Source organism: Paraburkholderia sp. J63 (genome assembly GCF_905220245.1).
Lineage (GTDB): Bacteria > Pseudomonadota > Gammaproteobacteria > Burkholderiales > Burkholderiaceae > Paraburkholderia.
Genome location: NZ_CAJMZF010000045.1, coordinates 1 through 56,457, shown reverse-complemented (window position 1 = coordinate 56,457; position 56,457 = coordinate 1). Strand labels below are relative to the sequence as shown.

The 56,457-nt window shown below is 67.8% G+C and carries 51 protein-coding genes, 1 pseudogene and 1 riboswitch (1 of these 53 only partly in view); of the genes and pseudogenes, 24 read left to right on the top strand and 28 right to left on the bottom strand.

Going from position 1 to position 56,457, the window contains the following annotated elements; all coding sequences use genetic code 11:
- A protein-coding gene (locus tag U5775_RS32355) for a hypothetical protein (protein ID WP_322062203.1) crosses the window boundary here: on the top strand, nucleotides 1-327 show its 3' portion. The gene continues 171 nt to the left of window position 1, outside the view; 327 of the gene's 498 nt are visible here — the last part of the coding sequence; its start codon lies beyond the left edge, outside the window; its stop codon occupies nucleotides 325-327.
- A gap of 85 nt (nucleotides 328-412) precedes the next feature.
- Here U5775_RS32355 and U5775_RS32350 read toward each other — a convergent pair whose 3' ends face one another.
- From U5775_RS32350 to U5775_RS32335, 4 genes are all read right to left on the bottom strand, one after another.
- Nucleotides 413-1,669 (bottom strand): multifunctional CCA addition/repair protein, encoded by a 1,257-nt coding sequence (locus U5775_RS32350; RefSeq protein ID WP_322062202.1) that lies wholly within the window; start codon nucleotides 1,667-1,669, stop codon nucleotides 413-415.
- Nucleotides 1,666-2,313, bottom strand: coding sequence for a glutathione S-transferase family protein (locus U5775_RS32345; RefSeq protein ID WP_322062201.1), 648 nt, complete (start codon nucleotides 2,311-2,313; stop codon nucleotides 1,666-1,668). Before U5775_RS32345 ends, U5775_RS32350 begins: the two co-directional genes overlap by 4 nt.
- Nucleotides 2,314-2,447: 134 nt before the next feature.
- Nucleotides 2,448-3,404: a complex I NDUFA9 subunit family protein gene (locus tag U5775_RS32340; RefSeq protein WP_322062200.1), complete on the bottom strand. Its 957-nt coding sequence runs from the start codon at nucleotides 3,402-3,404 to the stop codon at nucleotides 2,448-2,450.
- Nucleotides 3,405-3,514: 110 nt separating this feature from the next.
- Complete coding sequence (locus U5775_RS32335) at nucleotides 3,515-5,494, bottom strand: lytic transglycosylase domain-containing protein (protein ID WP_322062199.1); 1,980 nt, start codon at nucleotides 5,492-5,494, stop codon at nucleotides 3,515-3,517.
- Between the two features lie 8 nt (nucleotides 5,495-5,502).
- Between U5775_RS32335 and U5775_RS32330 the strand changes: the two genes are divergently transcribed.
- The 4 genes from U5775_RS32330 to pxpA all read left to right on the top strand — a co-directional run bounded on the left by U5775_RS32330 (nucleotide 5,503) and on the right by pxpA (nucleotide 9,106).
- Nucleotides 5,503-6,129 (top strand): 5-formyltetrahydrofolate cyclo-ligase, encoded by a 627-nt coding sequence (locus U5775_RS32330; RefSeq protein WP_415913706.1) that lies wholly within the window; start codon nucleotides 5,503-5,505, stop codon nucleotides 6,127-6,129.
- 144 nt (nucleotides 6,130-6,273) lie between these two features.
- Entirely contained in the window at nucleotides 6,274-6,966 is a 693-nt protein-coding gene (gene pxpB, locus U5775_RS32325) for a 5-oxoprolinase subunit PxpB (RefSeq protein ID WP_322062197.1), read from the top strand.
- Nucleotides 6,963-8,042 carry a biotin-dependent carboxyltransferase family protein gene (locus U5775_RS32320; RefSeq protein WP_322062196.1) on the top strand — a complete coding sequence of 360 codons (1,080 nt, stop codon included), beginning with the start codon at nucleotides 6,963-6,965 and terminating at the stop codon, nucleotides 8,040-8,042. Before pxpB ends, U5775_RS32320 begins: the two co-directional genes overlap by 4 nt.
- A 308-nt stretch (nucleotides 8,043-8,350) precedes the next feature.
- On the top strand, nucleotides 8,351-9,106 hold the full coding sequence (gene pxpA, locus U5775_RS32315) for a 5-oxoprolinase subunit PxpA (RefSeq protein ID WP_322062195.1): 756 nt from the start codon (nucleotides 8,351-8,353) through the stop codon (nucleotides 9,104-9,106).
- Between the two features lie 91 nt (nucleotides 9,107-9,197).
- Here pxpA and U5775_RS32310 read toward each other — a convergent pair whose 3' ends face one another.
- Nucleotides 9,198-10,007: a glycosyltransferase family A protein gene (locus U5775_RS32310; protein WP_322062194.1), complete on the bottom strand. Its 810-nt coding sequence runs from the start codon at nucleotides 10,005-10,007 to the stop codon at nucleotides 9,198-9,200.
- A gap of 243 nt (nucleotides 10,008-10,250) precedes the next feature.
- Between U5775_RS32310 and U5775_RS32305 the strand changes: the two genes are divergently transcribed.
- Nucleotides 10,251-12,464: a tetratricopeptide repeat protein gene (locus U5775_RS32305; protein ID WP_322062193.1), complete on the top strand. Its 2,214-nt coding sequence runs from the start codon at nucleotides 10,251-10,253 to the stop codon at nucleotides 12,462-12,464.
- On the opposite strand, the gene U5775_RS32300 is transcribed toward U5775_RS32305, so the two are convergent.
- From U5775_RS32300 to U5775_RS32265, 8 genes and pseudogenes are all read right to left on the bottom strand, one after another.
- Nucleotides 12,445-13,779, bottom strand: coding sequence for a TraB/GumN family protein (locus tag U5775_RS32300; RefSeq protein WP_322062192.1), 1,335 nt, complete (start codon nucleotides 13,777-13,779; stop codon nucleotides 12,445-12,447). The genes U5775_RS32305 and U5775_RS32300 overlap by 20 nt on opposite strands.
- Nucleotides 13,772-14,800 (bottom strand): peptide ABC transporter ATP-binding protein, encoded by a 1,029-nt coding sequence (locus U5775_RS32295; RefSeq protein ID WP_322062191.1) that lies wholly within the window; start codon nucleotides 14,798-14,800, stop codon nucleotides 13,772-13,774. Before U5775_RS32295 ends, U5775_RS32300 begins: the two co-directional genes overlap by 8 nt.
- Nucleotides 14,797-15,792, bottom strand: a complete 996-nt coding sequence (locus U5775_RS32290) for an ABC transporter ATP-binding protein (protein ID WP_322062190.1) — start codon at nucleotides 15,790-15,792, stop codon at nucleotides 14,797-14,799. Before U5775_RS32290 ends, U5775_RS32295 begins: the two co-directional genes overlap by 4 nt.
- Before the next feature lie 2 nt (nucleotides 15,793-15,794).
- Entirely contained in the window at nucleotides 15,795-16,712 is a 918-nt protein-coding gene (locus U5775_RS32285; RefSeq protein WP_322062189.1) for an ABC transporter permease subunit, read from the bottom strand.
- Between the two features lie 54 nt (nucleotides 16,713-16,766).
- A complete protein-coding gene (locus U5775_RS32280) occupies nucleotides 16,767-17,780 on the bottom strand; it encodes an ABC transporter permease subunit (RefSeq protein WP_322062188.1) in 1,014 nt (337 codons plus the stop codon).
- Between the two features lie 146 nt (nucleotides 17,781-17,926).
- Nucleotides 17,927-19,561, bottom strand: coding sequence for an ABC transporter substrate-binding protein (locus U5775_RS32275; RefSeq protein WP_322062187.1), 1,635 nt, complete (start codon nucleotides 19,559-19,561; stop codon nucleotides 17,927-17,929).
- Nucleotides 19,562-19,959: 398 nt separating this feature from the next.
- Nucleotides 19,960-22,239, bottom strand: a complete 2,280-nt coding sequence (locus tag U5775_RS32270) for a tetratricopeptide repeat protein (RefSeq protein WP_322062186.1) — start codon at nucleotides 22,237-22,239, stop codon at nucleotides 19,960-19,962.
- Nucleotides 22,240-22,309: 70 nt separating this feature from the next.
- A pseudogene (locus tag U5775_RS32265) lies at nucleotides 22,310-22,411 on the bottom strand (IS5/IS1182 family transposase); the annotation flags it as partial.
- A 618-nt stretch (nucleotides 22,412-23,029) separates the two neighbouring features.
- On the opposite strand from U5775_RS32265, the gene U5775_RS32260 reads away from it, so the two are divergent.
- Complete coding sequence (locus tag U5775_RS32260) at nucleotides 23,030-23,365, top strand: tlde1 domain-containing protein (protein WP_322062213.1); 336 nt, start codon at nucleotides 23,030-23,032, stop codon at nucleotides 23,363-23,365.
- Entirely contained in the window at nucleotides 23,362-23,715 is a 354-nt protein-coding gene (locus U5775_RS32255; RefSeq protein ID WP_322062185.1) for a hypothetical protein, read from the top strand. The genes U5775_RS32260 and U5775_RS32255 overlap by 4 nt, the downstream gene beginning before the upstream one ends.
- A 227-nt stretch (nucleotides 23,716-23,942) precedes the next feature.
- On the opposite strand, the gene metF is transcribed toward U5775_RS32255, so the two are convergent.
- The 6 genes from metF to U5775_RS32225 all read right to left on the bottom strand — a co-directional run bounded on the left by metF (nucleotide 23,943) and on the right by U5775_RS32225 (nucleotide 29,217).
- Nucleotides 23,943-24,773, bottom strand: coding sequence for a methylenetetrahydrofolate reductase [NAD(P)H] (gene metF, locus U5775_RS32250; RefSeq protein ID WP_322062184.1), 831 nt, complete (start codon nucleotides 24,771-24,773; stop codon nucleotides 23,943-23,945).
- A 51-nt stretch (nucleotides 24,774-24,824) separates the two neighbouring features.
- Nucleotides 24,825-25,178, bottom strand: a complete 354-nt coding sequence (locus U5775_RS32245; RefSeq protein WP_322062183.1) for a phage holin family protein — start codon at nucleotides 25,176-25,178, stop codon at nucleotides 24,825-24,827.
- Between the two features lie 144 nt (nucleotides 25,179-25,322).
- Nucleotides 25,323-26,741 (bottom strand): adenosylhomocysteinase, encoded by a 1,419-nt coding sequence (gene ahcY / locus U5775_RS32240; RefSeq protein WP_322062182.1) that lies wholly within the window; start codon nucleotides 26,739-26,741, stop codon nucleotides 25,323-25,325.
- A gap of 33 nt (nucleotides 26,742-26,774) precedes the next feature.
- Nucleotides 26,775-26,881, bottom strand: a riboswitch (S-adenosyl-L-homocysteine riboswitch).
- Between the two features lie 135 nt (nucleotides 26,882-27,016).
- Nucleotides 27,017-27,796 carry a glycosyltransferase family A protein gene (locus U5775_RS32235; protein WP_322062181.1) on the bottom strand — a complete coding sequence of 260 codons (780 nt, stop codon included), beginning with the start codon at nucleotides 27,794-27,796 and terminating at the stop codon, nucleotides 27,017-27,019.
- A 182-nt stretch (nucleotides 27,797-27,978) separates the two neighbouring features.
- On the bottom strand, nucleotides 27,979-28,701 hold the full coding sequence (locus U5775_RS32230) for an LrgB family protein (RefSeq protein ID WP_322062180.1): 723 nt from the start codon (nucleotides 28,699-28,701) through the stop codon (nucleotides 27,979-27,981).
- A 63-nt stretch (nucleotides 28,702-28,764) separates the two neighbouring features.
- The gene (locus U5775_RS32225; protein ID WP_322062179.1) at nucleotides 28,765-29,217 is read right to left on the bottom strand and encodes a CidA/LrgA family protein; all 453 of its coding nucleotides are present in this window, start codon (nucleotides 29,215-29,217) and stop codon (nucleotides 28,765-28,767) included.
- Nucleotides 29,218-29,362: 145 nt separating this feature from the next.
- On the opposite strand from U5775_RS32225, the gene U5775_RS32220 reads away from it, so the two are divergent.
- Nucleotides 29,363-30,310: a LysR family transcriptional regulator gene (locus U5775_RS32220; protein ID WP_322062178.1), complete on the top strand. Its 948-nt coding sequence runs from the start codon at nucleotides 29,363-29,365 to the stop codon at nucleotides 30,308-30,310.
- Between the two features lie 113 nt (nucleotides 30,311-30,423).
- Here U5775_RS32220 and U5775_RS32215 read toward each other — a convergent pair whose 3' ends face one another.
- Both U5775_RS32215 and U5775_RS32210 read right to left on the bottom strand, forming a co-directional pair.
- Nucleotides 30,424-32,181 (bottom strand): OmpA family protein, encoded by a 1,758-nt coding sequence (locus U5775_RS32215; RefSeq protein WP_322062177.1) that lies wholly within the window; start codon nucleotides 32,179-32,181, stop codon nucleotides 30,424-30,426.
- Nucleotides 32,182-32,458: 277 nt separating this feature from the next.
- Nucleotides 32,459-34,099 carry a GMC family oxidoreductase gene (locus U5775_RS32210; RefSeq protein WP_322062176.1) on the bottom strand — a complete coding sequence of 547 codons (1,641 nt, stop codon included), beginning with the start codon at nucleotides 34,097-34,099 and terminating at the stop codon, nucleotides 32,459-32,461.
- Between the two features lie 354 nt (nucleotides 34,100-34,453).
- Here U5775_RS32210 and U5775_RS32205 point away from each other — a divergent pair, with 354 nt between their 5' ends.
- A complete protein-coding gene (locus tag U5775_RS32205; protein WP_322062212.1) occupies nucleotides 34,454-36,214 on the top strand; it encodes an isovaleryl-CoA dehydrogenase in 1,761 nt (586 codons plus the stop codon).
- 125 nt (nucleotides 36,215-36,339) lie between these two features.
- Entirely contained in the window at nucleotides 36,340-37,827 is a 1,488-nt protein-coding gene (locus U5775_RS32200; RefSeq protein ID WP_322062175.1) for a coniferyl aldehyde dehydrogenase, read from the top strand.
- Between the two features lie 56 nt (nucleotides 37,828-37,883).
- Here the strand turns inward: U5775_RS32200 and U5775_RS32195 are convergent, their stop codons facing one another.
- The 5 genes from U5775_RS32195 to fliE form a co-directional block, all read right to left on the bottom strand.
- Nucleotides 37,884-38,276 (bottom strand): EscU/YscU/HrcU family type III secretion system export apparatus switch protein, encoded by a 393-nt coding sequence (locus U5775_RS32195; protein WP_322062174.1) that lies wholly within the window; start codon nucleotides 38,274-38,276, stop codon nucleotides 37,884-37,886.
- Nucleotides 38,273-39,850, bottom strand: coding sequence for a flagellar hook-length control protein FliK (locus U5775_RS32190; RefSeq protein WP_322062173.1), 1,578 nt, complete (start codon nucleotides 39,848-39,850; stop codon nucleotides 38,273-38,275). Before U5775_RS32190 ends, U5775_RS32195 begins: the two co-directional genes overlap by 4 nt.
- A 111-nt stretch (nucleotides 39,851-39,961) precedes the next feature.
- On the bottom strand, nucleotides 39,962-40,294 hold the full coding sequence (locus U5775_RS32185) for a flagellar protein FliT (protein ID WP_322062172.1): 333 nt from the start codon (nucleotides 40,292-40,294) through the stop codon (nucleotides 39,962-39,964).
- A complete protein-coding gene (gene fliS, locus U5775_RS32180) occupies nucleotides 40,291-40,737 on the bottom strand; it encodes a flagellar export chaperone FliS (protein WP_322062171.1) in 447 nt (148 codons plus the stop codon). Before fliS ends, U5775_RS32185 begins: the two co-directional genes overlap by 4 nt.
- 145 nt (nucleotides 40,738-40,882) lie before the next feature.
- Complete coding sequence (gene fliE, locus U5775_RS32175; protein WP_322062170.1) at nucleotides 40,883-41,218, bottom strand: flagellar hook-basal body complex protein FliE; 336 nt, start codon at nucleotides 41,216-41,218, stop codon at nucleotides 40,883-40,885.
- A gap of 261 nt (nucleotides 41,219-41,479) precedes the next feature.
- Here fliE and fliF point away from each other — a divergent pair, with 261 nt between their 5' ends.
- The 13 genes from fliF (at nucleotide 41,480) to fliR (ending at nucleotide 53,468) form a co-directional block, all read left to right on the top strand.
- Complete coding sequence (fliF, locus tag U5775_RS32170) at nucleotides 41,480-43,261, top strand: flagellar basal-body MS-ring/collar protein FliF (RefSeq protein WP_322062169.1); 1,782 nt, start codon at nucleotides 41,480-41,482, stop codon at nucleotides 43,259-43,261.
- Nucleotides 43,251-44,246 (top strand): flagellar motor switch protein FliG, encoded by a 996-nt coding sequence (gene fliG, locus U5775_RS32165; protein WP_322062168.1) that lies wholly within the window; start codon nucleotides 43,251-43,253, stop codon nucleotides 44,244-44,246. The genes fliF and fliG overlap by 11 nt, the downstream gene beginning before the upstream one ends.
- Nucleotides 44,239-44,931, top strand: a complete 693-nt coding sequence (gene fliH, locus U5775_RS32160) for a flagellar assembly protein FliH (protein ID WP_322062167.1) — start codon at nucleotides 44,239-44,241, stop codon at nucleotides 44,929-44,931. The genes fliG and fliH overlap by 8 nt, the downstream gene beginning before the upstream one ends.
- Nucleotides 44,925-46,679, top strand: a complete 1,755-nt coding sequence (gene fliI, locus U5775_RS32155) for a flagellar protein export ATPase FliI (RefSeq protein ID WP_322062166.1) — start codon at nucleotides 44,925-44,927, stop codon at nucleotides 46,677-46,679. The genes fliH and fliI overlap by 7 nt, the downstream gene beginning before the upstream one ends.
- Nucleotides 46,676-47,125: a flagellar export protein FliJ gene (fliJ, locus tag U5775_RS32150; RefSeq protein WP_322062165.1), complete on the top strand. Its 450-nt coding sequence runs from the start codon at nucleotides 46,676-46,678 to the stop codon at nucleotides 47,123-47,125. Before fliI ends, fliJ begins: the two co-directional genes overlap by 4 nt.
- A 38-nt stretch (nucleotides 47,126-47,163) precedes the next feature.
- Nucleotides 47,164-48,621 carry a flagellar hook-length control protein FliK gene (locus U5775_RS32145; RefSeq protein ID WP_322062164.1) on the top strand — a complete coding sequence of 486 codons (1,458 nt, stop codon included), beginning with the start codon at nucleotides 47,164-47,166 and terminating at the stop codon, nucleotides 48,619-48,621.
- A gap of 259 nt (nucleotides 48,622-48,880) precedes the next feature.
- Nucleotides 48,881-49,387, top strand: coding sequence for a flagellar basal body-associated protein FliL (fliL, locus tag U5775_RS32140; RefSeq protein ID WP_322062163.1), 507 nt, complete (start codon nucleotides 48,881-48,883; stop codon nucleotides 49,385-49,387).
- A 96-nt stretch (nucleotides 49,388-49,483) separates the two neighbouring features.
- Complete coding sequence (gene fliM / locus U5775_RS32135) at nucleotides 49,484-50,482, top strand: flagellar motor switch protein FliM (protein ID WP_322062211.1); 999 nt, start codon at nucleotides 49,484-49,486, stop codon at nucleotides 50,480-50,482.
- Nucleotides 50,475-50,945, top strand: a complete 471-nt coding sequence (gene fliN, locus U5775_RS32130; protein ID WP_322062162.1) for a flagellar motor switch protein FliN — start codon at nucleotides 50,475-50,477, stop codon at nucleotides 50,943-50,945. Before fliM ends, fliN begins: the two co-directional genes overlap by 8 nt.
- Nucleotides 50,942-51,490 (top strand): flagellar biosynthetic protein FliO, encoded by a 549-nt coding sequence (fliO, locus tag U5775_RS32125; protein WP_322062161.1) that lies wholly within the window; start codon nucleotides 50,942-50,944, stop codon nucleotides 51,488-51,490. The genes fliN and fliO overlap by 4 nt, the downstream gene beginning before the upstream one ends.
- Entirely contained in the window at nucleotides 51,491-52,345 is an 855-nt protein-coding gene (gene fliP, locus U5775_RS32120) for a flagellar type III secretion system pore protein FliP (protein ID WP_415913704.1), read from the top strand.
- Between the two features lie 11 nt (nucleotides 52,346-52,356).
- Nucleotides 52,357-52,626, top strand: coding sequence for a flagellar biosynthesis protein FliQ (gene fliQ / locus U5775_RS32115; RefSeq protein ID WP_322062160.1), 270 nt, complete (start codon nucleotides 52,357-52,359; stop codon nucleotides 52,624-52,626).
- Nucleotides 52,627-52,676: 50 nt separating this feature from the next.
- On the top strand, nucleotides 52,677-53,468 hold the full coding sequence (gene fliR / locus U5775_RS32110) for a flagellar biosynthetic protein FliR (RefSeq protein WP_322062159.1): 792 nt from the start codon (nucleotides 52,677-52,679) through the stop codon (nucleotides 53,466-53,468).
- Nucleotides 53,469-53,490: 22 nt separating this feature from the next.
- On the opposite strand, the gene U5775_RS32105 is transcribed toward fliR, so the two are convergent.
- Nucleotides 53,491-55,221: a ShlB/FhaC/HecB family hemolysin secretion/activation protein gene (locus U5775_RS32105; protein ID WP_322062158.1), complete on the bottom strand. Its 1,731-nt coding sequence runs from the start codon at nucleotides 55,219-55,221 to the stop codon at nucleotides 53,491-53,493.
- A gap of 240 nt (nucleotides 55,222-55,461) precedes the next feature.
- The coding region (locus tag U5775_RS32100; RefSeq protein WP_322062157.1) for a hypothetical protein at nucleotides 55,462-56,457 on the bottom strand (996 nt) is incomplete at its 5' end.

Sequence of the window (56,457 nt, the reverse complement as noted above, 5' to 3'; positions counted from 1 at the left end):
CGCATCACCGACATTCTCGCGGCGTGCGAGATTTCGTCGGCGATCGCGGAGCTCAACGTGTGGGTATCGAATCCCAACGGCGATAACGCAGCAGCGGCCGCCGCATTCGACAAGCTATTCGGCGGCGTTGCCCATTACGCGGCCAAGCTGCCGCCGCCGGTCAGCGCGTATGCGAAGGTTCTCGAGCAAATCGGCATCAGCCGGTTCTTCACCAACATGCAGGACAAGATGAACCCTGAAGGAAGCGGGCCGCATGGACGTCAATTGCGGGAGGTGCTCGACACCATCGACAACCAGTTTCGCCCCGCCCCGCGCAATGCGCCCTAGTGCGGCGGGTTACAGGCGGTGCGTGTAAGCGGCTTGCGGCCGCTCAACGTAGCGGGTCCGGGGCCATTCACGCGATTGGCCGCCATCACGCAGCCACCAGCGCCTTTTCCACCGCGTCGACCCGCGCGCCGTGCACCGCTTCCTTGATCTTCTCCGCGGCGTTCTTGCCCGCGCCCGCTTCGCTGATCGTCTGCGCGATCGCGCCCGCGTCAACGCCGCGCGCCGCGGTCAGCGCCACGCGCAGCCGCTCCGCCTGCGGATAAGGCGCGTTCTCCCAGTTCAGCCGCCCGCGCAGATCCGACTCGCAGGCCTGCAGCGCTTCGGCAAAGCGCGCGGGCTTGCGCAGCGCGTCGCTGCGCTCGAACAGGCGCACGAGCGCGGCCGCGCCCATGTCCATCACGCGATGCACGTTGCCGTGCTCGCGCGCGACGAGCAGCGCGAGGTCGCGGCATTCGTTGGGCACGCGCAGCCGGTTGCACAGCGGCTTGAGCAGGTCGACGCTGCGTCCTTCGTGGCCGATGTGGCGCGGCAGCACGTCCTCGGGCGTGGTCGCCTTGCCCAGATCGTGCGTGAGCGCGGCAAAGCGCACCGGCAGCGTATAGCCCTGCGCGGCGGCGTGATCGATCACCATCATCACGTGAACGCCGGTATCGACCTCGGGGTGATAGTCGGCGCGCTGCGGCACGCCGAACAGGTTGTCGACTTCGGGCAGCACGCGCGCGAGCGCGCCGCATTCGCGCAGCACCGCGAACATGCGCGAGGGCCGGTCTTCCATGAGCCCGCGCGCGACTTCCTGCCAGACGCGCTCGGGCACGAGCGCGTCGACTTCGCCGGAACTCACCATCGACTGCATGAGCGCCATGGTCTCGGGCGCGACCGTGAAATCGGCGAAGCGCGCCGCGAAGCGCGCCACGCGCAGGATGCGCACCGGGTCTTCGAGAAACGCATCGCTCACGTGGCGGAACACGCGCTCGCGCAAATCGTTCGCACCGCCAAACGGATCGACCACGGGCCCGGTCAGCACGCCGCCGGGCTGGACCTCGCGCGCCATCGCGTTGATGGTGAGATCGCGCCGCGCAAGATCCTCTTCGAGCGTGACGTCGGGCGCATAGAAGAACTGGAAGCCGTGATAGCCGGCCGCCGTCTTGCGCTCGGTACGCGCGAGCGCGTACTCCTCCTGCGTCTGCGGATGCAGGAACACCGGAAAGTCCTTGCCCACTGGACGATAGCCTTGCGCGGCCATCTGCTCGGGCGTCGCGCCCACGACCACGTAGTCCCGGTCGCGCACGGGCAGCCCCAGCATGTCGTCGCGGATCGCGCCGCCTACCACGTAAATCTTCATGCGTCGGGTTCGTCGTGCTCGATGCGGTGGGTTTCCTTGCGCGCGGCTTCGATCCATGCCGCGACGGCGGGCTCGGCGCTCACGCGCGCCGCGTAGGCGGCCGCCTCGCGCGAAAGCTGCGGCGCGTAGGTGTTGAAGCGCATCACGACGGGCGCGTACATCGCATCGGCGATGCTGAATTCGCCGAACAGGAACGGACCGCCGCTGGCTGCGAGGCACTCGCTCCAGAGCGCGTCGATGCGCGCGATGTCGGCGAGCGTGCCCGGCGTGGCGCCGGTGCCCGGCTTCGAGGTGCGGATCGCCATCGGCATGTTCGTGCGCAGATTGGTGAAGCTCGAATGCATCTCGGCGCTCACGCTGCGCGCCCGCGCGCGAGCGTTCGCGTCGCGCGGCCACAGCGCGTGCTGCGGGAAGCGCTCCGCGAGCGTTTCGGCGATCGCGAGCGAGTCCCACACGGCGAGGCCGTCGTCGGTGATGAGGCACGGCACCTTGCCCGATGCCGAGAACGCGAGAATCGCGCCCTTCGTTTCGGGCCGGTCGAGCTCGATCAGCACCTCTTCGAACGGAATGCCGAAATGCGTCATCAGCACCCAGGGGCGCATCGACCACGATGAGTAGTTCTTGTCTCCAATGACGAGCTTCATATTGACCGTTTTATCGTTGAACAGGAGTCGAGGTTGGGGCGCGCCACGCGCCCGGGCTCGTGCCCGGCTGCGTGGCCCGCTTCGTTGCTTCGTTGGTCCAGCGATTGTGCTACCGGCCGCGCGAGGCGCCGCGTCTACCGGTGCGCGCTCGCGCGGAAGACATTCAGGCGCGAGCGCAGCGAGGCGTCGGCGAGATAGAGCGGCGCGATCGTCTCGATGCTCGCGGGCTCCACGCCGAGCTCGGGTGCGAGCGGACCCGTGAGCACGCTGTCGACTTTCATCGAATCGAGATTGTCGCGCGTGAGCACCGGCACGCCGGGCGCCATTTCGAACGAGAGCGCCTGGAGCCGCGCGAACGCATCGGGCAGCCGCACGATGCGCGCCTGACGGCCCACCACCTCGCCGCAATACTGCACCAGCTGCTCGAGCGTGTAGACCGTCGGACCACCGATTTCATAAGTGTGCCCGCTCGCGGCGTCGAGATCGAGCACATTGACGATGGCCTTCGACACGTCGCCCACATAGACGGGCTGGAACTTCGCATCGGGCATGCCGAGCGGGATCACAGGGAAGAGCTTTTGCAGCACCGCGAAGCGGTTGAGGAAGGTGTCGTCCGGGCCGAACACGACGGACGGGCGCAGGATCGTCGTGGCAAGCGCCGTGGCCGCGTGCACGGCTTTTTCGCCATCGCCTTTCGAGCGCAGATACATGCTCGGCCCGCGCGAGTCGGCGCCCAGCGCGCTCACGTGGATCAGGCGGTGCACGCCCTTGCTCTCGCAGGCGGCGACGATCTTCGTGGGCAGCTCGACGTGCAGTTTCGCGAAGCCCGGGCCATAGGGCGTGCCGTGCCCGCCGTTGAGCGTGCCGATGAGATTGATGACGGCGTCGGCGTTTTCGACGAAGCTCGCGAGCGCGACCGGATCGGTCACGTCGGTTTCGATCACGTCGATGGGAAGCAGCGTGAGATGGCGGGCGTTGGTGCGCCGCCGCGCGGCGACGCGCACGTCCTTGCCCGCCTCGACGAGCGCGTTGACGAGATGGCTGCCGATGAATCCCGAACCGCCGATGACCGCGATGGCTTGATGTCTCATCTTCGACCTCCTCGTGCATCCTCGTGCGGACGGCGGCGCGCTGCGCCCGCATCCGCAAGGGGTGGGTTCGTGCAGCGGCGCGGCTCCGTGGGAGCCACGCCGCGCGACGCTCACTGCAGCGGCGAGATATAGCCCAGACGCGTCTTCAGCGATTGCGGACGACCCTCGAACAGCGCCGCATAGTAGACCGTGTTCGACAACACGTTTTTCACGTAATCGCGGGTTTCCTGGAACGGAATGGTTTCCGCGAAGATGGCGCCCTCGACCCCGCGCGGCAGCGAAGCACGCCACTGGCGCGGGCGTCCCGGTCCGGCGTTGTAGCCCGCCGTGGCGAGTACGGCGGAGCCGTCGAACTGATTGTAGATCATCGACAAATAGTTCGTTCCGAGCAGGATATTGGTGTCGAGGTCGTTGAGCTGGTCGCGCGAGAGCGGGCCCAAGCCAATCTTCTTCGCCACCATCTGCGCCGTGGCCGGCATGAGCTGCATGAGGCCGCTCGCGCCCACGCCCGAGCGCGCATTGAGGATGAAGCGCGATTCCTGGCGAATCAGGCCGTAGGCCCATTCGACGTCGAGGCCGTTGGTTTGCGCGTCGCGCTCCACCACGTCGCGGAACGGCGCGAGATAGCGCAGCGAGAAGTCGTGCTGGGTCTGCGTGCGGTCGGCCGTGTTGACGGTGCGGTCGAGCAGCTGGATGCGTTTCGCGTATTCGGCGGCCGCCAGCAACTGGCGATCGCTCATGCCGCGCAGCGGCCAGTTCCATTCGCGGTTGCCTTCGAGCCGCAGATTCAGCGCGTAGAAACGCTGCGCGAGCGCGAAGCCCGGCGTTTGCGCGACTTGTGCGATTTCGGCGTCGGAGACCGTGGTCTTCGGCGGAATGGTGATCTGCTGGCCGAGTTCTTCAGTCGCGAGCTGGCCGTAGAAGTTATAGCCCTGCGAGATCGACGCGAATTCCTGGTTGGCCTGATCGGCCTGGCCCGCCTGCTTGAGCGCGCGCGCGTGCCAGTAGACCCAGGTGGGCTGCGCCCGCAGCGCCGTGGGCATCTGCTCGATCGACCAGCGCACCATGGTCCAGTCGCCGCCGAGCAGCGCCGCGCGCGTGCGCCATTCGTAGGCGGCGTTCGAAAGCGGCGCGTTGGCCGAGAGGCGATACCAGTCGAGCGCGCCCGGCATGCGCTTGAGCGCGGCCTGATAGCCGATCGTGCCCCAGCCGATCGCGCGCTCGGGCGAGGTGAGCGAAGGCGCGACCGCCGCGAAGGTGGCGGCCGTCATGGCGGGGTCGTTGCGCGCCATCACCGTGACCGCGAGCAGCGCGAGCTGATGCGATTGCGGATCGGCGCCGACGCCGCCCGCAAGCGTGAGCGGCGGCGTGCTGACCGCCTGGCTGAACGCCGTGGGGTCGGGACGCTGCGCGAGTCCGTCGAGCAGCTTCGCGCCCGTCGAGGTCTGGTTCTGCTCGTAGGCGAGGCGGATCTGCTGCCAGACGTCGTCGCTCGAGAACTGGCCTTTGATGGCGAGCGCGGTGATGAGGTCGACGCAGCCGTCGCCGTAATAGCGCGGCTCGGTGAGCAGCGCGCGCGCATCGTTCGCGACGTTTTCGCCGCGCGCCGCGCGCGACTCCAGCGCGTAGCACTTCACCTGGGTGTCGTCGTTGAGCACGAAGCGCGGGTACTGCTGGTCGAAGTTCACCCAGTCGTGGCGCGCGCCGAGCACGAGCAGATAATCGTTGCGCAGGCGGTCGGCGATGGCCTCGCCGTCGTGGCGCTGCAGGAACGAGAGCACCGGCGCGTCGGGGGCGTCCACGCGCGCGTGGCCCTGCGAATCGAACAGTTGCGGTTTCAACTGGAAGTATTCGAGGTACGACGGCGCGGGATAATCCGGAATCATCGCAGCGAGTTGCGCGGCGCGCGCGGCATCGTTATTGCGTGCGGCCTCGCGAAGCTGGATGAAGGTTTGATCGTCGGGCGAAAGAGCGGCCCCCACGGGCAGGGCGACGGGCCGCACGGCATCGGCCGTACTGCACGCGACGAGTGCCGCGGCGGCCAGTGCAAGACCGACCGCGCGATATACTCGGACAAGGCGTTTGGACATCGTTATTTCTGGAGCGCGAGGTGAACCCAAGCATAGCATGCAACCCCACGGCCGAATCCAAAAAGGCGTGGCGTACGCGACTTCGCGCAGTGCGTCTCGCAGCGTCCGCCGAAGCCCCGGCCAACGCGGCGCTGACGGCTCATCTCGACGCGCTCATCAGCCGTCTCGCACCGCGTTCGATCGGCTTTTACTGGCCGTTGGCGGGCGAGTTCGATGCGCGCGAATGGATCGCCGCGTGGCTCGCGGCCGACGCATCGCGCCGCGCCGCGCTGCCCGCGATTCCCGAGCGCCATACGCCGCTGCATTTCTATTTCTGGACGCCGGGCGCGCCGATGCGCGAAGGTCATCACGGCATTCCCGAGCCGGCCTCGCCCGAAGCGGCCGTGCCCGAGTTGCTGCTCGTGCCCTGCGTGGGATTCGATCGTGACGGCTACCGGCTCGGCTATGGCGGCGGCTATTACGACCGCACGCTCGCGGCGTGGCCCGGCGAGGCGTTGCCGCTCACGGTGGGCATCGCCTATGAAGCATGCCGCATCGATGACGGCGTGCCCGAGCGCGGCGCGCACGATCTGCCGCTCGATGCCGTGGTCACCGAAGCCGGCGCGCATCTCGCGGGGCGTCTCGCTGCGCGCTGAATTGCGCTTGTCTTGCACCAGCGGGCGCGCTGCGCCTGCTCCATTTTCGCCGTCGTTTTTAGCGGTCGTTTTTTCGCCGTCGTTCGACTCGTAATCTGCTCTGCTGCGTGCCTTGCTGCGTACCCGGCACCGGCCCCCGACATCATGCGCAATCCTGTTCCCCGTATTTATTTTCTCGGCGACGAAGCCCTCGTCTGCGAAAGCCCGCCGCCCGCCACGCTCGAGGTCCAGCGCCGCATCTGGGCCGTGGCCGCGAGTGTGCGCGGCTGGGACGCCGTGCGCGAAGTCGTGCCCGGCATGAACAACCTGACGATCACCTTCGATGCGCTCGCCGCCAACGCCCACGCGCTCGCCGCCGCGCTCGAAGCGGCATGGCACGAGGCTGCGGACGCGGCGCAGGCCGCATCGGAGAGCCGCGAAGTCGAGATCCCGGTGAGCTACGGCGGCGCGGCGGGCCCCGATCTCGCCGCCGTCGCGCAGCACACCGGGCTTGCGAGCGCCGATGTCGCCGCGCGGCACGCCGCTGGCGTCTACACCGTGTTCTTTCTCGGCTTTCAGCCGGGCTTCGCCTATCTCGGCGGGCTCGACGCCGCGCTGCACGCGCCGCGCCGGCGCGAGCCGCGCCTCGCGGTCCCCGCGGGGTCGGTCGGCATCGGCGGCGAGCAGACCGGCATCTATCCCGCACAGGCGCCCGGCGGCTGGCAGCTGATTGGCCGCACCGCGCTCGCCCTCTTCGATCCCGCGCGCAATCCGCCCACGCTGCTCATGCCCGGCGACCGCGTGCGCTTCGTCATCGAGAGCATCAGCGAAGACCTCGTCGAGGAGACCCACGCATGATCGAAGTTCTGCGCGCCGGCCTGCTGACCACGGTCCAGGATCTCGGCCGGCCCGGCTACCGGCATCTCGGCGTCGCCACCGGCGGGGCGCTCGACACGCTCGCGCTCGAAGTGGGCAACCGGCTCGTCGGCAACCGGCACGACGCGGCGGGGCTCGAAATCACCTTCGGCCCCGTGGCGCTGCGCTTCGCGCGCGCGACGCGCGTGGCCATCACCGGCACCGAATTCGGCGCGACGCTCGGCGGCAAGCCGGTGTGGTCGTGGTGGAGCCTGCCGGTCGAGGCCGGCGAAACGCTCGTGCTCAACGGCGCCAAACGCGGCATGCGCGCCTATGTGTGCGTCGCGGGCGGCATCGACGTCCTGCCGATGCTCGGTTCGCGCAGCACCGACCTCGCCGCCGGCTTCGGCGGTCTCGCGGGCCGCGCGCTCAAGGACGGCGACCGCCTCGCCACGGGCGCTTCGTTCGCGGCCGGTGGCGAGCGTGCGTCGCTCGCCGCCGGCGCGCCGCCCTTCGGCGTGAAGGCGCCCTCGCAGTGCAGCTTCGTCTATCCCGACGAAGCGCCGCACCGGCGCGGCCGCCATCCGGACGGCGCGCTGTGGGCCATGCCCGTGCGCGTGCTGCGCGGCCCCGAGTACGAGAGCTTCACGCCCGAGGCGCAGCGCGCCTTCTGGTCCGACGAATGGCAGGTCACGCCCAACAGCAACCGCATGGGCTATCGGCTCGAAGGCACGCCGCTCGCGCGCGAGGCGCGCACCGACCTGCTCTCGCACGCGGTGCTGCCGGGCACGATCCAGGTGCCGCCGAACGGCCAGCCCATCGTGCTGATGAGCGATGCGCAGACCACGGGCGGCTATCCGAAGATCGGCGCCGTGATCCGCGCCGATCTCTGGAAGCTCGGGCAGGTGCGGCTCACGGCGGCCGTGCGCTTCGTCGAGACGACGCCAGCCGTCGCGCGCCACGCGCTGCTGGAGGAACGGGCCTACCTGCGGCAGATCGACACCGCGATCGCCATGCAGGACGAGCGCCACGCGAGCCGCCGCGCACGCGGCGCGGCCACGCAGGGCCCGGGGGCATGACGCGGGCGGAGCGAGCGATGCAAACGTCGCAAATGGTAAACGCGACAAAAACGGCGCAAGCGACGCAAGCGTCGAACGCCATATCGGACCCAACATCGAGCGCGACGGCGGGCAACGTCACCCACCGTCGCGAATCCAACCACCATCAGGGAACCAGCAAGGCATCGAGCCAGACATCGGGCGCCCTGGCCGCATGGAAACGCGCGGAGCCGACCGGCACGAACCGGCATGGCACGCGCGGCGGTCATAGCGGTTACAGCGGTCGTAGCGGTAACCAGCGGGCGCCCGGCAATACGGAGAGAAACATCATGACGACCATCGATCTGAACGCCGATCTCGGCGAAGGCTACGGCTCCGACGAGGCGCTGCTCGACCTCGTGAGCTCGGCCAACATCGCGTGCGGCTGGCACGCGGGCGGCGCCAACGCCATGCGCGAGTGCGTGCGCTGGGCCGTGGAGAAAGGCGTGTCGATCGGCGCGCACCCGAGCTTCAACGACCCCGAGAACTTCGGCCGCAAGGAGATGAACCTGCCCGCCGAGGAAATCTACGCGGGCGTGCTCTACCAGCTTGGCGCGCTCTCGGCGATCGCGCAGGCCGAAGGCGGCCGCATCGCGCACGTGAAGCCGCACGGCGCGCTCTACAACCAGGCCGCGCGCGACGCGCGGATCGCCGACGCGATCGTCTCCGCGGTGCACGACTTCGACCCTTCGGTGACGGTGTTCGCGCTCGCGGGCAGCGGGCTCGTGCACGCGGCGCGCGAAACGGGGCTCGTAGCCGTGGAGGAAGTGTTCGCCGACCGCGGCTATCGCTCCGACGGCTCGCTCGTGCCGCGCAGCGAGCCGGGCGCCCTGCTCGACGACGAAGACGCCGTGCTCGCGCGCACGCTCGCGATGATCCGCGAGCAGCGCGTGCAGGCCGTGGACGGCGCGTGGGTGCCGCTGAACGCGCAGACCATCTGCCTGCACGGCGACGGGCCGCATGCGCTCGAATTCGCGCGGCGCATCCGCGCGGCGCTCGACGAAGCTGGCATCGGCGTGCGCGCGGCGGGCGTGGCAGAGGCCTGAGCCTGAGCCTGAGCCTGCGCCTGAGCGCATCGGCGCTTGCTGCCGAACGGGCTCGGGTTTGGGGCGGCCGCGGGCGCTTAGGCGGCTTCGCTCACGCTGGCCGGTCGGGCGGCAGCGCGCGCAGCGCCTCAACAGACTGCGCGAACTGCGGAAAATGCCGCGTCACGAGCGCGTCGGGCAGGAGGTACTGCGGAAAGCTCGCCGGCGTGCTGTGCGCGTGCAGAACGTGCAGGCACAGCCCCACGTCGTCGGGGAAATGCGCGACGTTCGCGCCGCGTTCGAGCGCGGCCCGCAGGAACTGGCCGTCCTCGTTGAGCGAGCACGGCTCGAACGGGCCCGCGGCCCATAGACGCTTCGTGTAGACATAGCTGAAGCCGTAGCCCGAATGGTTGTCGGCAAACGCCGTGTGGTCGGGCGGAAAGTTGAGCGCCACCATCGGCAGCGGGCTCCAGTGAAAATGCAGCCCGCTCTTGCGCAGCAAGTCCCACCACCCGAACTGGCCGTACACGCGGCTATACAGAAAGAACGCGCTGAGCTTGACGAAATCGGCTCCGCGCCGGCTGAGCTGCGCGCACATGGTGCGCAGATAGTCGGGCGCATAGTATTCGCCGTCGTCGAAATGGGCGATGACTTCGGCGCGCGCGAGCGCCACCGCGAGATTGCGCTTGGCGCCGGTGCTCATGCGCTGCGGCACGTGGCGGTACAGCACGCGCGGGTCGTCGAGGCCCTGCATGAACGCGCTGGGCCGCGCGCTGTCGTCGATCACGATCCACTCGCACGCGCGCAGGTCCTGGTGCGCGAACGACCGGTACGCATTCGGCAGCATGGCCTCGCGCTGCCAGGTGGGCGTGATGACGCTGACAACGGGCGCGTCGCGCCTGGCGGTGGGTGAATTCGTCATGTTGCGGTCCTGGGCAGGCAAAAAAGGGCATCGTAGAGCCGCCTCACGCGCGCCGAAATCGAAAACCCACTAAAGCGCGAGTCCGCCACGGGCTAGTCCGGTGGTTTGATCATTGGCCACGCTGCTTTGGGATTTTTCTTATCGATGGGACGGGGCGCGACCCTTACTTTGTACGGTTATCTCCAATCCGGTCAGATGCGCTTTCATCGCCTGGCGCGTCCGATCCCGCCTCATACGCCCACCATGACTCCCAACGCCGCCGATCCCGTTGCGCCCGACGAACTCGCAGCCCACGCCGATGCCGGCATGCCTGACGCCTCGCCTGCCGCGCGCCTTGCCGGCGCACTCGAAGCCCACGGCGCGGGACGCCTCGAAGAAGCACAAGCCACTTATCGCGTGCTGGTCGAGCGCGACCCCGCTCATGCCGACGCGTTGCACTACTGGGGCGTCGCGCGTCATCAGCTGGGCGACCATCGCGGCGCGCTCGCGCTGATGGACCGCGCGCTCGCACACGCGCCCGCCGACGCGGTCTGCTGGAGCAACCGCGGCGTCGCCGCGCTCGCGCTCGGCCAGCACGCCGAAGCGGCGCAGAACCTGCGCGAAGCGCTGCGCCTCGCGCCCGGGTTCGCCGACGCGCACAACAATCTCTCGCTCGCGCTGCGCGAAGCGGGCGACCTCGCGGGCGCGGAGCGCCACTGCCGCGCGGCGCTCGCGCTTGCGCCGGCCTCCGTGAACGCGCGCGTGAATCTGGGCAGCGTGCTCGGCAAGCTCGGACGCCACGAGGAGGCGCTCGCCTGCTATCGCGAAGCGCTCGCGCTCACGCCCGCCGACGCCGCCATCCACTTCAATCTCGGCAATGTGCAGCGCGCACTCGGCGACCGGGCCGCCGCCATCGCTCATTACCGCCGGGCCGTCGAGCTCGCGCCCGGCTATGCGGCCGCCTGGGTGAATCTGGGCACGGCGCTGGGCCAGAGCGGCGACTATCGGGCCGCGGAAACCTGCTATCGCCACGCGGTGGAGCTCGAGCCGAATGCGGCGAATCTCGTCTGCCTCGGCGCCTCGCTGGGCGCGCAGGGACGCAACGACGAGGAAGAGCCCTGGTACCGGCGCGCGCTCGAACTCGACCCGAACCACGCCGATGCGCGCCAGAACCTCGTCTGGCTCAAGCTCAAGCGCGGCGAGTATCGCGAGGGCTGGGCCGAATACGCGCGGCGCTGGCGCGCCATCGACTACGCGCCGTTCGATATCGAGGGCATTGCCGAATGGCAGGGCGAGCCGCTCGACGGCAAGCGCCTGCTGCTCGTGCACGAGCAGGGTTTCGGCGACCAGATCCAGTTCGTGCGCTACGCGAGCATGCTCGCCGCGCGCGGCGCGAGCGTGGACGTGTGCGTGCCGCCGGCGCTGCAATTGCTCGCGCAGTCGGTGCCGGGCGTGCATCGCGCGTGGACCGGCAAGCCCGCGGGCGATTACGATTACTGGCTGTACGTGATAAGCGCGCCATCCGTGTGCGGCACCGAACTCGACACGATCCCGGCCACGGTGCCCTATCTGTTTGCGCGCGACGCCGACATTCAGGCGTGGCAGCCGCGCGTGCAGGCCGCCATGGCCGCGGATCTCGGGCGCGAGGATGGCGAGCCCGGTGCGCCCGGTACACCCGATGACGCGGCGGCCGACGTCCCGCTGGGGGCGCTCGAAGCCACCGCAAAAAGCCCCGCAAAAAACCCCGCAAAAACGGCCGTGCGCAAGCCCGCCGGCTATCGCAACATCGGCATCGTCTGGGGCGGCAGCCCGACCTTCTATAACGATCGCAACCGCTCGGTGCCGCTTGCCGCGCTAACCCCGCTTTTCGAGGTCGAGAAGATCAGCTGGTTCTCGCTGCAAAAGGGCGATGCCGCGCGCGCACAACTCGCGGCGCTGGCGGGCGAAACAACGATCCACGATTTCACCGACGATCTGCGCGATTACGGCGACACGGCCGCGCTCATCATGAACCTCGATCTCGTGATTGCCGTGGATACCTCGGTCGCGCATCTGGCGGGCGCGCTCGGCAAGCCGGTCTGGATCCTCGTACCCGCGAACGGCGAGTGGCGCTGGCTCGAAAAGCGCGCGGATTCGCCGTGGTATCCCACGGCGCGGCTGTTCCGTCAGCGCGAAGTGGGCGACTGGCAGGCGGCGATCGATGAATTGCGCGGCGCGCTCGGCGAAAAGCCTGCAAAACCCAAGCGCACGAGTGGCGCGGATCCGCGAAAACCGGCGCCGAAAGCGCATGAGGCAGCTCGGGCACCGCAAGCGGCCAAAGAACCGCAAGTAGCCCAAATGGCCAAAGCGACCAACGCGGCCAAAACGACCAAACCAGCCAAAGCGACCAAGGTGTCCAGATCGGCCAGAACGACGGCCAAAGCCGCAGCCGATCAGCCGCCCCCCGACGCACCGGACCTCAGCCCGGATCGACCGTAAACCCGCGCTGGCGCAGCAACTGGAGCACGCCCTTGCGCCCGCCCAGGTGCAGCGCGCCGATCGCGACGAACAGCGGCTTGTTGGGCGCGGCATATTGCTGCATGCGCGCCACGAAGCGCCGGTTGCGCTCATAGACGATGCGGTTATCCACCGAAGCCGCCACGCGCGGGTCGTGCGCGAGCTTTTCGGTGCGCGCCGACTCCCAGGCCGCGATCGCGTCGGCGTCGCCCACGCGCCATAGACGCAGCAGCGTCTCCACGTCGGCGACGTTCTGCGCCGGCGTCTGCGCGAGATCCTGCGCGAGCATTTCGCGTTGCTGCGCGAGGTTGAGGTAGGTGAACGCGCGCATCTGCTCGGCCAGCGTTTCGAGCCCGACGATGCGCCGCCCCTTCAGGCGCAGGAACACGTTCTGCAACTGCGCCTCGGTGCCGTACTCGGTCTGCAAGCCGGCGCTCAGCGAATCGTAGGTTTCCACCAGCAGCGAGGCGAGCCAGGGCTTCATCTTGCGGATCTCGGCGAGCGCCTCGGGATTGCCGCGCAGGCGCGCCGCCAGCTTTGCCCAGAGCGGCTCGGGCAGGAGCGCTTGCAGACACGGATTACGGCATACGCCATATTTCGAGACGTCATCCTGCGAGACGAGCAGGTCGTCGGGCGAGAGTTCGAGCGCGAGCGTCGGCGAGGCGTTGAGCGCGGCGAGGATCGGCGCCCGGAACGGCTGGTTCGGCGGATAGTCGGCGGGGTCGCCCACGTGCAGCGTGCCGAGCAGATAGATCGTGGTGGTGCCGCGCGTGGCGACGTAGAACGGCATGCGCGCCGGTTGCGTGCGCACCGGACCGCCGGCCGTCGTGCCCGAGGCGTAGCTCGGCATGGGGGGCGGCGAGTGGAAGCCCGGCAGGCCGCCGCCCGAAGGCAGGCCGGGCGCGGGAATGGTGGGATGCATGCCGGGCGTGTTGGCGGCAGCGGCAGCGGCGAGCGCGCTGGGCATGAACGCGCGCGCTTGCCAGAGCGCGCCGCCATGCAGAAACGCGGCATTCAGCCGCGCGTACCATGCCGGGCCCGTACTGCCCTGAACCTCGCCTTGCAACCATACGAGCCGCAGCGGCCGGTCGAGCGACGGCCCGAGGGCGACGGCCAGCGCGAGCGCCGCAGTCAGCGCCGCGCGCAGCCACACATGCAACCGCAGCCGCATGTGCGCCCGTGCCATCGCCGCTACCCGCGCGATGGCACGTCCCCGGTTTTGCGTTTTCCATGCGGCGCGACGGCCGCCCCTGAGCTGGCGGCGCGTAAAACGACGCGCCGCCGTCGCTTCAGGCATCCTCTTCCCCTACCTCCTCTGCACGATGGCAGGATACCTGACGCCCATCCACTTCGCGAAGCATCGGCACTTCCTTGCGACACCGTTCGATCGCATATGGACAACGCTGATGGAACGTGCAGCCCGACGGCGGGTTCAGCGGCGAAGGCAGCTCGCCTTCGAGCTTGATCTTCACGTGCCGGTCCGCTTCGAAGATCGCGGGCGTCGCGGAAAGCAGCGAGCGGGTGTACGGATGGCGCGGCCGTCCGATCACCGTCTCCTTGTCGCCGAGCTCGGCCACGCCGCCGAGATACATGACCATCACGTCGTCGGCGATGTGCTCGACCACGGCCAGGTTGTGCGAGATGAACACGTAGCTCGTGCGGAACTGCTCCTGCAGGTCCATGAACAGATTGAGGATCTGCGCCTGGATCGAGACGTCGAGCGCCGAGACCGGCTCGTCGGCCACGACGATCTGCGGATCGAGGATCATCGCGCGCGCGATCGCCACGCGCTGGCGCTGGCCGCCCGAGAACATGTGCGGATAGCGCTTCGCATGCTCGGGCCGCAGGCCCACGATGCGCATCATGTGCGCGATGCGGTCGGCGCGCTCGCTCGCCGTGAGCTTGGTGTTGATGGCGAGCGGCTCGCCGAGCGTCTGCTCGACGGTCTTGCGCGGATTGAGCGAGGCGAACGGGTTCTGGAACACCATCTGCACGCGGCGGCGCAGCGCGGCGATCTTCTCGCGGTTCGCGTGCGCGACGTCCTCGCCGTCGATGGTGAGCTTGCCCGCCGTGGGCGGCTCGATCATCGTGAGCTGGCGCGCGAGCGTGGACTTGCCGCAGCCCGACTCGCCCACCACCGCGAGCGTGCGCCCGCGCGTGAGCGAGAACGACACGCCGTTGAGCGCCTTCACGGTGCCGGTGCCGAACATGCCGCGCTTCACGCTGTAATGCTTCTTGAGGTCTTCCGCGACGAGCACCTTATCGTCGTGATGGTCGTGATGGTCATGATGAGCCGCGGATTGCTGGACTGCGTTCATCGCGCGCCTCCATGGGATTGGGTGACCGCCACGTTCAGCGGCTTGATGCAGCGGACCTGTGCGTAGCCGCTTTCGTCGGCGACAGGATCGAGCTTCGGCCGCGCCTTCATGCAGTCGTCCACCACGTACTTGCAGCGCGGCGCGAACAGGCACCCGCTCGGCCGGTCGTCGCGGCCGGGCACCATGCCGGGCAGCGCGGCAAGCCGCATCGCCCCCTTGTTGTGCTCGGGAATCGCGGCGAGCAGCGCTTCCGTGTATGGATGATGCGGACGCGAAAAGATGTCGGGCACGCGGTTCGTTTCGATGATCTCGCCCGCGTACATCACGGCCACGCGCTGCGCGACCTCCGAGACCACGGCCAGATCGTGCGAGATCAGCACGAGCGCCATGCCGCGCTCCTTCTGCAGCTTGACGAGCAGCTCCATGATCTGCGCCTGGATCGTCACGTCGAGCGCCGTGGTGGGCTCGTCGGCGATCAGGAGCTTCGGATTGCAGGCCACGGCCATCGCGATCATCACGCGCTGGTTCATGCCGCCCGACATCTGATGCGGGAAGTTGTCGATGCGGTTCTTCGCGTCGGGAATGCCCACCTGGTCGAGCAGTTCCAGCGCGCGCGCATGGAGCGCGGAGCCGCGCAGGCCCTCGTGCAGCTTGAGCACTTCCTTGATCTGATAGCCGACGGTATAGCTCGGGTTCAGGCTCGTGAGCGCGTCCTGGAACACCATGGCGATGTCCTTGCCGACGATGCGGCGGCGCTCCTTGCCGGTGGCGTTGAGCAGGTCGCGGCCGTCGAACGTGATGGAGTCGGCGGTGACCTTGCCGGGCGCGTCGATCAGGCCCATCAGCGCCATCATCGTCACGCTCTTGCCCGAGCCCGATTCGCCGACGATGCCGAGCACCTCGCCCGGCGCCACGGACAGATTCACGCGGTCCACGGCGGGCAGGCCGTTGAAGTTCACGGCCAGGTTGCGGATAGTAAGCAGGTCATTCATGTTCAGGCCATCCGCTTGAGCTTGGGATCGAGTGCGTCGCGCAGCCCGTCGCCGAGCAGGTTGATGGCGAGCACCGAGATCAGGATGGAAAGGCCGGGCATCGTGACGATCCACCAGGCGCTGTCGATATAGTCGCGCGCCGAAGCCAGCATCGCGCCCCACTCGGCGCGCGGCGGCTGCACGCCGAGGCCGAGGAAGCCGAGCGCGGCGGCGTCGAGAATCGCCGACGAAAAGCCGAGCGTGGCCTGCACGATCAACGGCGCCGTGCAGTTGGGCAGCACCTGCGAGAACATCAGCCGCGCCGTGCCGGCGCCGGCCACGCGCGAGGCGGTCACGTACTCCTTGTGCAGTTCGCCGAGCGCCGATCCGCGCGTGAGACGCACGTAGCCGGGCAGCGCGACGATCGCGATCGCGAACATCGTGTTGGTGAGGCCCGGGCCGATGATCGCCACCACGGCCACCGCGAGCAAGAGCGAGGGCAGCGCGAGCAGCACGTCCATGAGACGCATGATCGGCGTGTCGGCCCACTTCTCGAAGAACGCGGCCACGAGCCCGAGCACGACGCCCGGAATCAGCGCGAGCAGCACCGAGACGCAGCCGATCCACAGCGAGAGCCGCGCGCCGTACATCAGCCGCGAGAGGATGTCGCGGCCCGCTTCGTCGGTGCCGAGAATGAACTTCCAGTTGCCGCCGTCGAGCCAGGCGGGCGGGATCTTCACGTAGTCGCGGTATTGCTCGATGGGACTATGCGGCGCGATCAAGGGCGCGAAGATCGCCATGAAGACGAGCAGCAGCACGATCACGCCGGCGGCCACGGCGCCCTTGTTGCGCGAGAAGTTGGCCCAGAATTCGCGCAGCACGAGCGCGCGGCCCGAAGGCGGCGTGACGGCGCGGGGCACGGTGTTCTGAATGTCAGCCATCATGCCTCCTGATGTCGAATGCCGTGTTGTGGGGTTTGCATGGTCATGGCTCGCTTACCTCGTATATCGAATGCGCGGGTTGAGCACGCCGTACAGCAGATCGACGAACAGGTTCACGAGGATCACGAGCGTCGCGATCATGAGAATGCCGCCCTGCACCACCGGATAGTCGCGCCGGCTGATCGCGTCGATCAGCCATTTGCCGATGCCGGGCCACGAGAACAGCGTCTCGGTGAGCACGGCGCCCGCAAGCAGCGTGCCGACCTGCAGGCCGATCACCGTCACCACGGGAATGAGCGCATTGCGCAGCGCATGCACGACGATCACGCGCACGGGCGAGAGGCCCTTCGCGCGCGCGGTGCGGATGTAATCCTCGCGCAGCACTTCGAGCATCGACGAGCGCGTCATGCGCGCAACCACGGCGAGCGGAATCGTGCCGAGCACGATCGCGGGCAGGATCAGATGCGAGAGCACCGAGCGGAACGAGCCTTCGTCGGTGCCGGGCAACAGCGAGTCGATCAGCATGAAGCCCGTGACGTGCGGAATGTCGTACTCGACGGCAATGCGCCCCGACACCGGCGTCCAGCCGAGCTTCGACGAGAACACCATGATGAGGATGAGCCCCCACCAGAAGATCGGCATCGAATAGCCGGTGAGCGCGGTGCCCATCACGCCGTGATCGACGACAGTGCCGCGCTTGAGCGCCGCGAACACGCCGGCGGGCAGGCCCACGACGAGCGCGAAGATGAGCGCGCAGAGCGAGAGCTCGACGGTGGCGGGAAAGCGCGCGAGGAACTCGCCCATCACGCTCGTGTTGGTGATGATCGAGGTGCCGAGATTGCCGTGCATCGCGTGCCAGACGTAATGCAGATACTGCATCGGCAGCGGCTCGTCGAGCCCGAGCCGGTGCATGGCGTCGGCGTGCATTTGCGGATCGACGCCGCGCTCGCCCATCATCACTTCGATGGGGTCGCCCGGAATCAGGTGGATGAGCGCGAACGCAAGCAGCGTGATGCCGATGAACGTAGGTATCACCATGCCGATGCGGCGCAATACGAAGCGGAACATGTTGTGTTCCCCCAAAGCCTGGAATGAAACGCAACCGGCGACGGGGGCTCGTGACCCCGGTCGCCGGACCTTATTTCGCGCAGTTTTCCGTGTAGAGGTTAGCTGGGCGAAAGTGAGTGGAACACTACGACACTACGCGACGGCCCTTACTGCATGCCGACGCCGTCGAAGCGCGCATAGCCGAGCGGCTCGATGCGCATGTCGATCACCTTCTTGCTGACCGGCTGATAGACGGTCGAGTGGGCGATCGGCGAGAACGGCAGTTGCTGCGCGAAAATCTGCTGCGCCTCGGTGTAGAACTTCGTGCGCTGCGCCTGATCGGAGGTCTGGCGGCCCTTCTGGACCAGATCGTCGAACGGCTTGTAGCACCACTTGCCGAAGTTGTTGCCGTTCACGGCCTCGCAGCCGAGCAGCGTGCCGAGCCAGTTGTCGGGGTCGCCGTTGTCGCCCGTCCAGCCGATCAGCATGGAGTCGTCCTCGCCCGCATGCGCGCGCTTGATGTACTCGCCCCACTCGTAGGTGACGATCTTCGCCTTCACGCCGATCTTGGCCCAGTCGGCCTGGATCATCTCGGCCATCAGGCGCGCGTTCGGGTTATAGGCGCGCTGCACCGGCATCGCCCAGAGCGTGATGTCGAAGCCATTGGGCAAGCCCGCCTTCGCGAGCAGCGCCTTGGCCTTCACGGGGTCGTACGGGTTCGCCTTCAGGCTCTTGTCGTAGGACCATTGCGTGGGCGGCATCGGGTTGGTCGCCGCCTGGCCCGCGCCCTGGTACACCGAGTCGATGATCGCCTTCTTGTTGATCGCCATGTCGAGCGCTTCGCGCACTTCGACCTTGTCGAGCGGCTTGTGCTCGACGTTGTACGACAGATAGCCGAGGTTGAAGCCCGGCTGCGAAGGCATCGCGATGTTCGGGTCGGCCTTCAGCGGCGCGATGTCGGCGGGACGCGGATAGGTCATCACCTGGCATTCGTCGCGCTTGATCTTCTGCACGCGCACGCTCGCGTCGGGCGTGATCGAGAAGATCAGCTTCGAGAGCTTCACGGCGCCCGGCTTCCAGTAGTCAGGATTGCCATCGAAACGGATGGTCGCGTCCTTCGTGTAGCTCTTGAAGATGAACGGGCCCGTGCCGACCGGATACTGATTGATGTCGGCGGCCTTGCCGGCCTTCATCAGCTGATCCGCGTATTCGGCCGAGAGAATCGAGGCGAACTCCATCGCCATGTTCTGGATGAACGGCGCGTTCGGCTCGTTCAGCGTGAACTTCACCGTGTACGGGTCGACCTTCTCGACCTTGGCGATGAGCTTGTCCAGACCCATGTCGGTGAAGTACGGGAACGACACCGGGTACGCCTTGCGGAACGCATTGTTCGGGTTGAGCATGCGGTCGAACGTGAACACGACGTCGTCGGCGTTGAACTCGCGCGTGGGCTTGAAGAACGCCGTGGTCTGGAACTTCACGCCATGGCGCAGATGAAACGTGTAGGTCTTGCCGTCGGGGGACACGTCCCACGATTGCGCGAGACCCGGCTCGACCTTGGTGCCGCCGCGCTCGAACTCGACGAGGCGGTTGTAGACGGTGAACGTATTCGCGGTGAAGTCGGTCCCGGTCGTGTACTGGGCCGGGTCGAAGCCGGCGGGGCTGCCTTCCGAGCAGTAGACGAGCGTCTTGTTCGGAATGCTGCCTGCGGCGTGCGCGAAGGAGGCTCCTCCAATCGATGCCGCTGCGAGCGCCACGAGAGAGGCCATTCGGGCTGCACGCAACAGTTTGTTTTCTTTCATGTTTCCTCCAGTTCAATGCCGGCCTGAGCCAGCGTAGCGCGATCTTACAAGAGCCTGGCCCGCGCTCACAAGCGAGCCAAAATGACCATGCGCGAGGGAAATGCCGATTGACAGGCTTGCTGCGAGCGGCATCCCGGGCCATTTTGCGTGCCGGTTTTCAGGCGGCGTCGCATTGGCTGCCAGAACAGCGGACGGCCGCGCTTTTGCTGCTTTTTCGCCGTTCCCCTGCTGCTTTTTACGGCTTTTCGCCGATTTCCTTGCTTATTGCATTGCTTGCCCTGCCGCGGCCCGGTTGCCCGGCCGGCGCGCCAGTGCTGCCCGGCAACGCCCCGCCAATGGACCATACTGCGCCGTTATTGCGCTTGCCGCTTCGTGGTGCGCCCGCCGCCGCGCTCGGCTCAGCCCCGCACCGGTTGCGCGCGTTCGCACCAGTCCCGCCACATGAGCCGGTAAGCGGCTTCGATGTTGCCCGCAAAGCGTGCGCCGTCCATCAGCGGAGAGGCCGCCATGCGCGTGCGCAGGCTCGCGCGCAGCGCGGCGAGGCGCGCCGGATCGCGCGCTAGCGCCACCACGGTCTCGACATACGCGGCGTCGGTGGATGCGGCCAGCTCCGGCAGCCCCAGATTGGCGAGCAGCGAAAGACCCGCGCGGCTCGCCGCCGAACGGCCCACGCGCGTGGGCACCGGCACACCCATCCAGAACGCATCGAGGCTCGTGGTGTGGCCGTTGTAGGGGAACGTGTCGAGCGCGATGTCGATTTGCGCCCAGGTGCGCAGATAGTCCTCGCGCAGTTGAAAGCCCACGAAGCGCACGCGCGCCGCATCGACGCCCCGCGCCGCCAGCCGTGCCGCGAGCCGCTCGCGCGCGGCGCCCGGCGGCGCCATCAGCACGAGCCGTGCCGTGGGCAGCGCGGCCAGCACGCCCGACCAGAGCGCGAGCGTGGCGTCGGTGAGCTTGCAGGGGTTGTTCAGGCAGCCGAACGTGATGCGGCCGTCGTGCCCCGCGGCCCGTGCCGGCAGCCCGTTGATCTCGATGCCGGGCGCGAGCGCGTCGTAGCACCAGAAAGCGTCGGGCAGGCGCAGCGACCGCTCGGTGTACTGATCGTCCACGCTCGGAGCGCCGATCGGGGCGATCGGGTCGAGCCACGGATCGGTGAGCCGCCAGCCGATCGCCGGGCTGCCCGTGGTGCCCGGGTAAGCGAGCCACGCCACCTGCACCGGCGCGGGCCGCCGCGCGAACACGAGACGGCGCGCGCCGTCCATGTGCATGGTCAGGTCCACGAGAATGTCGATGCGGTCGTCGCGGATCTGCTGGGCGAGCCGCGCGTCGTCGAATTCGCGCACCTCGCGCCAGAGATCGGCCTGGGCCGCGAGGCGCGCCGTCACCGCATCCGGCTTCGCGACGCTCGAATAGCAGACGATCTCGAACGCCGCGTGATCGTGATGCCGGAACAGCGGCGTCGTGAACAGCATCTGGCAGTGGTTGCGGAAGTCCGGCGAGACATAGCCGATGCGCAGCCGCCGCCGCGCATCGGGCACGCTCGCGTGCGCCACGGGTTGAGCGAGCAACGCCGCTTCATGTTGCGCGGAGAGCTGCTCGGCGGCGGCGCGGATCGCCTGGCCGTCGTCGGTGGCGAACATCAGCGCGTAGACGTAATTGCTATGCGCGCCGATGCCGCCGGGCTCGCACGCGAGCGCTTCGCGATAGCACGAGAGCGCCGCCTCGATGTCGCCCGCGTGCTTGTGCGCGTTGCCCAGATTGCTCCAGGCGTTGGCGAAACGCGGCTTCAGTTCGAGCGCGCGCGTAAAGCAGGCTTGCGCCTCGTCGATGCGGGAGAGGTCCAGCAGCACGTTGCCCAGGTTGTTCCACGCCGACGCACTGTGCGGCGCGAGCACGAGCGCGCGCTCCAGCGCCGCTTGCGCCTCGGCATGGCGGCCGCGCGCGCGCAGCAGGCAGCCGAGATTCGTGAGCACGTTGTCGGACTCGGGCGCGAGCGTGCGCGCATGCTCGAGCGCGGCCATCGCCTCGTCCGTGCGCTGCAAGGTGATCAGCGCGTTCGCGAGGTTGTTCCAGGCGTTCACGTACCCCGCGTCGAGCGCCACGGCGCGGCGCAGCGACGCTTCCGCGCGCGCCGCGTCGCCGCCTGCGAGCAGCGCGCTGCCGTAGTTGTAATGGGCGCCCGCGTAGTCGGGCGTGAGCACGAGCGCGCGCTCGAAGGCGGCCAGCGCGCGCGTGAAGTCGCCGCGGTCCGCGTACAGATTCGCGAGATTGTTCAGCGCGATCGGGAAATCGGGCTTGATGGCGAGCGCGCGTTCGAGCGCCGCGAAGGCGCCCTGCGCCTCGGTGGCCACGTCATAGGTGAGGCCGAGGCTCACGAGGAAGTTCGGGTTCTCGCGCAGCGCGAGCGCGCGCTCGATCAGCGCGCGCGCCGCCAGCCGGTCGCGCGCCGTTTCGAGGATGCCGGCGAGATGCAATGCATCGGCGTCCTGTGCATTGGCGGCGATGAGCCGGGCGCAGCGTGCGCGTGCCTCGTCGAACGCGCCGGCGCGCCAGGCGGCGACGGCATCGGCGAAGGTGCCTGTGAAGTTGCCGGTGAATGTGCCGGTTTGTGGCGTGATCGCGGAATCGGTAGCGGAAGTCGTCATGCGCAAGGCGTTGCCGCGCACGAGCCATGCCATTGCGCGATCAGGCGGATAAAAAATGAAAATTCTGGATTACCAGGTCCGCTGAAATATCAGAGACTTGCCCCTCGATAAACCGGCGATTGTCGATTGCCGTTCGCCCCGGATCGCCTTCCTTGCCCGGCAAGACAGACTCGATTCGTGCCCATACTTCGTCGCTCGGTAATATCGGACCATCTTGACCTGGTAGTGCGAAAAACAAGATGTAGACACATTCAGGATAAAACGCGCGCCGCATAAACACTCAACATCTCAAATAATGCCCCCCTATTTTTTGATTTAAATTAAGTTGCCATGCCAGGCGTCGAGATGTGCTGCGGAGGCATCGGGTCTTGGACATGAAAAATGTCCGGATGTCAATGGCATCCAGCAGACTTACAAAACCTGCCCGTTGACCCACTGAGCGGCAAAGTCACCGGTCTCCGCCTGTATTCTTTCAGATGTATCGGAAAGAAATTCGATGCGGCGTCCCCTATCCCTAGCCCGCTCCAAAGGGCAAACCTTGAGGTCGGCAGAATTGCGCTGGCACCGTATCGACGACTCCTGGCGCGAGAAGGTACATTTCACGACCCATCTTGAAGGCGTGTGATAGACATCAATCCCGGCATGCCGAATACAAGGCTAGACTGCATGTCCCAAATCAATCACGTTGAGTCGGTTGCACTCGTGTATAAGCCCATCACTTGACACTACGCCGATGGCAATATCAAGTTGTCCGGCGTCGGGAACGAACATAATTTAATAGAAGAGAGCGAATATGCCGTGGATATACCATTAGACAAGCGGCCTGCTTGAGCGCAACGGAACAACGATTGAAGGTGGATACTCAGGTTTCGGCTTTGGCAAGAACAATTCATCCATGCAAAGCGCGCCAAATATTGGCCCCATCCCAAGAGGGGAATATCGAATAGGCGCACCGTTCATGCATCCGCACGCCGGCGCTTATACCATGCGTTTGCTCCCAATCAATGGCACCCATACCTTTGGCCGCGACGGCTTCATGATTCATGGAGACAGCATTGCGCACCCTGGCCAAGCGTCCAATGGTTGCGTTATTGAACGAATGTCGATTCGCAGCCAAATCTGGGGCAGCGGCGATCATATTCTCAGGGTTGTTCAATGATGCGAAAGCTCTTCACACTCTTTCTGGCGATGCCGGGCATATGCTTTGCCACCCTGCCCGCCGGTCTGCCCTGCGCAAGCTGGCCGACCAATATTAGCGAGGTCAAGTTGCAGAATGCCGGTATCGTGAAAATTGCTCAGTTAGACGAATCGAAAACCAAAGCTGTTCCGGTTGCAATTCAGAAAATCGGGAAAGACCTCTATCGGCAAGTTTTCGATATCACGCTCCAGGCAAAATCGGGCGAAGAATTCCATGTCATGACAGTCAACGAGGCTTCATCGCAGGAATGTTCGATGAGTGACGTTGACGTGTACCTGATTTCCCGAAAATTCAGCGCTCAAGTTCCTTGACCCATGCTGCAAGCCTTCCGCTTTCCCAAGGTGTTATCCAGCTAGCGCCACTTGAGCCCTGGTGGCGGCATGTTCACATTCTCAGATCCGCGTCGCCTGACGTATATCAAGCACTTTTACCGGAAAGCCTGCTCAAAAAAACGCGCGGCCCCTTGTGCAGGAGACCGCGCGGTTTGCGGTGCGCCGCGCGGGCGCGGCTGGCCAGAGCGCTGGCCGAGTTCAGACGCTCAGAGACCGAGCCGCTCGCAGATCGCCTTGGACGCGCCCGCCGCGTTGAGCGTGTAGAAGTGCAGGCCCGGCGCGCCGTTCTCGATGAGGCGGCGGCACAGGTCCGTCACCACGTCGAGGCCGAATGCGCGGATCGACTCGCGGTCGTCGCCGAAGCTTTCGAGCCGCCTCGCGACCCAGCGCGGCACTTCGGCGCCGCACATCTCCGAGAAGCGCATGAGCTGCGAGTAGTTCGTGATCGGCATGATGCCGGGCACGATGGGCACGTCCACGCCGAGCTTCCTCGCGTCCTCGACGAAGCGGAAGTACGCGTCGCCGTTGAAGAAGTACTGCGTGATGGCCGAGTTCGCGCCGGCCTTCACCTTCTTCGCGAACGCTTCGAGGTCGTGGCGCGGCGAGCGCGACTGCGGGTGGTACTCGGGATAGGCGGCCACTTCGATATGGAACGCGTCGCCGGTTTCCTCGCGGATGAACGCGACGAGTTCCGACGCATAGCGCAGTTCGCCCACTTCGCCCATGCCCGAAGGCAGGTCGCCGCGCAGCGCCACGATATGGCGGATGCCGTGCGAGCGGTACTGGCGCAGGATCTCGCGCAGGCTCTCCTTCGAGGAGCCGATGCACGAGAGGTGCGGCGCCGCGTCGACGCCTTCCTTGGCCATTTCGACGATGGTGTCGAGCGTGCCTTGCTGCGTGGAGCCGCCCGCGCCGAACGTCACCGAGACGAAACGCGGCTTGAGCGCGAGCAGTTGCGCACGCGTGGCGCGCAGCTTCTCGACGCCGTCCGGGGTCTTCGGCGGGAAGAATTCAAATGAAAGTTCGATCGGTTTCATGATCGGTCTGGAAATAAGCGGACCCAAGCCTTGCTTCGGTCCGTGCATGCGTCAGCCGAGGCTGCGGTTGCCGAAGATCAGCGCCGAGAGCAGCCAGGAGACGATGCTGTAGAGGATCGAGCCGAAGAACGCCGACCAGAAACCCGACACCTCGAAGCCCTTGAGCAACGATGCCGCGAGCCAGAAGCACAGCGCGTTCACCACGAGGATGAACAGGCCGAGCGTGACGATGGTCACGGGCAGCGTGAGCAGGATGAGCACCGGACGCAGGACAGCATTGATGAGGCCCAGCACGAGCGCGACGATCAGCGCGGTGCCGAAGCTGCGCACGTGGATCGACGGAACGAGCCAGGTGATGATCAGGAGCGCAAGCGCATTGATCAGCCAGGTCAGCAGCACGGTCATGGAAACTCCTTTTGCGTCGTTGTGATGTGTGCGGCCTGTGCGCGGTCAACAGCGCACAGGCGTTTGCACAGCATCGGACTGGTCGCTTAACGGGGGCTTAAAACCTCAGCCCGCGCTGTTTCGCGTTATGCAGCGTTGTATCGGTTAGTAACGATAGTGGTTCGGCTTGAACGGACCGTTCTTCTCGACGCCGATATACGAAGCCTGCTCGTCGGACAGCACGGTCAGGTTCGCGCCGATGCGCGCGAGGTGCAGGCGCGCGACCTTCTCGTCGAGATGCTTGGGCAGCACGTACACCTTGTTCTCGTACTTCGCGCCTTGCGTGAACAGTTCGATCTGCGCGAGCGTCTGGTTCGTGAACGAGTTCGACATCACGAACGACGGGTGGCCCGTCGCGCAGCCGAGGTTCACGAGGCGGCCTTCGGCCAGCAGGATGATGCGCTTGCCGTCCGGGAAGATGATGTGGTCGACCTGCGGCTTGATGTTGTCCCACTGGTACTGGCGCGTGGAAGCAACGTCGATTTCCGAGTCGAAGTGGCCGATGTTGCAGACGATCGCGTTGTGGCGCATCGCCTTCAGGTGATCGTGGTTCAGCACGTGGTAGTTGCCCGTGGCCGTCACGAAGATGTCGGCCTTGTCGGCGGCGTATTCCATCGTCACGACGCGGTAGCCTTCCATCGCCGCCTGCAGTGCGCAGATCGGATCGATTTCCGTGACCCACACCGTGGCGCCCAGACCGCGCAGCGATTGCGCGCAGCCCTTGCCCACATCGCCGTAGCCCGCGACCACGGCGATCTTGCCCGCGATCATGACGTCGGTGGCGCGCTTGATGCCGTCGACGAGCGACTCGCGGCAGCCGTACAGGTTGTCGAACTTCGACTTCGTGACCGAGTCGTTGACGTTGATCGCCGGGAACGGCAAACGGCCTTCCTTCTCCATCTGGTACAGGCGGTGCACGCCCGTGGTGGTTTCTTCGGTCACGCCCTTGATGTGCGCGAGACGCGTCGAGTACCACGTCGGGTCGATGGCGAGGTGCTTCTCGATCGACTTGTAGAGCGCGACTTCTTCCTCGTTCGTGGGCTTGGCGATGACCGAGCGGTCCTTTTCAGCCTTCGAGCCGAGGATCAGCAGCAGCGTGGCGTCACCGCCGTCGTCGAGGATCATGTTGGCGAACTCGCCGTTCGGCCATTCGAAGATGCGGTGCGAGAACTCCCAGTATTCGTCGAGCGATTCGCCCTTGAACGCGAACACGGGCACGCCGCCTTGCGCGATCGCGGCGGCGGCGTGGTCCTGAGTCGAGAAGATGTTGCACGAGGCCCAGCGCACGTCGGCGCCGAGCGCCGTCAGCGTCTCGATCAGCACGCCCGTCTGGATCGTCATGTGCAGCGAACCGGCGATGCGCGCGCCCTTGAGCGGCTGCTGCGCCTTGTACTCTTCGCGGGTTTGCACGAGGCCCGGCATTTCGGTCTCGGCGATATCGAGCTCCTTGCGGCCCCAGGCGGCAAGCGACATATCGGCGACGACGAAATCTTTGGCTTGATCTTGCGGAACTGCGGCGTTCATCACGCCCTCCTTTCTAAAAGTGACTAGAAATTAAAGACGTGAGCGCCGTTTTCGATGCGGCTGCGTCTTGCGGCGCAGCCGTATTGAGCGCCTCCGAGCCTGGCGGATCATGAAAATCCGTCGCAACGCTCCTCGAAGACGAGGCGTGATTGTAGCAAAACGAGATGGCGCCCGCGCGGCGCCGATGGGGTCGGGCGCCGCGCCGATGCCGTCATACGCCAGGCGGGTGCCGTCACGCGCCGTGCGCGGGCTGCCGTGCACGGGTTCAGCTGGATTCAGCCTGGGTTAGCCGTCGTAGGCATCGTGTTGAGCGCGCGCACCTGCCGCACGCTCTCGATCGCGGCGTCGAGAAACGCCTGCGAGCAGCGCACCGTTTCGGCCCTCGTGGCCGGGTCCGCTTCGACGAAACCCATCTGGATGTTCAGAAAACGCTCCGCATGAATGCCCGCGTGGTAATGCATGCGCACCTGCTTCGCGCCGGTGAAGCGGCGCTGGCCGAATATCTCGCGCAGCGCCCACGAGAACGCGCCGTCCTCGCCGCCGTGGCGGCGGAAGAACTCGTCCATCGGAAAGCCGCCCAGCGTGAGAAACGCGCTGCGGCGGATCACGAGGCTGCTCGGCACCGTGTTGCTGAGCACGGCGGCGTATTGCCCGAAATCGGGATGCGTCGTCAGCCGCTCTGGAAAGCCCACGTACTCGACGTCGAGCCGTATCGCCGCTTCGTGCGGATGCTGCTCCATGTGTGCGTGGGCGGCGGCGAGCGCGCCGGGCAGGTATTCGTCGTCGGCGTCGAGGAAGGCGATCAGCGGCGTGGTCGCGTGCAGCGCCGCCCAGTTGCGGGCGCGCGCCGCGCCGCTGTTGCTCGCCATTTGCAGGAGCCGCACGCGCGCGTCGCGCATGGCATGGACGCGGACGATGGAGGCGGAGGCGTCGGTCGAGCCGTCATCGACGACGAGGATCTGGGTGGCCTCGGGCTGCGCGAGACAGCTCTCGAGCGCGCGCGCAAGCGTGGCGGCGCCGTTGAAGCACGGGACGATGATCGAAATGGGGGACATGAGGCGCAGCGACAATGAGCCGCTTGATTCGCGGCAACAGGCAGGATCATAGGCGTGTCGCGGCATCGCGAAATGTTAGGTGGCCGTTCCCACGGATGGCCGCCCCACGGATGGCCGCCCGACGGATGGCCGCCCCACGGATCGCCGCCCGACGGATGGCCGCCCCACGGATCGCCGCCCGCTCAAATCGGCAGAAAGCCCAGGGCCGGCGCGAGCAGCACCATCACCACGCCCGCGATCATCATCGTGAGGCTCGCGACCACGCCTTCCTCGCTGCCGAGTTCGCGCGCCTTCGCGGTGCCCACGCCATGCGCCGCCGCGCCGAACAGCGCGCCGCGCGCAAGCCGCGTACGCAGCGGCACCACGCCGAGCACCAGTTCGCCGAACAGCATGCCGCACACCCCCGTCGCGATCACGAAGAGCGCGGTGAGATCGCGCGGCGCGTGAATCTTGTCGCAGACCGCGAGCGCGAACGGCGTGGAGATCGAGCGCGTCATCAGGCTGCGCTGCAATTCGGGCGACAGATGCAGCAGCTTGGCGAGCGCGAGCGAGCCGCCCACGGCCACCACGATGCCCACCGTCACGCCCACCGCAAGCGAGATCCAGTGACGCTTGAGCAGTTCGCGGTATTCGTAGATCGGCACGGCGAACGCGACCGTGGCCGGGCCGAGCAGCCACATGAGCCAGCGCGTGTCCTCGAAGTAGACGGGATACGGAATGTGCAGCAGCAGCACGACCGCGCCGAGCACCACGGGCACCGCGACGAGCGGCGTGAGCCACGGCGAGCGAAAGCGCGCATAGAGCGCCTTCGCGGCGAAATAGAGCGCGACCGTGAGAATGAAGCAGCCGGCGGCGATCAGGCGCGAGGCGTCGTCGGCGAACAGCGACGCGTAGAACGTGTTCATGACGGAATCATCCTTGCCAGTCGGCCTTGAATTCGTGCATCCAGTGCGTTGAAACGGGGACGCTCAGGCCCGCGCCACGTGGCGCGAGTGGCGCACGCGGCGCAGCGCGAGGCGGCGTTCGAGCCGCGCGGCTTGCTCCACGGCGAAGGCCACGGCCACCATCACCATCAGCGTGCCGCCCACCACCACGAGCGCGAGGCGCCAGCCATCGGCGCGAAAAAGGCCGCCGTACTGCACCGCCGCCACGGCGGCGGGGATGAAGAACAGCAGCATGTCGGAGAGCAGCCAGTCCGCGCCCGCCTTCACCCAGCGCGGCGTCACCCCGCCGCAGAAAAGCAGCGCGAGCAGCAGCACGAGCCCCACCACGCCGCCCGGCACGGGCAGATGCGCCGCGCGTGCGAGCGCGTCGGCGGCGAACCAGACCCCGGCGAGCAGCGTCGACTGCGCCGCAATCCGGCCGACGCGCGCCAGCTCGCCCGTTTGCGGGGTCCGTGCGGAAGTGTTCGGAGCAGTCATGGCAAACCCTAAGTGACAGTGGAATGGAAGCGAGTATAGGTTGCAGCGCAACATAAATAAAATGACTTAGATTTATCGATTTCATTCCATAATGGAATGTGCTGGCCTGGCAAGCCTGAACTTCCCCGTACCTGGAGACCCGACCGTGGAATTGCGCGCCCTTCGCTACTTCATCGAGGTGGTGCGGCAGCAGAGCTTCACCGCCGCCGCCGAACAACTGCACGTGACTCAGCCCACCATCAGCAAGATGGTGAAGGCGCTCGAGGACGAGACCGGCACCCCGCTGCTGTTGCGCGACGCGCGCCAGATGGTGCTCACCGACGCCGGGCGCATCGTCTATCAGCGCGGCCAGGACGTGCTCGCCGCACACGCGCAGCTCGAAGCCGAGCTCGCCGATCTGGGCACGCTCGGGCGCGGCGAGCTCACCATCGGCATCCCGCCGATGGGCGGCTCGCTTTTCACGCCCGCCATCGCCGCGTTTCGCCAGCGCTATCCGAAGATCGAGCTCAAGCTGTTCGAGCAGGGTTCGCGCGCGATCGAGGCCGCGCTCATCTCCGGCGAGCTCGAACTGGGCGGCGTGCTGCTGCCCGTCGACCCGGAGCAGATCGACGTGCTGCCGATCTCGCACGAGCTGCTCTGGCTGGTCGCGCCGCGCGGCTCGCGCTGGGACGGCGCGCAAAGCGTGCCGCTCGCCGGGCTCGCCAGCGAGCCGTTCGTGTTCTATGGGGAAAGCCTCGCGCTCAACGACGTCGTGCTGGCCGCGTGCCGCGCGGCGGGTTTCACGCCGCAGATCGTGGGCCGCAGCGGCCACTGGGATCTGATGGCGGCGCTCGTGCTCGCGGGCATGGGCATCGCGCTGCTGCCCGCGCCGTACGTGCGCCGGCTCGACGCGGCGCGTTTCACCTGCCTGCCCGTCGCCGATCCGCAGGTTCCGTGGGACATGGCCATCGGCTGGAAGCGCAACAGCTATCTTTCGCACGCGGCGCGCGCGTGGCTCGCGGTGGCGCGCGAGGAATACGGCAAGCCGTCTACCTTGCTCGACGATTTCGTGAAGCCGCCAGGGTTGGAGAAGCCGGCGGTGGGGGCGCGTTGACGTCACCTGGGCGGCGTCTGCATGTAAAAAAGCCGCCCGGCTCTCACCGGACGGCTTTCCACGTGTTTTATTTTAGGTGGTCTCTCTCGCGCGCCGCGTAACGCGTCTTTTGCTTACTGCTGTGCTACGAACTCGATACGCCGGTTGTGAAAGCGGCCGCCTTCGGTGTCGTTGCTGTCGACGGGTTTGGCGTCGCCGTAACCTTCGGCCGTGAGCGTGGATGCGTTCACGCCCCGCGCGACCAGGTAGGTGCGCACGGCTTGCGCGCGGCGCTTCGAGAGCGACAGATTGCCCGCCTTGTCGCCGACGTTATCCGAATAGCCCGCGATCTGGATCTTCACCGGCTTGCCTTCCTTCGCGCAGGCGTTGAGCACCTTGGCCGACTGGCGCAGGTCCTCGCCCGCCGAGGCCGGGATCGTCACGCTGCCCGTCGCGAAGTTCACGACCTGCAGGTTGAGCACCTTCACGATATCGGCGGAAGCGCACGAAGCGTCCGCGCCGAACAGGCCCTTCACGGCGTCGCGGAACGACTGCGTGGCGTCGGCCACGGCCTGGCCCACGTTGAACACGCCGACGTCGAAGCCCGAGCCGAACAGCGCCTTGAGCTTGTCGAGCCAGCCGAGCTGCGCGTTGGCCGCGGTGCCGCTCAACTCGACGTGCGAGCCGTCGATCTTCACTTCGGCGCCGGGCAGCGCGAGCAGCGGCAGCAAGCCGTCGAGATGCGCGAGCCACTCGGCGGCCTTCGTCGCGGCGTCGACCGTCACGTCGGCGTTGAACTTGCCTGCGCCGAACTTCTTCGTGAGCGCGTCGATGAGCTGGGCCTTCTCGGCGTCGGTGCCCACCGTCGCGGTGACCGTCGGCACGCCGGCCTTGTCGACCGTGAACGAGAAGTGCGAATCCTGCGTGGGCGCCGGTGCCGAAGCGGCATCAGCGGTGGATGCTGCGGATGCCGGCGCAGCCGACGTGGCGTCCGAAGCCTGCGAAGCCGGCAGCGCGATAGGAGCGTTCGCGTCCGATGCGGCGTCCGACGCCGCTTCCGCGGCAGGCGCAACGGCCGAGGCGGCCTGCGTGGCCCCCGTCTGCGTATCTTCGCCGGCCTCGTCGCGATGGCACGAGCGCAGCGCGAAGAACGCGATGATCAGCGCGATCGCGGCCAGCAGCCACCACAGCCACGAATGCCCGCGCCTGGCCGGTTCGATCGGCGGCGTGCGGTTCGCGACGACCTGCGGCGGCACCGCGGCCGGCGTCGGACGCTCGACCGGTTGCGGATGCTCGAGATGCGACGAGACGTCCTTCAGGCGCGTGAGAATCGCGCCCGCAAAGGTGGCTGCGCTGCCGAGGCCGACGGCCTGCGCGAGGCGGTCGGTGAGGCTCGCATTGACCGACGAGAGTTGATGGCCGAGCAGCGTAGGCAGTTGGCCGACAGCGCCCTGCGACGCCGTGAAGTGCTGCTTCAGGATGCCCATGACCGCCGCGCCAACCACGCCGGTCAGCGAGAACGCCGTCGATTGCGCCGCGCCCGTTTGCGTGGCCACGGCGTCGGCGAGCGTGCCGACGTTGACGCCCGCGCCCTTCTGGATCAGTTCGCGGCCCGCGGTCTCGAGCAGGCTCAGGCCCGAGGTGCTCGCGAGCATGTCGGGCAGTTGCTTGCCGATCAGCGCGTTGACCTCGGGCGACATGATGGTGGAAAAGAGACCGCGCGCGCCTTCGGGCGTGCTGCCGCGCTGCATGAACGCGGCGACGATGGCCGGCGCGGCTGCGCTCGTGACCTTGCGGGTGAGATCGGGCGTGAGGCCGAAGCGGCCGGCGAGCGTGCGCACGACATCGTCGCTCAGGACCGTTTCCAGTAAGTGAAAGACGTTGATGCTCATCGAGGCGGTTCCTCCTGTTCGCGGACGCGCCAACTGACACGCCCAACTGCCGCGCGATTATAGGGAGTCCGAAATCTCGAAAATACGATGGGCGCATGTACCGCACACTGTTTGACGAAAACCTGGCGATTGGGCCTCGATTGGGCTCTGGCTTCGTCAATGCAATGTCAAAACGACGCGTATTGCGCCTCGCTTCGATGTCTCGCTGCGAGGCCTCGTTTCAGTGCCTCGCAGGACAGCGCGCCGATGGGTATGGAAAGAGGAAAAAGCGCGCGCGTCAGGCGATGACCGTCGCGCCGTTCGTCGCGGTGCCGGTGCGCCGGCTCGCGGCGATGAAGTCGGCCGCGCGCTCGCCGATCATCACCGTCGGCGCATTGGTGTTGCCGCCGATCAGCGTAGGCATGATCGAGGCGTCGGCGATGCGCAGGTGCGTGACGCCACGCACGCGCAACTGCGCGTCGACGACCGAACGCGCGTCGCCGCCCATGCGGCAGGTGGCGACGGGGTGATAGATCGTGTCGGCGTGCGCCGCGATGGCCGCGCGCAGCTCGGCATCGCTCTGGTCCCGATCGGTGTAGAGCTCGCGGCCGGCCATCTGCGCGAGCGCGGGTGCGTCGAGAATGCGCCGCGCGATGCGTGCGCCTTGCACGAGCAGGTCGAGATCGCGCGCATCGGAGAAGAATTGCGGATCGATCACGGGCGCGACGCGCGCATCGGCGCTCGCGAGCGTGACCGTGCCGCGGCTCGCCGGGCGCAGCACGCAGACGTGCAGCGAATAGCCGTGGCCCCAGTGCAGGCGGCGACTATGGTCGTCGACGAGCGCCGTGCAAAAGTGCAGTTGCAGATCGGGCCGTTCGAGCTCGAGGCGACTCTTCAGAAAGCCGCCCGCCTCCGCCACGTTGGTCGTGAACAGGCCGCGCCGGCTGCGCAGGTAACGCACGAACGCGGGCGCCATGCGCGCGGCGCCGCGCAGCGAGTAGCCCACGGTCTCGCTCGAATGCACGCGCTTGTTGAACGTGAAGTCGATATGATCGATCAGGTTGCGGCCCACTTCGGGCGTGTCGTGGCGCACCGCGATTCCGTGCGCGCGCAGTTGCGCGGCGGGACCGATGCCCGAGCACATCAGCAGTTGCGGAGAGTTGAATGCGCCGGCCGCGAGGATCACCTCGGCGCGCGCTTCGAGCGTTTCGGTGCGGCCGCCGCGCGCCACTTCGATGCCGCTCGCGCGCGCGCCGTCGAACGTGATGCGCAGCACGGTCGCATCGGCGATCAAATGGAGATTCGCGCGCTCGCCCGGCGCTGCATCGTAGAGATACGCGCGCGCCACGGTGCAGCGCTCGCCGCCGCGCTGCGTCACCTGGTAGAAGCCCACGCCCTCCTGCACCGCGCCGTTGAAGTCGTCGTTCAGCGGCAAGCCGGCCTCGCGCGCGGCCTGCACGAAGCGCTCGGCCACGGGATTGCGCTCGCACAGATCCGAGACGCCGAGCGGGCCGCCCGCGCCGTGCCATGCGCTGGCGCCGCGCGAGTTGTCCTCGGCGCGCAGGAAGTACGGCAGCACGTCGTCCCACGCCCAGCCCGCGCAGCCCAGTTGCGCCCATTCGTCGTAATCGAGCGGATGGCCGCGCGTGTAGATCATCGCGTTGATGGCGCTCGAGCCGCCGAAGCCGCGTCCGCGCGGCTGATACCCGCGGCGGCCCGCGAGGCCCGGCTGGGGCACGGTCTCGTACGCGTAGTTGTTCTTCGTGCGAAACGGCACGAGCGCCGCGACGCCCATCGGCATATTGACGAACGGATTGCGCGCCGTGTGCGGCCCGGCCTCGACGAGCGCGATGCTCGCCTTGGGACAGCGCGCGGCCAGCCGCCCGGCGAGCGATGCGCCGCCCGAGCCGCCGCCTACGATGACGTAGTCGTATTGCATGCCTCCTCCCTGTGCTGAGTCGGGCGTTGCATGCAAAACGCGCTTGAGGCACGCTAGCTGCACGCTCGTTCGATTTCGCTTTTTCGCGCATTGTAGGAAGCGTCCGCAGTCGCGGTCAGCTTTTATCTCAGAACCTTTCCTCTAATCCTTCGACCACGTAGGCGGCAGTCAGGCGGCTACCATGAAAGGCAGTTTCAGCCACGAGAGCTGAAAGGTTCCAGCAAGCAGCACAGGGAGCGCTGGAGCGCACATGGACCGCGCATCGGAATCGGCCTCGTCCGATCACGCGCCGCCGATGGAGACACGCAGATGGACCCGACGGACCGCAGCAGCACGCTGCATGCAACGCAGACGATGGGCGCCGATGCGCTTACGCATCGCCCCGACACGCCCGCGCATCGCCCCGGCACTACGCACGAAGTCACGAATCAGGCGCCGCCGCTCGCCGATTACAACCTTTTCACGACCGATGCCGCGCTGGGCGAGGCGCTCGCGCGGGCGGGCGCGGGCTGGCATCGCGACGCGCTCGTGCGGCACGGTGCGACGCTGGGCGCGACCGCGACGCTAGCGCTCGCCGATCTCGCCAACCGCCACGCGCCCGAGCTGCATACGCACAGCCCGCGCGGCGAGCGGATCGACGCGCTCGAATTCCATCCCGCCTGGCACGAACTGCTCGCGCTGCTGCGCGCCGAAGGGCTGCACGCGCTGCCGTTCTCCGAGCCGCGTCCCGGTGCGATGGCCGCGCGCTGCGCCGGCTATTTCCTGCACGCGCAGCTCGAATCGGGGTCGCTCTGCCCGCTCACGATGACGTTCGCGAGCATCCCCGTGCTGCAGCGCGAGCCCGAGTTGTTCGAAGGGCTGCGCGAGCAGCTCTATACGCGCGAACACGATGCGCGCGACGTGCCGCTCGCGGCCAAGCGCTCGATGATGATCGGCATGGGCATGACCGAAAAGCAGGGCGGCTCGGACGTGCGCAGCAACCGCACCGAGGCGCGCCCGGCCGGCATCGCCAGCGGACGCGGCGCCGAGTATCTGCTCACCGGCCACAAGTGGTTCTTCTCCGCGCCGCAGTGCGACGCGCATCTGGTGCTCGCGCGCACCACCGAGCACGACGGGCTCTCCTGCTTCTTCGTGCCGCGCTTCAGGCCCGACGGCACGAAGAACGCGGTCCACGTGCAGCGCCTGAAAGACAAGCTCGGCAACCGCTCGAACGCGAGCAGCGAGGTGGAGTTCTTCGACGCCTGGGGCGTGATGGTCGGCGACGAAGGGCGCGGCGTGCCGACCATCATCGAAATGGCGAACTACACGCGGCTCGACTGCGTGATCGGCAGCGCAGCGCTCATGCGCGCGGCGCTGGTGCAGGCGATCCACCACGCGCGGCACCGCAGCGCGTTCGGCCGCGCGCTCGCCGATCAGCCGCTCATGCAGAACGTGCTCGCCGATCTCGCGCTCGAATCCGAGGCCGCCACGGCGCTGTTCATGGGGCTCGCGCGGGCGTTCGAGGACAGCGACAACGCAAAAGCCACCGAACCCGGCGCCGAGGAGAGCGAGCGCGCGCTCCTCGCGCGCGCCTGGCGGCGCATCGTCACGCCGGCCGCGAAGTTCTGGGTCTGCAAGCGCGCGCTCGCCTTCACGGGTGAGGCGATGGAGGTCTGGGGCGGCAACGGCTACGTCGAGGAAGGGCCGATGGCGCGCTTTTACCGCGAGGCGCCCGTCAATTCGATCTGGGAGGGCTCGGGCAACGTGATGTGTCTCGACGTGCTGCGCGCGCTCGAACGCGATGCCGACGCCGCGCAGGTCCTCTTTCTCGCCTGGCGGCGCGAGGCTGCGGGGCATCCCGCGCTTGCGGCGGCGCTCGACCGGCTCTCAGTGCTGCTCAACGGCGCGCCCGGCACGCGCGAGGCCAGCGCGCGCCACATCGCCCAGCAGATCGTGCTGATCGCGCAAGCCATGCTGCTGCGCGCGGGGCCGCCCGAGGTGGCCGAGGCGTTCATCGCCACGCGTCTGGACGAGCACGACGCCGACTGCGCACGCGTGTTCGGCACGCTGCCTGCGCGCTTCGATCATGCGGCGCTGATCGCGCGGGCGCTGCCGGCGGACTATCTCGCGGCTTGAAGGGCCGCGCCTGGCGGCGCGAGTCATGGCGTAAGCGCGGCGCAATCGTGGCATAAGCGGCGGCGGCCCGACGAATTCACAGCAACCCCGGCATGGCCGTTGCGCCATCCTCATGAGGACCGACCATGAAGCAGGATCTGCCCGAAGCCTTCGCCCGTCAGCACAGGAACGACAGCAGCCACAGCGCGCCGCATAAGCCCTCAGGCCTGCCAGGCGACCCGAACGAAGCGCTACACGCGTTGTTCGCCGCGCAGCGCGAAGCGCATCTGCGCGCGCCGTTTCCCGCGTGGAGCGAGCGCGCGCGTCATCTGCGCGCGCTGCGCGACGTGCTCTTTGCCCATCAGGATGCGCTGGCCGAAGCGATGAACACCGATTTCGGCCAGCGCTCGAAGGCCGAGGTGGCGCTTTCGGAGTTCGTGGTGCTCAAGCAGGAGATCGACGCCGCGCTCAAGCACGGCGAGCGCTGGATGCGCCCGCAGCGCCGCCGCGCCGGCAAATGGCTCGCGCCGGGCCGCGCGCGCGTTATTCCGCAGCCGCTCGGCGTGGTGGGCATCGTCGCGCCGTGGAACTATCCGCTGCTGCTCGGCGCGAGCCCGCTCGTGTGCGCGCTCGCGGCGGGCAACCGCGCGATGATCAAGATGTCGGAACTCACGCCGCGCACTTCGGCGCTCTTCGAGGAGCTGATTGCGCAGACCTTCGCCCCCGAGCACGTGGCGGTCGTGAACGGCGACGCCGCCGTGGGCGCCGCGTTCACGGCGCTGCCGTTCGACCATCTGCTCTTCACGGGCTCGACGCGCGTCGGCCACGAGGTGATGCGCGCCGCCGCCGCCAATCTCACGCCGGTCACGCTGGAGCTGGGCGGCAAGTCGCCCGTGCTGATCGGTGAGCACGCGCGCTTCGACTATGCCGTCGACAGCCTGCTGCTCGGCAAGACGCTCAACGCAGGGCAGACCTGCATCGCGCCCGATTACGTGCTGCTGCCGCGCGGCGGAGAGGACGCGTTCATCGCCCGCGCGCGCACGCGCTTCGCCGAGCTCTACCCCGACTTCGCGAACAACGGCGACTACACGTCGATCATTTCGGCGCGCCACTACGAGCGGCTCGAACGCCTCGCCGACGAAGCGCAGGCCGCGGGTGCGCAGTTGCATCCGCTCGGGCCCCGCGATGCCGCCACGCGGCGCTTTGCGCCCGTGATCGTGACGGGAGCGGGTGCTCAGACGCCATTGATGCAGGAGGAGATTTTCGGGCCGCTGCTGCCGCTCGTGCCCTACGATTCGCTCGACGAAGCGCTGCGCTACGTCAATGCGCGCGCCCGGCCGCTCGCGCTCTACCTCTACGCCGACGACGCGCAAACCGTCGAGCGCGTGACGCGCGAGACCGTGGCGGGCGGCATGTCGGTGAACGAGACGCTCATGCATATCGCGGCCGAGGGGCTGCCGTTCGGCGGCGTCGGCGCGAGCGGGATGGGCGCGTATCACGGCTACGAGGGCTTCGTCACGTTCTCGCAAATGAAGCCCGTGTTCACGCAGGCGCGCGTGAACGCGCGTGGGCTGATCGCGCCGCCTTACGGCAAGTTGTTCAACCTGCTGATACGCGTGATGCTGAAGTTCTAGCGGGGCAAACGCGGCTCGCTTCCTTGGCGGTCAACTCACACGCCAACTCGCGTCAACTAGCGCGGCAACGCAGGCCAGCGCAACGGGCTGCCCGCGAGCGCCTTGGCGTCGGGCAGACGCGACTGCGTTGCCGCTCCCTGCGCACCGCTCGCGGCCGCCCTGGCTTCGCGCGCGTCGCTTTCCTCCGCCTCGACGCCGTGCAGCCACGCGAGCATCTCCGCCACGGCCTGATAAAGCTGCGGCGGGATCTGCGTATCCAGATCCACCTGCATCAGCAGCGAGACCATTTCGGGCGCCTCGTGCACGTAGAGGCCCGCTTCCTTCGCGCGCTGCACGATCATCTCCGCGACGAGCCCATAGCCCTTCGCGACCACGCGCGGCGCGCCGTCGCGCGCGATGGGATCGTCATAGGCGAGCGCGGCGGCGCTCCTGCGGTTCGTGCGGCTCATCCGAGCTCCCAGTCTGTCGAGTCCGTGGCGGGCGGCGCATCGGCCGCGTATGCCGCCTGTGAGGTGGGCACCGCGCCGTGCATTTCGCCGGGGCTAGCTGCGTGGGCGTCGTTCGCCTGAGCCGCGGCGGCGCGCGCATAGGCGCCGGCGGCCCGCGCGCCGTCCATGCCCATCGCACCACCGCCACCACCCGCGCCGCCAATCTCGCGGATCGACAGCCCCGCGAGCGCGAGCCCGAGCGCTTCGAGCCGTCCGCGCAGCGCTTCGCCATGCGCGGTGAGGCGCTGCGCGCCGCCGGGGCTCGCCTGCACGCGCACCGCGAGCGTCGAGCCCGCGAGCGTGAGCTCCGCGTCGACGGTGCCTAGCGCGGGCAGCGCCAGCGTGAGGCGCGTGCGCCACGACATTTCATCGCTGTCGTCGGCGGCGCTGCGGCCCGCGCGCGGGTCGCGGCGCTCGTCGTCGTCCTGCTCGATGCTCCAGTCGAGCCGCACGCCCGGCCAGGCCTCGCCGGTCCAGCGGAATTCGCCCGTGGCGAGCAAGTCGAGCTGCTGACGCACGAGCGGCAGCAGCGCCTCATGCACGCCGACGCCCGCGCCCGCCCCGGCGGGCGTGCGGGCGGCAGGCAAGAGCGTCTCGGCGAGCACGGCCGCGCCGGCGCCTGCGCGGGCGGCTTCCTGCGCGAGCGCGGCGGCGTCACCGCGCGCGCCCGGGGCCGCCGCATTTGCCAGGTTCGCCAGGTTCGCCAGGTTCGCCAGGTTCGCCGCGTTGGCAGCATTGGCCGCGCGCGCGCCCTGCTGCGCGGCGCCGGACAGATCGGTCCACAGCACGTCGTCGATATCGTCCTGGCCCCAGTCGAGCGGCAATTGCGCGCCGCCGCTGGTCAGGCGGTTGTGCGGCTCGTCGGCGAGCTCGGCGGGCGTGCGCTGGCCGCGCAGCCATTGGGTGAGATGCGATTCGTAGAAGAGGCCGCTCGACGCCACCGTCTGCGCGAGCGTGGCGGCCAGCGCGGCGACGGGGCTCGATTGCGCGGCGAGCGCCGTTCCCTGGGCCGCTTGCGCGCCTTGCGGCGTGGAGGCGGCGGCGTCATCGGTAGCGGCCGCGCCATCGGCGTCTTGCACGCCGCCGGGCAGTCCCGCCCCGGCGTCCGCTGCCGCGAGATCGGCGAGCAGCGCGGCTTCCAGCGCCTGGATCTGGGCCTGAGCCTGGGCCACTCCGCCCGCCTGAGCGGCGGAATTCGGCACGCCCGGCAACGGCAGCGAGCCGGCATCACCCGCAGACGCATCGCCAGCCGCCCCCGGATCGGCCCAGAGCGGCGCGCGTCCGACCACGGCGGGCGTGGCTTCGCCGCCCGAACGGATGATCGCGTCGAGCGCGAGCGCAACGGCGGAGAGCACCGCCTGCGCCGAAGCCTGCGGCGAGCCGGGGCTCTGCGGATCGGCCAGCGCGGCGACGCCGCCCGCGAGCGCCGAAACGCCCGTCTGCGCGGCGCCCGCGCTGCCCTGCGAGGCGCTCGGGCCCAGTGCGCCTATGCGGCTGGCGAGCAGCGACGCGGCGCTCGTATCGATTCCGTTCATGCGGAGCATGGCCCGCGCGGGCCCGGTTAAGCACCGCGCGGCCTCTGCGGCTGCGCGGCGCGGTCAGTTTTCTCGCTGATGCGTATGGCCGGGCCGACGATGCCCCCGCCCCTAGCGCGCGCCGTACAGCTCCTGCAGCACCCGCGCGGGCTGCCCGGTGCCGTGAAAGAGCGCCGCGAGGCGCGCCATGCACGGACTCGCGAGGTCGCGGATCGCCGCGTCGTCGGCGAGGATCTGCCGGATCAGCTCGTACTTGCGCGTGCGCTCGGGTGCGGTGAGCCGCACGCCGAAATCGGCATTCTTGAGCGCGTCGACGAGGCGCCGGTACTCCTCCTGGAGACCGATCAGCTCGTTCCAGTGGGCGCCGCGCGCGGCGTGGAGCATCTGCCCCGAGACGGCTGCAATCGCCTCGTAGCGGGCGAAGTAGTCTGCTTTCGAACTCATCTCGTCAATGGACCGGACGCAGGACCGGAAGCCGCTTTGGCCATCCGCTCCACTTCCGGCGCAATCCCCAACCAGGCTTCCTCGAGCGTCGCCAGCAGGCCGTCGACTTCGACCAGCATGGACTCGCTCTGTTGAATGTTCGCTTCGAGCAGGCGTTTCGTCATGTAACCGTAGAGTGCGTTCAGGCGCTGCGCGATTTCCCCGCCCGCCTCCACGTTCAACGCCAGCTGAAGCCCGCTTTCGACGATCCGGATTGCCTTGCCGATCGCCTCGCCGCGCGGGCCCACATTGCCCATCTGCAGATGCATGCGGGCCTGGGCGATCGCCTTGCGCGCGCCTTCGTACAGGAGCGCGATCAGCTTGTGCGGACTCGCGCCCATGACCCCTGTTTCGACACCCACGCGTGCATAGGCGTTAGCTCCAGACTGTGCAGGGGAAAACATCGGCGCTTCTCCTTCTAACGTGCGGCTGTGGATACGGTGTATCCGGCCCCTTGCGCCTCGTGGCGCGAGCCGGTTCTAGCCGTGTTATCGGAACGGCACGGGAGAAGCTTTAATCGGACGAATGTGGCAAAGCCGGACGGGGGCGCTAGACCTGGATCTGCATGATGTCGGTGTAGGCCGAAACGAGCTTGTTGCGCACCTGCAGGCCGAACTGGAAGCCGATGTTGGCCTTCTGCATGTCGACCATGACGTCGTTGAGCGACACGTTGCCGGCTCCGAGCTCGAACGCCTGCGACTCGCCGACGGCCTTTTGCTGGTCGTCGCTGATCTTGTCGAGCGATGCCTTGAGCGCCGCGGCGAAGCCGCCCGCGGTGGCCGCGCCCGAGCCGCCGTCGGCCGCGGCGGCGCTGCTCGCCGCCTGGGTGGCCATCGACTGCATCTGCGCCAAGGCCGACGTGAGTGGGTTGACTGGCACGGTCATGTTTGCTCCGTTTCAAGACGTTTCAGAGGGTCGCGCAAGGGCGGCTGGCGCCGCCCGGCAAACCCGGCGCGCATACAGAACGCCGAATCTGGAGAGGAGCATAGCAATTCGCCCATTCGCGCAGCCCCGAAACTAGGGGGAAAACCCGGCTCTATTCGCGCAATCGGCTTGCCACGGCTCTCGGATAATCCCTGTCGTGAAAGTCTCAGCCGCGCGCGTGGCGCGCCGCGGGACAGCAAGTCTCCCGGAGAAACCCGTCGCATGGATTCGTCTGCCAACTCTTTGATCAACCCCGACGCCCGCGTGGGCCTCGCCACCGGCGGCGCCTCGGGCGCGGCGGCCGCCGGCGTGGCAGGCGGCGCCGCGGAGGACCTGGGCGGCGGCTTTGCGCAGCGCCTCGGGTCGCTTTCGTCGCTGGGCAAGGTGCGCGGCAACCCGCGCGCGCCGCTCATCGTCGCCGTGGCGGTGCTGGTCGCCGTGGTCGCGGGGCTCATCCTCTGGTCGCGCGCGCCCGACTACAAGGTGCTCTACAGCAACCTCTCGGACCGCGACGGCGGCGCCATCATCACGGCGCTGCAGGCCGCCAACGTGCCCTACAAGCTGTCGGAAGGCGGCGGCGCGATCCTCGTGCCGTCCGACCAGGTGGGCGAAATGCGTCTGCGCCTCGCCCAGCAGGGCCTGCCCAAGAGCGGCTCGGTGGGCTTCGAGCTGATGGACAACCAGAAGTTCGGCATCAGCCAGTTCGCCGAGCAGGTCAACTACCAGCGCGCGCTCGAAGGCGAGCTCGAGCAAACGATTCAATCGATCCAGAGCGTGAAGTCGGCGCGCGTGCATCTGGCCATTCCGAAGCCCTCGGTGTTCGTGCGCGAGCGCGAAGCGCCCACGGCCTCGGTGCTCGTCAACCTGTATCCGGGCCGCGTGCTCGACGACGGCCAGGTGGCCGCCATCACGCACATGGTCGCCTCGGCCGTGCCCGACCTGCCGGTGCGCAACGTCACCGTGGTCGACCAGGACGGCAACCTGCTCACGCAAAGCGCCACGGGCGCCGGGCTCGACGCCTCGCAGCTCAAGTACGTGCGCCAGGTCGAGCACGACACCCAGGCGCGCATCGACGCGATCCTGGCTCCCCTCTTCGGCGCCGGCAACGCGCGCTCGCAGGTGAGCGCCGACCTCGACTTCTCGAAGCTCGAGCAGACTTCGGAGAACTACGGCCCGAACGGCAACCCGCAGCAGGCCGCCATCCGCAGCCAGCAGCAGAGCATCGCCACCGATTCGCAGCAGTCGAGCGCGGGCGGCGTGCCCGGCGCGCTCTCGAACACGCCGCCGCAGCCGGCCTCGGCGCCCATCAGCGCGCCCGCGGGCGCGAGCGGCGCGGCGAGCGTCACGCCGCTCTCGGACCACCGCGACACCACCACGAACTACGAGCTCGACCGCACCGTGCGCCACTTCCAGCAGGCGCCGGGCGACATCAAGCGGCTCTCGGTGGCCGTGGTCGTCAACTATCAGCAGCACGTGGACGCCAAGGGCCACGCGACGATGCAGCCGCTCGACGCGCAAAAGCTCGCGCAGGTCGAGCAGCTCGTGAAGGACGCGATGGGCTACGACGCGAAGCGCGGCGACTCGGTCAACGTCGTGAACGCCGCGTTCCAGCAGGAGATCGATCCGGGCGCGAACCTGCCGTGGTGGCGCCAGCCCGACATGATCGCGCTCGCGAGGCAGATCGCGACGTGGCTCGGCATCGGCGTGGTGGCGCTGTTCCTCTATTTCGTGATGGTGAAGCCGGCGCTGCGCCGCGCCTTCCCGCCGCCCGCACCGGCCGCGCCCGCGCTCGCCGGCGAAGGCGAGCCGATGCTGCTCGACGGCCTGCCGGGCCTCGACAAGCTCGAAGGCGCCGGGGATGCCGACAGCGACGGCGGCCTCCTCGCGCTCGAGAACGAGAAGCACAAATTCGAACGCAACCTGGAATTCGCGCGCAGCATCGCGCGCCAGGATCCCAAGATCGTCGCAACCGTGGTCAAGAGCTGGGTGAACGATGAACGCTGAAGGAGCCACCAAGAGCGCACTGCTGCTCATGTCGATCGGCGAGGAGGAGGCCGCACAGGTCTTCAAGTTCCTCGGCCCGCGCGAGGTGCAGAAGATCGGCGCCGCCATGGCCGCGCTCAAGAACGTCAAGCGCGAAGAGATCGACAGCGTGCTGCAGGAGTTCGTGAAGGAAGCCGAGCAGCACAGCGCGCTCTCGCTCGACTCGAACGACTACATCCGCAGCGTGCTCACCAAGGCGCTCGGCGAGGACAAGGCCGGCGCCGTGATCGACCGCATCCTGCAAGGCGGCGACACGAGCGGCATCGAAGGCCTCAAGTGGATGGATTCGGGGTCGGTGGCCGAGCTCATCAAGAACGAGCATCCGCAGATCATCGCCACGATCCTCGTGCATCTGGACCGCGACCAGGCCTCCGAGATCGCCTCGTGCTTCACCGAGCGTCTGCGCAACGACGTGCTGCTGCGGATCGCGACGCTCGACGGCATCCAGCCGCAGGCGCTGCGCGAACTCGACGACGTGCTCACAGGCCTGCTCTCGGGCAGCGACAACCTGAAGCGCAGCCCGATGGGCGGCATTCGCACGGCCGCCGAGATCCTCAACTTCATGACGAGCCAGCATGAGGAAGGCGTGATCGAGAACGTGCGCCAGTACGACGCCGAGCTCGCGCAGAAGATCATCGACCAGATGTTCGTGTTCGAGAACCTGCTCGATCTCGAAGACCGCGCGATCCAGCTCCTGCTCAAGGAAGTGGAGTCGGAGTCGCTCATCATCTCGCTCAAGGGCGCGCCGCCCGCGCTGCGCACCAAGTTCCTCTCGAACATGTCGCAGCGCGCCGCGGAACTGCTCGCCGAAGACCTCGACGCGCGCGGTCCGGTGCGTGTTTCGGAGGTCGAAGCCCAGCAACGGCGTATCCTGCAGATCGTGCGCAACCTTGCCGAGAGCGGCCAGGTCGTGATCGGCGGAAAGGCGGAAGACGCTTATGTCTGACGAAGCCACGCAAACGGCAGCCCAACAGCGGGGCGCGCGCTCGGCGTACCAGCGCTGGGAGATGGCGTCGTTCGACCCGCCTCCTCCTCCGCCGCCGCCGCCCACGCCCGACGAAACGGCCGCGTTCGAAGCCGAGCTCCAGCGCGTGCGCGACTCGGCGCACCAGCAGGGCCTCGCGTCCGGCCACGTGGCGGGCCAGGCGCTCGGCTATCAGGCCGGCTATGAACAAGGCCACAAGCAGGGCTTCGAGCAGGGACGCGAAGAGGCGCGCGCGCAGGCGCGGCAACTGGCGCAGCTCGCGCAGCGTTTTGCCGATGCCTTGCAGACGGCCGAAGCGGGCGTGGCCGAAACGCTTGTCGAGCTCGCGCTCGACATCGCGCAGCAGGTCGTGCGCCAGCACGTCCAGCACGATCCGACGGCGCTGCTGGCCGCGGCGCGCGAGGTGCTCGCGCACGAGCCGCAGCTCGCGGGTTCGCCGCAACTCGTGGTGAGCCCCGCCGATCTGCCGGTGGTGGAGGCCTATCTGATGGAGGAGCTGCAAACGCGCGGCTGGACCGTGCGGACCGACGCGGCGCTCGAGCGCGGCGGCTGCCGCGCCCAGGCGGCGAGCGGCGAAGTCGATGCGGCCATCTCTACGCGCTGGGAGCGCGTGGCGGCGGCGCTCGGCAAGGCACGGCCATGGTGAATTCGAACCCGCGCCAGACGATCCACACGGGCGGCCTCACGCCGCTCGAGCAGGAACTCGCGCTCGCGTCGTTCGGGCCCGGCGCGCACGACCCCGTGCAAACGCGCGGCGTGCTGGTGGGCGACGACACGCAAGCGGGCCTGCCGCACGCCGAAGCCGCCAGAGAAACCGGCATTGCGGGCGCCAGCGAGGCGCTCGAAGCCGTCGAGGCCGCCATCGCCAGCGCGGGCTCGGACGGCGCGGATCATGGCCACCATGATGCTTCGGCCAGCCAGAGTGTTCACGACGACAACGAACGCACGCCCTACACCCCGCCGCCGAACTACGACCCGAACAACCCTCACCTCACCGCCTGGAACGCGCGTCTCGCGAGCGTGCGCGCACGCAACGCGCTGGCGTTGCCGCTGCGCGGCTGCGGGCGCCTCACGCGCGCGGCGGGCCTCGTGCTCGAAGCCGTGGGGCTGCGCCTCGCCGTGGGCGCCGAGGTGATGATCGAGCTGCCGCCGGGCAGCACGCTGCCGATGGCCGAAGCCGAGGTCGTGGGCTTCGCGGGCGACAAGCTCTTTCTCATGCCGACCACCGAAGTCGCGGGCCTGTTGCCCGGCGCGCGCGTCTGGCCGCTCGAAAGCGCGCCCATTGCCGATCCGATGGCGGGCGCCAAGCGCCTGCCGGTGGGCTGGGGGCTGCTCGGACGCGTGCTCGACGCCTCGGGCCGCCCGCTCGACGGCCTCGGGCCGCTCAACACCGAAGCCGACGCGCCGCTCACCGCGCCCGTCATCAACCCGCTGAACCGCGAGCCGATCCACAAGGTGCTCGACGTGGGCGTGCGCGCGATCAACGCGCTGTTGACGGTCGGGCGCGGCCAGCGCATGGGCCTGTTCGCGGGCTCGGGCGTCGGCAAATCGGTGCTGCTCGGCACCATGGCGCGCGCGACCAGCGCCGAGGTCATCGTGATCGGGCTGATCGGCGAGCGCGGCCGCGAAGTGAAGGAATTCATCGAGCAGATCCTCGGCGTTGAAGGCCTCGCGCGCTCGGTCGTGGTGGCCGCGCCCGCCGACGTCTCGCCGCTGTTGCGCATGCAGGCCGCCGCGTACACGACCACGCTCGCCGAATATTTCCGCGACCAGGGCAAGCACGTGCTGCTGCTGATGGACTCGCTCACGCGCTATGCGATGGCGCAGCGCGAGATCGCGCTCGCGATCGGCGAGCCGCCCGCGACCAAGGGCTATCCGCCCTCGGTATTCGCGAAGCTCCCGGCGCTCGTCGAGCGCACCGGCAACGGCCCCGAGGGCGGCGGCTCGATCACGGCGTTCTACACCGTGCTCACCGAAGGCGACGACCAGCAGGACCCCATCGCCGACTCGGCGCGCGCGATTCTCGACGGCCATATCGTGCTCTCGCGCACGCTCGCCGAAAGCGGCCACTATCCGGCCATCGACATCGAGGCGTCGATCAGCCGCGCGATGACCGCGCTCATCGACGAGCGGCATCTGAACCAGACGCGCGCGTTCAAGCAGATGCTCTCGCGCTACCAGCGCAACCGCGACCTCATCAACGTGGGCGCGTACGTGAGCGGGCGCGACGCGGTGCTCGACCGCGCCATCGCGCTGTATCCGCGCATCGAGGCCTTTCTGCAGCAGGGCTATCGCGAAACGGCGGACTATCAACACAGCGTCGAGATGCTCGGCGCGCTGATCGGCAACATAGCGGGCAACGCACAAGGCAACGGCCCAGGAGCCAGGACATGACGAAACAGACCGCGCTGCAGACCCTCATCGGCCTTGCACAGGACGATGTCGACGCCGCAACGCAACGGCTCGGACGCGTCCAGCGCGAGCGCGTGGAAGTGGAAAAGCAACTGAAGTCACTGATCGACTACCGCGACGAGTATCACGCGCGCTTCACCGAGTCGGCGCGCGCGGGCATGGCGGCGGGCAATGTGCGCAACTTCCAGGCGTTCATCGACACGCTCGACACCGCCATCGAGCAGCAGCGCCGCCTGCTCGAACAGGCCACGCAGCGCGTGGAAGCGGCCAGGCCCGACTGGCAGCGCAGCAAGCAGAAGCTCGGCTCGTACGAAGTGCTGCAGTCGCGCCAGGACGAAGCGCAGGCGCGCAAGGACGCCCGCCGCGAGCAGCGCGACGCCGACGAGCACGCCGCGCGCGCGCTGCGCATGCGCACCCCGCATCCCTGAGGCGGCACGCCCCGATCACGTTCAAGAGAGCAGACACCATGTCGCTTCTATCCGCAGTCAGTTCGTTGTTCGATGCCGCTACCGGCGCTACCGGCAACGGCGCGAGCCCGTCGGACCTCGCGAGCCAGGGCTTCGCGCAGACGCTGCAGCAAAGCATCGCCTCGCAAACCGCGCAGAACATGCCGCAAGCCAGCGCCACGCAGCAGGCCATGCAGGGGAATGGATCGGCTTCGTCGGTTTATGGCGGCGCGAGCGCGGCGGCCTCGCAAGCCTCTCAAGCCGCCCATTCGGCGCAATCGTCGCAGCAGGCCAGCAACGGCGCTTCGGCGCACGGCACGCAGCACGCGTCGAAGAGCAACCACCACGCCGACGACGCCCATACGCGCCAGAAGCAGGCCGAAGCCGCCGGCTCGCAGGCCGCCGCGGCGCAGGCTCAGGCGCAACAGGCCCAGCAGGCCGCGCAGCAAGCCCAGAGCGACGGCAGTGACGCCGCCGATGCCGCCGATGCCACGCTCGCAGGCGTGGCCGCCGCAACGGCGGGCGCAGCAGGCGCAACCGGGGCGGATGGCGCGGCGGGCGACGGCACGGCCAGCGGCGACCCGAAGTCGGTGAACGATGCGCTGCACGCCGCGCTCGCGACGCTGCGCGGCGGCGCGGCCACGCTGAACACGCAAGGCGCGGGCGCGCCGGGCGCGGCTTCGGGCGGCGCGAGCATCGCAGGCAGCTTCGCGGCGCACATGGGCACGCAGGCGAAGGCGAAAACCCAAGGCATCGACATCGACGACAAGAGCGCCACCGCGGGCGCCGCGAAGTCCGTCGCCGCCACGGCCACCGACGCGGGCACGCAGAACGCCAACGCCGCCCTTGCCGCAGCGGCGCAGCAAGCGGCGTCCGCGCAACCGGCCGCCTCGAACAGCGCCACCGACGCGCTCGCCGCCACCCAGGCGGCCGCCGCAGCCGCGGCTCAGGCCCAGGCGACCCAGGCCACTCAGGCCGCGAGCGCCAACCCGGCCGCCTCGGCGGCGGCCTCGGCCGCGCTCGCGCCCCAGGTGGGCAGCTCGGACTGGGAGGACGCGCTCAGCCAGAAAGTGGTGTTCCTCTCGAACGCGCACCAGCAGTCGGCCGAGCTCACGCTCAATCCCAAGGATCTCGGGCCGCTGCAGGTCGTGCTGCAAGTCGCCGACAACCATGCGCATGCGCTGTTCGTCTCGCAGCATCAGCAGGTGCGCGAGGCCGTGGAAGCCGCGCTGCCCAAGCTGCGCGAGCAGATGCAGCAGAACGGCATCGGCCTCGGCAGCGCGAGCGTCAGCGACGGCTTCTCGCGCCAGATGAACCAGCAGGCCCAGCAGGACGGCGGCAGCGGTTCGGGCGGCTCGCGCGCGGCACGTTCGGGGAGCGTTGCCGGCGTCGGCTCCGCAAGCGGCGTGGACAGCGCCGCGAGCGCCGCCACGACGGCCACGCAGCGCACCGTGGGCTTGATCGACACGTTCGCCTGAGGCCGGCGTGGCGTGACGTGACGCCCGCCGGTCCGCGCGGCGCACAAAGCCAAGAGATAGCCGCAAATCCCCCGTCTATTCCTCCCATCGCTGTAAGGCAAAAGCCGGAACAATGCAGGCTGCCGGAATGAATGCGAGCGCGCCGTAGCAAATCGACAGCAAATCGACAGCAAATCGACCGTAAAGCGCAGCACGCCCTCCGGCCCCGACACCGGCATCACTCAAGGCTCACCCAGGCTCACCCAGGCTCACGACCGACATGGCGACCACGACCGCAACCCAGCAAGCCGCGCCCCAGAGCGCGCAACCCGGACCGCTGAAGCGCATCCTCCTCATCGTGCTCATCGCGCTCGTAGCCGCCGGTGCGGCGGGCGGCGGCGTCTGGTTCTTCATGTCGCGCCACGCCACGAGCGCGCCGGCGGCCGCGAGCGCGCCCCCGCCGCCCGCCGTGCCCGTCTACTACCCGCTCGAACCGATGACCGTGAACCTGCAGTCCGACGACGGCGAGACGCACTATCTGCGCATCGGCCTCACGCTCAAGCTCGACAGCCAGGCGACCCAGGACGCGCTCGTCGCGCGCATGCCCGAGATCCGCAGCCGGTTGCTGCTCGCGCTCTCGAACAAGCATCCGTCCGATCTCGCGCCGCTCGAGGGCAAGCGCGCGCTCGCCACCGAGCTCGCCGCGATCATCTCGCAGCCCACCGACCCGCGCGGCACGCCGGCCAAGGTCGAAGGCGTGCTGTTCACCGAATTCGTCGTGCAATAAGCGCAGCATGAACACGCTCAACATGAACCCGCGCGTTCGCCCGCATGCCGCATGCGCGGGCATGGCGCAGTTAATCCGGAGCCTGGCATCATGAGCATGGGTCACGACGAGTTCATGTCGCAGGAGGAGGTCGATGCCCTCCTCAAGGGCGTCACCGGCGAAGTCGATACCGAGGCGGCCCAGACCGAAAAGCAGGGCGTGCGTCCGTACAACATCGCGACGCAGGAACGCATCGTACGCGGGCGCATGCCCGGCCTCGAAATCATCAACGAGCGTTTCGCGCGCCTCATGCGCGTGGGCATCTTCAACTTCATGCGCCGCACCGCCGAGATTTCCGTGGGCCCCGTGCGCGTGCAGAAGTACAGCGAGTTCACGCGCAACCTGCCGATCCCGACCAACCTGAACCTCGTGCACGTGAAGCCGCTGCGCGGCACCTCGCTGTTCGTGTTCGACCCGAACCTCGTGTTCTTCGTGGTCGACAACCTGTTCGGCGGCGACGGGCGCTTTCACACGCGCGTCGAAGGGCGCGACTTCACGCAGACCGAGCAGCGCATCATCAGCAAGCTGCTCAACCTCGTGTTCGATCACTACACCACGGCCTGGAAGAGCGTGCGTCCGCTCACGTTCGAATACGTGCGCTCGGAAATGCACACGCAGTTCGCCAACGTGGCCACGCCCAACGAAATCGTGATCGTCACGCAGTTCTCGATCGAGTTCGGCACGACGGGCGGCACGCTGCACATCTGCATGCCCTACTCGATGATCGAGCCGATCCGCGACGTGCTCGCCTCGCCGCTGCAAGGCGAAGTGCTCGACGTGGACCGCCGCTGGGTGCGCGTGCTCTCGCAGCAGGTGCAGGCCGCCGAGGTCGAGCTCACCGCTGATCTCGCGCAGGTGCCCGTGACGTTCGAGCAGATCCTGAACATGAAGAAAGGCGACGTGCTGCCGATCAACATTCCCGAGCACATCGTCGCGAAGGTGGACGGCGTGCCGGTGATGGAATGCGGCTACGGAATTTTCAATGGTCAATACGCGTTGCGGGTCCAGAAGATGATCAGCGCAGCCGACACGATGAAGGAAGGTGGATATGAGTGACGTGAACGCCACGCAAGGCGACGAGCCCGTGCTCGAGCCGGGTCAGACCGCAGCAGGTGGAGCGGGCGCCGATGCCCTCGACGCGATGGACGACTGGGCCGCCGCGCTCGCCGAGCAGAACGGCCACGAAAGCCATGAAGTGGCCGCGCAGCCCGCCGCCGTGTTCCAGCCGCTCTCGAAGGTGGACTCGAACTCGACGCGCAACGACATCGACATGATCCTGGACATCCCCGTCCAGATGACCGTCGAGCTGGGCCGCACCAAGATCGCGATCCGCAACCTGCTGCAGCTCGCGCAGGGCTCGGTGGTGGAGCTCGACGGCCTCGCCGGCGAGCCGATGGACGTGCTCGTGAACGGCTGCCTCATCGCCCAGGGCGAAGTGGTGGTCGTGAACGACAAGTTCGGCATCCGCCTCACCGACATCATCACGCCCTCCGAGCGCATCCGGAAGCTGAATCGATGAAACGCCTGGCTGTATCCGGCTACGCGCTGGGCGTTGCATGTGCGAGCGCATGGCTCGCCGCCGTGCCCGCGCAGGCCGCCGACTTGCAAGCCGTGAACCAGGCCGCGCGCTCGGCATCGGGCGCGTCGGCGGTGATCGCCGGCAGCGCCGTGCCCTCGCTCGGCTTCGGCGCGGTGCTGCAAACCGTGTTCGGCCTCGTGCTCGTGATCGGCGTGGTGTTCGGCTGCGCATGGCTCGCGCGGCGCCTCGGCCTTCAGCACGGCCCCAGGAGCGCGCTCGTGAAGACCGTGGGCGGCGCCTCGCTCGGCGGCAAGGAGCGCGTGGCCGTGGTCGAGATCGGCGACACCTGGCTCGTGCTGGGCGCCGCACCCGGCAACGTGCGCCTGTTGCACACGATGCCCGCGGGCGAACTGCCCGCCGCAGCCGGCGCCGCCGCAGGTGGCAACCCCTCCGCCCTTCAAGGCAGCTTCGGACAGCGCTTTCGTGACGCGCTGAAACACGAGGCAGGCAAACGTTTCAAGCGTCACGACGGCGGAGCGCAGTAAATGCACGGCAGCACCCATGACGCGCTCGCGGGCGGCCACGCCCGCGCCTGTGCGCACGCTTCCCGAAGCGTGAGATTCTCGCGCGCGGCGTTGCCCGTCGCGCTCTTGCTAGGCGCGGGCGCCGTGGCGCTCCTGCTGCCGCACCTCGCGCATGCACAGGCGGCACAGGCGGCACAGCCGCAAGGCCTGCCGGCCTTCAACACGAGCCCGGGCCCCAACGGCGGCACCACGTATTCGCTGAGCGTGCAGACGATGCTGCTGCTCACGATGCTGTCGTTCCTGCCCGCGATGGTGCTGATGATGACGAGCTTCACGCGCATCATCATCGTGCTCTCGCTGCTGCGCCAGGCGCTCGGCACGACCACCACGCCGCCCAACCAGGTGCTCGTGGGCCTCGCGCTGTTTCTCACGCTGTTCGTGATGTCGCCGGTGATCGACAAGGCTTACAACGACGGCTACAAGCCGTTCGCCGCGGGCACGATCTCGATGGACGAAGCCGTGACGCGCGGCGTCGCGCCGTTCAAGACCTTCATGCTGAGGCAGACCCGCGAGTCGGACCTCGCCCTGTTCGCGCGCATCGCGCACGCGGCGCCCATGCAGGGCCCCGAGGACGTGCCGCTCACGCTGCTCGTGCCCTCGTTCGTCACGAGCGAGCTGAAGACCGGGTTTCAGATCGGCTTCACGATCTTCATTCCGTTTCTCATCATCGACATGGTGGTGGCGAGTGTGCTGATGTCGATGGGCATGATGATGGTTTCGCCCGCAACGATCTCGCTGCCGTTCAAGCTCATGCTGTTCGTGCTCGTGGACGGCTGGCAACTGCTGATCGGCTCGCTCGCGCAGAGCTTCACCTGAGGACTCAAGCGATGACGCCCGAAACCGTGATGACCCTTTCGCACGAGGCCATGTACGTGGCCTTGCTGCTGGCCGCGCCGCTGTTGCTCGTGTCGCTCGTCGTGGGTCTCGTGGTGAGCCTCTTTCAGGCCGCCACGCAGATCAACGAAAGCACGCTCTCGTTCATCCCCAAGCTCATCGCGATTGCGGTGACGCTCGTGATCGCCGGACCGTGGATGCTCACGACGATGCTCGACTACATGCATCGCATGTTCGCGAGCATTCCCTCGCTGGCCGGTTAGTTAGCAGTACGCGGCGCTTTCCTGCGCGCGCGCCTTTCGACGCTCACACGATGTTCACCGTCACCTACGCGCAGCTCAATCTCTGGCTCACCGCGTTCCTCTGGCCGTTCACGCGCATTCTCGCGCTGGTGGCCGTGGCGCCGGTGCTCGGTCATCGCTCGGTGCCCACGCGCGTGAAGATCGGGCTCGCGGCGTTCATTACGCTGATCGTCGCTCCAACGCTCGATCCCATGCCGCAGGTCACGGTGTTTTCGGCCGAAGGCGTCTGGATACTCGCCAATCAATTTCTGATCGGTGCGGCGCTGGGTTTTACGATGCAGATCGTGTTCGCCGTGGTGACTGCGGCCGGCGATTTGATGGGTCTCGGGATGGGGCTCGGTTTTGCGTCGTTCTTCGATCCGCAGGCCAATACGTCCACGCCCGCGCTTTCGTCCTGGCTCAACATCATGGCGATGCTCGCGTTTCTCGTCTTCGACGGGCATTTGCAGATGATTGCCGCGCTCGTGGAGACGTTTCATAGCGTGCCGGTCTCGGCCAATGTGCTTTCGGGCAATGGCTACCGGTCAATCGTGGGCTGGGGCGCGACGGTGTTCAACGGCGGGTTGCTGCTTTCGCTGCCGGTAGTGGTGGCGTTGCTTATTACCAATATCTCGCTTGGCATCCTTAATCGTGCCGCGCCGCAGATCGGGATCTTCCAGATTGGTTTCGCGCTCACGATGCTCGTGGGCCTGCTGCTGATTCAATTGATGATGCCGGATCTGATTCCCTACTTCGCAAGGTTGTTCGACGGCGGGATCGACCAGATGGGGCGCGTGGCGGCGGGGCTTCGGCCGGTGCCGTGAGTCGACCGCGAAGGGGCTGTGACTAGATCCTGGCGGTGAGCGTCACCCACGTCTGCTGACGCGCCGTGTTCTCCAGCGCATGCCCCGCCCGCAGCGCATAGCTGATCTGCGCCGACACATGCTTGCCCGTATAGCTTGCGCCGATCCCATACCCCTGCAGTCGCACCGACGTTCCCGTGATGGCGCCATCGTTGCGAACCCGGCCGCGCGCGTCGTCATAAAAGATCTGCAGCGAGGCGCCCGGCAACGGCGGAATGAACTGGCTCACGCCAACGGAAACAATCACGCCGTCGTCGACGGTCGCCGCGTTCTGGTCGTAGGCGCGCACCGCCGAGGGCCCGCCCAGGCTGAGCCGCTGCGAACCGTTCAGGCTGCGGCTGGCCCACTGGCCGTGGACCGAGAGCGTTGCTTGCGTAGTCGACGTGAGCGCCTGGAGGAAGGTGCCCGAAGGTTCGATCTTCGCGAAGTTGAAGCGGCGGTTCACATAGAGCGAATCGCTCGTGCTGTAGTCGTATTCCTTTTGCTTCGTCGTGCCGAAACTCGTCACGACGCTGTACTGCGTGGCGTTGCGCCGTTGGCCCCATTGGCCATAGTAATTGCCGTCGGCGCGTAGCGACGCCACGAGATGGCGGTCCTGGCTTTCGAGAATGTTGTCGAGCCTTTCGTCGTTCGTGAACCAGGCTTCCGCGCTCGCGCCCAGGTCGAGACTCGCGTTGGCGGTGCGAATCGCCGGCGTGGAGCCATAGAGGCTCGCGACATCGGCCTTGCCGGTGCCGAGGCCGCTGAATTCCTCGCCAAGCGCGTAATCCACATGCGAGTACGCGATGCCCGCCCGGCTCGCTCCCAGGCCGGTCAGCATGTCATAGGACACACGGCCGAGGCGCGTTTGCCCGTCCTCGCCCGAGCTCGTTTGCATGAAGCGCGGCGTGACGTAGACGGTCGCCTGCAACTGGTCGCCAAGACCGAGCGCGTTGTTCGCGCCGCCCGTCACGCCGACGCGGCGCCAGCCGGCCTGCCGCGACCCCGTGTTGTCGATGGTCGCCGCGGCGTAAAAGCGGTCGGCCGGCGTGACGTCGACGCCGACGATCGTGCCGCCCGGCTCGGTTCCCGGCGAAAGCGTCGAGGACACCGAACCCACACCGGGAACGCCTTCGACCACGCGCATGTTGCGCTCGATTTCGCGCAACGTCGGCGTGGCCTCGCTCGTGCTCGCGAGCAGGGTCGTGAGCCGTTGCGTCGACACCTTCGAGCCGTTCTGCACTTCGACCGCCTGGACGTGACCGCGCTCGATGCCGAAGCGCACGACGCCGGCGGTGACGGTCTGCGGCGGCAGCGTCACGCGCACGAGCGTGTCCCCGCCGTTGTACAGCACCGTCGTCAGCTCGTCGCGCAGCGCCTGTAATTGCGCGAACGTCACGCTGCGTCCGCGCCACGGCGCGAGAAAGGCATCGACGCGTTGCTGCTCGGCTGCGGAAAGCGCGCCGCCGAAATCGAACCCGTTGACGACGAAGCTGAACTCGCCCTCGGCGGGCGCCTGCGCGGCCGGGGCCGGCGATTGCACGGCCGGCGCGTGCTCGGTCGCGGACTCGCCTTCGATGCCGCGCGTCGTGTCGGCGCTCTGCCGGAGCAGCGCGCCGGCGTTGGGAATCTCGAAGGCGGCTGCCGAGGTGTGCCACGCCGCGAGACCAAGCAAGGGCAGGCAGGCGGGACCGAGTCGATGGCGAAGGTGCCGGTACCGGTTGGGGACTTTCACGGTGCGAAGAAAAACAAGGGTGCAAATCGGCGCCGCTCGATCCGCAAGACGTTGCCGGCGGTGCGGCAGCGTGAACGGGGGTAACGCCAATCAGGAAAGGAGAGGCACTGCATGCCTCTCCTTTATCGGGGGAACCCGGCAGAACCGGGGGGAGCGGAGGGGGCGGAGGGCCACCGGTCCTCCGCCCCTGCGATCACCGGGCGCGATGCGCGCCGGTGTCGCCGCAACCGCTATCGGTTGTCATCGGCCGCTGCTGCCGCCGTTATCCGAAACGGTGACCGGCGGGGGCAGCGTGATCTGCGGTGCGCTGAACGTGCCCATGTACTTCGTGACGTAGGCTTGCACGTCGATCGACTTGTTCGCCACGTTGTTGCCCGAGTAGACCGCGACCGCTTGCAGCGAAATGTCGGTGGCCGCGCGGGTCAGCGACGTCGGGTACTGGCCGATCATGCCGGTATAGGCGATGGTCGGAATGCCCGTGTCCGGATCGTACGAGACGCCCGGATCGACGGCCATCAAGACGCCGCCATTGCGGCTCGTCACGTTGCCGAGCTGGAAGATGCCCTTCTGCTGGTCGCTCTGGCAATCCGCACCCGGGGCGCACGCGCTGTTGGTGGCGTGGAAAACGACGTTGCCGTCGGAATTCACGTTGCCGAGCACGTACACCGTGTCGCCTTCGAGCGAGACGGTCTTGCCGGTCAGATTGCCGGTCTGGAGCGTGCCGCTGGTGCCCATCGTCACGTCGCCACCGGCAACGGTACTGACACCGTAATCCTGTACGACGTTCGAGCCCGTGATGTAGACCGAGCCTTTGGACGCCGTCATGTTCGCGGACTGGTTGAAGTTGCCCGAACCCGCCGCGTCGGCCTTGATGGACACGTCGCCCTTCGAAGCGGTAACCGCGCCCTTGAGGTCGACGCCCGTGCCCTGCATCCCCACGCTGCTGCCGTTGACTGCGCCGACGACCCAGATGCCGCCCTCCGTGCCGAGCTGGACATCGCCGGTGGCGTTGAGCCTGGCCGCCTGGAGCGAATCGCTTGCGCCCATCAGGATGCCGTCGCCCGCGGTGGTGACGACGTTCTTGTCCTGCACGAGGTTGTAGCCCGAGAGCTTGACCGAGCCCTTCGACGCCGTCACGTTCGCGTGCTGCATCAGGTCGCCGGGGCCCGTGCCATCGGCCTGGATCGAGACGTCGCCCTTCGAAGCGGTGATCCACGAATTGATGTCGACGCCCGT

Bases quoted from the DNA above. Each gene is read 5' to 3' on its own strand.
- fliR (WP_322062159.1), top strand. From the start codon at position 52,677: ATGTTCACCGTCACCTACGCGCAGCTCAATCTCTGGCTCACCGCGTTC.
- pxpB (WP_322062197.1), top strand. From the start codon at position 6,274: ATGCGCAATCCTGTTCCCCGTATTTATTTTCTCGGCGACGAAGCCCTC.
- U5775_RS32230 (WP_322062180.1), bottom strand. From the start codon at position 28,701: ATGAACACGTTCTACGCGTCGCTGTTCGCCGACGACGCCTCGCGCCTG.
- fliM (WP_322062211.1), top strand. From the start codon at position 49,484: ATGGGTCACGACGAGTTCATGTCGCAGGAGGAGGTCGATGCCCTCCTC.
- U5775_RS32280 (WP_322062188.1), bottom strand. From the start codon at position 17,780: ATGTTCCGCTTCGTATTGCGCCGCATCGGCATGGTGATACCTACGTTC.
- fliQ (WP_322062160.1), top strand. From the start codon at position 52,357: ATGACGCCCGAAACCGTGATGACCCTTTCGCACGAGGCCATGTACGTG.
- U5775_RS32185 (WP_322062172.1), bottom strand. From the start codon at position 40,294: ATGAGTTCGAAAGCAGACTACTTCGCCCGCTACGAGGCGATTGCAGCC.
- U5775_RS32270 (WP_322062186.1), bottom strand. From the start codon at position 22,239: ATGGCATGGCTCGTGCGCGGCAACGCCTTGCGCATGACGACTTCCGCT.
- pxpA (WP_322062195.1), top strand. From the start codon at position 8,351: ATGACGACCATCGATCTGAACGCCGATCTCGGCGAAGGCTACGGCTCC.
- U5775_RS32275 (WP_322062187.1), bottom strand. From the start codon at position 19,561: ATGAAAGAAAACAAACTGTTGCGTGCAGCCCGAATGGCCTCTCTCGTG.
- fliN (WP_322062162.1), top strand. From the start codon at position 50,475: ATGAGTGACGTGAACGCCACGCAAGGCGACGAGCCCGTGCTCGAGCCG.
- fliI (WP_322062166.1), top strand. From the start codon at position 44,925: ATGGTGAATTCGAACCCGCGCCAGACGATCCACACGGGCGGCCTCACG.
- fliL (WP_322062163.1), top strand. From the start codon at position 48,881: ATGGCGACCACGACCGCAACCCAGCAAGCCGCGCCCCAGAGCGCGCAA.
- fliO (WP_322062161.1), top strand. From the start codon at position 50,942: ATGAAACGCCTGGCTGTATCCGGCTACGCGCTGGGCGTTGCATGTGCG.
- U5775_RS32340 (WP_322062200.1), bottom strand. From the start codon at position 3,404: ATGAGACATCAAGCCATCGCGGTCATCGGCGGTTCGGGATTCATCGGC.
- U5775_RS32295 (WP_322062191.1), bottom strand. From the start codon at position 14,800: ATGAACGCAGTCCAGCAATCCGCGGCTCATCATGACCATCACGACCAT.
- U5775_RS32285 (WP_322062189.1), bottom strand. From the start codon at position 16,712: ATGGCTGACATTCAGAACACCGTGCCCCGCGCCGTCACGCCGCCTTCG.
- fliP (WP_415913704.1), top strand. From the start codon at position 51,491: ATGCACGGCAGCACCCATGACGCGCTCGCGGGCGGCCACGCCCGCGCC.
- fliH (WP_322062167.1), top strand. From the start codon at position 44,239: ATGTCTGACGAAGCCACGCAAACGGCAGCCCAACAGCGGGGCGCGCGC.
- U5775_RS32205 (WP_322062212.1), top strand. From the start codon at position 34,454: ATGGGCGCCGATGCGCTTACGCATCGCCCCGACACGCCCGCGCATCGC.
- U5775_RS32235 (WP_322062181.1), bottom strand. From the start codon at position 27,796: ATGTCCCCCATTTCGATCATCGTCCCGTGCTTCAACGGCGCCGCCACG.
- U5775_RS32245 (WP_322062183.1), bottom strand. From the start codon at position 25,178: ATGACCGTGCTGCTGACCTGGCTGATCAATGCGCTTGCGCTCCTGATC.
- fliJ (WP_322062165.1), top strand. From the start codon at position 46,676: ATGACGAAACAGACCGCGCTGCAGACCCTCATCGGCCTTGCACAGGAC.
- metF (WP_322062184.1), bottom strand. From the start codon at position 24,773: ATGAAACCGATCGAACTTTCATTTGAATTCTTCCCGCCGAAGACCCCG.
- U5775_RS32320 (WP_322062196.1), top strand. From the start codon at position 6,963: ATGATCGAAGTTCTGCGCGCCGGCCTGCTGACCACGGTCCAGGATCTC.
- U5775_RS32300 (WP_322062192.1), bottom strand. From the start codon at position 13,779: ATGCCTGAAGCGACGGCGGCGCGTCGTTTTACGCGCCGCCAGCTCAGG.
- ahcY (WP_322062182.1), bottom strand. From the start codon at position 26,741: ATGAACGCCGCAGTTCCGCAAGATCAAGCCAAAGATTTCGTCGTCGCC.
- fliF (WP_322062169.1), top strand. From the start codon at position 41,480: ATGGATTCGTCTGCCAACTCTTTGATCAACCCCGACGCCCGCGTGGGC.
- U5775_RS32305 (WP_322062193.1), top strand. From the start codon at position 10,251: ATGACTCCCAACGCCGCCGATCCCGTTGCGCCCGACGAACTCGCAGCC.
- U5775_RS32350 (WP_322062202.1), bottom strand. From the start codon at position 1,669: ATGAAGATTTACGTGGTAGGCGGCGCGATCCGCGACGACATGCTGGGG.
- fliG (WP_322062168.1), top strand. From the start codon at position 43,251: ATGAACGCTGAAGGAGCCACCAAGAGCGCACTGCTGCTCATGTCGATC.
- U5775_RS32210 (WP_322062176.1), bottom strand. From the start codon at position 34,099: ATGCAATACGACTACGTCATCGTAGGCGGCGGCTCGGGCGGCGCATCG.
- U5775_RS32200 (WP_322062175.1), top strand. From the start codon at position 36,340: ATGAAGCAGGATCTGCCCGAAGCCTTCGCCCGTCAGCACAGGAACGAC.
- U5775_RS32290 (WP_322062190.1), bottom strand. From the start codon at position 15,792: ATGAATGACCTGCTTACTATCCGCAACCTGGCCGTGAACTTCAACGGC.
- fliE (WP_322062170.1), bottom strand. From the start codon at position 41,218: ATGACCGTGCCAGTCAACCCACTCACGTCGGCCTTGGCGCAGATGCAG.
- U5775_RS32145 (WP_322062164.1), top strand. From the start codon at position 47,164: ATGTCGCTTCTATCCGCAGTCAGTTCGTTGTTCGATGCCGCTACCGGC.
- U5775_RS32215 (WP_322062177.1), bottom strand. From the start codon at position 32,181: ATGAGCATCAACGTCTTTCACTTACTGGAAACGGTCCTGAGCGACGAT.
- U5775_RS32335 (WP_322062199.1), bottom strand. From the start codon at position 5,494: ATGTCCAAACGCCTTGTCCGAGTATATCGCGCGGTCGGTCTTGCACTG.
- U5775_RS32255 (WP_322062185.1), top strand. From the start codon at position 23,362: ATGATGCGAAAGCTCTTCACACTCTTTCTGGCGATGCCGGGCATATGC.
- U5775_RS32190 (WP_322062173.1), bottom strand. From the start codon at position 39,850: ATGAACGGAATCGATACGAGCGCCGCGTCGCTGCTCGCCAGCCGCATA.
- fliS (WP_322062171.1), bottom strand. From the start codon at position 40,737: ATGTTTTCCCCTGCACAGTCTGGAGCTAACGCCTATGCACGCGTGGGT.
- U5775_RS32225 (WP_322062179.1), bottom strand. From the start codon at position 29,217: ATGACTGCTCCGAACACTTCCGCACGGACCCCGCAAACGGGCGAGCTG.
- U5775_RS32195 (WP_322062174.1), bottom strand. From the start codon at position 38,276: ATGAGCCGCACGAACCGCAGGAGCGCCGCCGCGCTCGCCTATGACGAT.
- U5775_RS32345 (WP_322062201.1), bottom strand. From the start codon at position 2,313: ATGAAGCTCGTCATTGGAGACAAGAACTACTCATCGTGGTCGATGCGC.
- U5775_RS32310 (WP_322062194.1), bottom strand. From the start codon at position 10,007: ATGACGAATTCACCCACCGCCAGGCGCGACGCGCCCGTTGTCAGCGTC.